This is a genomic window from Actinomycetospora cinnamomea, from assembly GCF_003096675.1.
In the GTDB taxonomy this organism is placed as follows: Bacteria; Actinomycetota; Actinomycetes; order Mycobacteriales; family Pseudonocardiaceae; genus Actinomycetospora; species Actinomycetospora cinnamomea.
Map to the genome: position 1 here is coordinate 226,200 of NZ_QEKW01000006.1, position 55,663 is coordinate 281,862.

Consider the following 55,663-nt stretch of genomic DNA (forward strand, 5'->3'; position numbering starts at 1 on the left):
AGCACGTCGTTGTCGTAGAAGTACAGCCCCGTGATCGCCCGGTTCGACCTCGGGTGGGCCGGCTTCTCCTCGACCGAGAGCAGCCGGCCGGTCTCGTCGGCCTCCCCGACCCCGTACCGGCCGGGGTCGCGCACGGGATAGCCGAACAGCACGCAGCCCTTCTCGCGCTCCAGGCGCATGACCTGCTCGGCGAGGATGGTGGCGAAGCCCTGGCCGTGGAAGATGTTGTCCCCGAGCACGAGCGCGGCGGTGTCATCGCCGACGTGCTCGGCGCCGATGAGGAACGCCTCGGCCAGCCCGTTGGGGGCCTCCTGCTCGGCGTAGGAGAAGTTCACCCCGAGGTCGGACCCGTCGCCGAGCAGCCGCCGGAACGCGGGCAGGTCGACCGGGGTGGAGATGACCAGGATGTCGCGGACACCGGCGAGCATCAGCACCGAGATCGGGTAGTAGATCATCGGCTTGTCGTAGACCGGCAGCAGCTGCTTGGACACCGCCCGCGTCACCGGGTGCAGCCGCGTGCCCGACCCACCGGCCAGCACGATCCCCTTCACGGGCCCGACCAGCCCGCGCCCTCGACCACCGGTGAGCGGCCGAGCAGCGGGCGCCACCACGCCTCGTTGTCGCGGTACCAGTCGACGGTGGCCGCGATCCCGGAGTCCCAGCCGACCTGCGGGGCCCACCCCAGCTCGGCGCGAAGCTTGGAGCTGTCGAGCAGGTAGCGCCGGTCGTGGCTGGGCCGGTCGGGCACGATCGTCTTCAGGTCCGGACCCAGCCCCAGGGTGTCGAGGATCGTGTCGGCGACGCCCTCGATGTCGACCTCGTGGCCGGACCCGACGTTGTAGGTCTCGCCCACCCGGCCATGGTGGACCACCGCGTCGATCGCCCGGGCGTGGTCGTCGACGTGCAGCCACTCCCGACGGTTCTTCGTCGAGGCGTACAGCGGCAGCGGCTCCCCCGCGAGCGCGCGGGTGGTGAACAGCGGGATCACCTTCTCCGGGAACTGGAAGGGCCCGTAGTTGTTCGCGCAGGTGGTGATCGTGACCGGGACGTCGTAGGTCAGCCCGTAGGCGCGCACCACGTGATCGCCGCCGGCCTTCGCCGCGTTGTACGGCGTCCGCGGACGGTACGGCGAGTCCTCGGTGAACGCAGCGTCGACATCGAGCGGGAGGTCGCCGTAGACCTCGCAGGTCGAGACGTGGTGGAACCGCGACACCCCGACCCGTCGCACCGCCTCCAGCAGCCCCTGGGTGCCCATCACGTTGGTGGCGAAGAAGTCGCTCGGCCGCAGGATCGCCAGCGAGTTGTGCGACTCCGCGGCGAAGTTCACCACCACGTCCACCCCGTGGCTGCGCAGCAGGTGCTCCACCAGTTCGGTGTTCGCGATCGAGCCGTGCACGAACGTCACGCCGTCGAGGCCCTCGACGTTGCCCCGCACCCCCGCGTAGGTCAGCGCGTCCAGCGCCACCACCCGGTCGGTCGGGTGCGCCGCGCGCCAGTACCGCACGACGTTCGACCCGATGAACCCCGCCGCGCCCGTCACCAGAACCGTACTCATCGTCTCCCTCGGCTGGTCCCCCTCGGCAGGGCGTGCCGACGATCCTCCCACGCACGTCCCTAGGCTCCGGCGGTGTGGAGACCGAGGAGCTCGCCGTGCCCGGCGCCTGGAGGTTCACCCCACCGGTCTTCCCCGACGCCCGTGGCCTGTTCGCCGCGCCCTTCCAGGGCGAGCACTTCCGGGCCGCCGTGGGGCACCCGCTGGAGCTGGCCCAGGCCAACACCAGCGTCTCGCGCCGCGGCGTGCTGCGGGGGATCCACTACGCCGACGTGCCGCCGGGGCAGGCGAAGTACGTCCACTGCGTGGCCGGCTCGGTCCTGGACGTCGTGGTCGACCTGCGGACCGGCTCACCGACGTTCGGCCGGTGGGAGGCCGTGCGCCTCGACCCCGCGACGATGACCGCGGTCTACCTCTCCGAAGGCCTCGGCCACGCGTTCCTCGCGCTCGAGGACGGCACCGTGACCAGCTACCTCTGCTCCACGCCCTACGACCCGGCCGCCGAGCACGGTGTCGACCCGCTCGACCCCGCCCTCGGGCTGCCGTGGGAGCGGTACGTGGCGGCGGGGGACCTCGTCCTGTCCGGGAAGGACCGCGAGGCACCGACCCTCGTCGAGGCCCGCGAGGCCGGGATGCTCCCGACCATCGAGGCGTGCCGCGCCCGGCGGGCCGAGCTCGGGGGCTGACCCGCCGTCACAGGCTCGCGGGCGGCGGGGGCGGCGCCGCGCCGCCGTCGGCGTCGGTGTCGGCGCCCGGCAGGTGCACGTCGGTGATGACGATGTTGAGCTCGACGACGGTCACACCGGCGATCTCCTCGACGGCCTTGGGCACGTGGCGGCGCAGCGCGCGGACCAGCTCCCGCGCCCCGACCCCGTACTCGATCTCCACGTCCAGGCCGATGCGGGCCTGCTGGTCGGCGAGCTCGACACGCACACCCGCGGTGTTCTCGGTGTTGCCCGTCAGCGTCTGGCGGACCGCGCCCACGGCCCGCGACGCGCTGCCCCCGAGGGCCACCACACCGGGGATCTCGCGGGCCGCGTAGGCCGTCACCTTCTGCACGACCGACGGCAGGACCTCGGTGGTGCCCTCGACGGTGGTCGGGTCGCCGGCGGCCCCGCTGACGGAGGTGGCGGTCGGCGTGGGGCTGGAGGGCGTGCTGCTCGGACGCTGAGCGCTGGTCATGGACCCCGAGTACCCCGCGGCACCGGAGGGGAGTCCGCCCGATCGGCGCTGCTCAGCGCTCGCGCGGCAGCAGCGGGCCGAGCGGCCCGAGATCCAGGTTGAGGTCGGCCGGCGTCAGCCCGAACTGCTCGGTGAGCTCGTCCATCGCCTCGGCCAGCAGCATCAGCGACGTGCCGAGGTCCTCCTCCTCCTGCTCGGTGAGGTCGCCCTGCTCGACGCGCCGGATCGCCTGGCGCTCCATGAGCTGTCGCAGCAGCTCGACGATCGTGAGCACCAGCTTCATGAGGTCGCGCCGGACCTCGTCCTTGTCGATCTCGATGCGCGGACCGGTGGACGGGCGCTCAGCCATCGCCGGCCTCCAGCTCCCGGTCGGCGCGCTCGGCCCGCGCCGCGAGCGTGCCCGGCCGCTCGACGGGTGCGATCGACGTGATGAGGGCACGCAGCGAGATCCGGACGAGGTCGACGCCGGCGAGCGAGATCGTCAGGTCCCCCACCAGCACGACCCCGCCCGCGAGGAGGCGGTCGAGCAGGTCGACGAGCGCGACCTCCTCGTCCCCGAACAGCGAGGTCGAGCGGGGCGTCAGCTCGAAGGACTCCGGCTCGCTCACGGGTCGGCCTGGGCGAACGAGTAGGGCACCCACGGCCCGGTGACCTCGACGCGGATGCGGGGGTGCTCGGCCAGGGAGCCGACCAGGGCCGCGAGCTCGCCGGCGCGCTCGACGGGCACGAGGTAGGCACGGTTGAGGACCATCGGCTCCGAGGTGCCCGAGAGCGTCGCGTCCTGCAGACGGTGGCTGCGCGAGGCCGCCGCCAACTCGGTCACGGCGGTGTCGACCTGCTCGGCGGCCTCGCGGGCCTCGTCGAGCGCGCTGTCGCCCTCACGCAGCGCCTGGCGGCGACGACGCAGGTACTCGGCGCCCGAGGCCGCCCGCTCCGTCGTCGCGGTGCTGCTCCGGCCGCCCTTGCGCGCGTAGACCTTGAGGCCGAACTCGGCGCGTCCGGCGAGCCGGTCGAGCACGGCGTCGAACGTCGCGCGGCCCTCGTCGAGGACGGCGCGCACCCGGTCGTCGTCGAAGTAGACCGTGGCCAGCGCCAGCGGCGCGACGAGGTGGTCGCGACCCAGGGTGTCGACCACGTGGTGGTGCGCCCGCGCGGTGGCCGCGAGCCATTCGAGGTCCTCGAGACGTTCCTCCAGGGCCCGCTCCTCGAACTCGGCGCGGTCGGCGTCGCTGACCACCGCGCCCAGCCGGCCGACCGCCACCACGCGCACCGGCCGGCCGCCCACCCCGCCGAGCCCGCGCACGACGGCAGGGTCGACGTCGCGCGCGATCGCGTAGACGTACGTCAGCGTGTCGCTCACCCGCTCGTCCTCCGCTTCCGCCGCGGCTTGACGGGCTCCGGCTCGGGCTCGGGCTCGTCCTCCTCGACGTCCTCCTCGACCCGGTCGTCGAGGTCGTCCCCGCCGGCCTCGTCCTCGTCCTCGAGCTCGTCCGCCGCGTCGGCATCGGCCGACCCCTCGCCGTCCCGACCGCGCTCGAGGGCCGCACGGCCGTCGCCGCCCTCCAGCGCCTCGAGCCGCTCGCGCAGGCGGCGGTTCTCCTCCTCGAGCTCGGCGTGCCCGGAGGAGAGCGTGGGGTCGCGCTCCCACCAGTCGATGCCCATCTCCTTGGCCCGGTCGACCGAGGCCACGACCAGCCGCAACTTGATGGTCAGCAGCTCGATGTCGAGCAGGTTGACCTGGATGTCCCCCGCGATCACGATCCCCTTGTCGAGGACCCGCTCGAGGATGTCGGCGAGGTTCGTGCCGTCGCCACCGCCGCCGCTCCGGGCCGGCTGGCGACCGCCGGCCTGGTTGGGGGCGGGTGGCATCTGCCCGGTCCAGCGCACCGGGTCGCTCATGGTGTGTCCCTCTCGTGTGGTCCCCCCGACCGTCACTCGTCGTCGCCGCGTCCCCGGGTGTAGCGCTTGGTGCGTTGGTAGCTGATGAGCTCGCCGTCGGTGTCCATCTCCGCCTCGTAGATGGCGAGGATGTCGCTGGTCTCGGGGATCTTGCGGCTCTCGACCACCTCGAGCGACACGACCCAGCCGTCGTCGGTGCGCCGCACCGACGTGACCGCCTCGCTCTCCTTGCCGCTCATCTCCTGCACCTGCTCGGCGGCCCACCGCGCGATCTTGCGCGCGGGGATGCGCTTGGGCGTCTCGGGCTCCGGCTCGGGTTCCGGCTCGGGTTCCGGCTCGGGTTCCGCGGTGTCCTCCGGCTCGTCCAGGTCCTCGGCCTCGTCATCGAGGTCCTCGGCCTCGTCGTCGACGTCGTCGACGTCGTCGAGGTCCTCGGGCTCGTCGTCGACGTCGTCGGGCTCGTCGTCGAGGTCCTCGTCGAGATCCTCGTCGGCCTCGGCCGCCGGCGGCTCCGGCGCCGGCTCCTCCTCACGGCGGCGCCGGCGGCGGGGCCGCTCCTGGCCCCCGGCGTCGGCCGGCGCGTCGTCGGCGTCGCCGCGACGACGGCGTCGCGGGCGTTCCTGGTCGTCGGAGCCACTCGACCGACGTCGGCGGGGCCGCTCCTGGTCGGCCCCGGAGCCCTCGTCGGACCCCGCGGGACGGCGCTTCCGGCGCGGCCGTTCCTGCTCACCCTGCTCGGTCGCCCGGCGCCGCCGGGGTCGTTCCTGCTCCGGGGCGTCGGAGCCCTCCCCGGACCCCTCGGCGCGACGGCGACGGCGCGGGCGCTCCTTCTCCCCCGCGCCGTCACCGTTCGACCGCTCGGCGGCCGCCTCGTCCTCGGTGGTGTCCTCGGTGGCGCGACGGCGGCGACGCGGACGCTCCTGGTCGCCGGCGCCCGCGTCGCCCGACGTGCGGCGGGACCGGCGCTTCGGCCTCTCCCCGCCGTCGTCGGTCTGCTCGCGGTCGGCGGAGCGGGTCACCCGCCACCCCCGCCCACGAGGCGCTGCAGCAGGACTTCCTGCTGCTCGTCGCGCTCCTCCTCGGTGATCTCGCCGCGATCGAACGCCGCGTCCAGCTCGTCGATCTGGGCGCGGATCACGCCGGGGTCGTTCATCTGGTGGTCGACCTGGTCGGAGATCTTCTCGCCCACCCAGACGACCCCGCGGACGGGGGCGAGGGGCAGCAGGAGCAGCTCGGTGAAGAAACCCACGCGTCAGACCTGCGCCTCGTCGGGAGCCTCGAACTCGGGGAGGAAGTCGAACGCCGCGGTGGGACCGATGAGGCGCAGCTCCACCCGGCCCGACCAGGCGTCGCCGAGGTCGTCGACCGCGCGTTCGAAGTCGCTGCGGTGGTCGGTGCGCACGAGGAACGCCACGTGCACGGCCCCGTTCTCGCCCCCGACCTCCTTGACCTCCGTCGCGACCGCGTACTTCGACAGGGCGTCGACGCAGGCCTGGGCGTCCTCGGCACGGATCTGGTCCATGGCCTGGGAGATGGCCTCGCCGAGGCGGATGCGGTCGTAGTAGCTGGCGTCCTCGTCGACGCCCGCGATCTTCTCCCGCATCTGCTGGATGCGCGGGTCGGCCTCCACGATGCGGGTGAGGATGACGTCCTGGTCGTAGTCGCCCCGCAGCCGGAACTCCTGGTGACCCTCGAGCTGCTCGAGCGCGCGCACGAAGTAGTCCTCGTGCGGCGCCAGCAACTCCTCGGCCACGGCGTCGTCGTCGGTGACGACGGCACCGAAGCGCATCGGGAGCACGGGGGTCTCCTGCGCGATCGCGTTGAGCACGGCCTCGTGGGCCATGAGGTCGCGCCGGGTGCCGAGCGCCCGGGCGGCCGACACGTCACTGACCACCGCGGCCAGCCGACCCTCGGTGACCAGGCCCAGCTGCCCGCCGTCGTCGTCGGCGGGGATCGGCTCGAGGCCCTCGGGGATCCGGACACCTGCGGGCACGATCCCGTAGATGTAGGAGCCGCGGGTGGTGCCCTGCTGCTGCTGTTGCGACGACTCGGTCTGGGTCACGACTCCTCCCTCACGCCTTCTCGCGACGGCCCTGGCGCTCTTCGCGCACTTCGTCCCACTTCTCCTTGCCGGCCTCGAGCACGCCCTTGGTCTTGCCCTTGGCCCCACCCTGGGTCGTGTTCTCGCTGATGTCGCCCATCACCTGCCCGAGGTCCTTGCCGCCCTTGGCGTGCAGGTCCAGCCGGTTGGTGGCCTCCGCGAACCGGAGATAGGTGTCCACGCTGGCCACCACGATGCGTGCGTCGATGGTGAGGATCTCGATCCCGACCAGGGAGACCTTGACGAAGGCGTCGATGACGAGGCCCTTGTCGAGGATCAGGTCGAGCACCTCGGCGAGCCCGCCCTGCGGGTCCTTCTGCACGCCTCCGCCCTGCCGTTGGCTGACGGTCACCGTGCCCCCTCTCTGTGCGACGAGGAATGGCACCGGACCCCGGCGGGCGCCGGGGTCCGGTGATGCGACGGTCGGCCCGGCTGCTGCTCAACCGGGGAGCGGGTCAGGCCGGGGTGCGCTGGCGCCGCGAGCGGCGCCGGGGACGCTCGTTGTCGTCCTCCTCGTCGGCGGCCTCCTCGTCGGTGGCCTCCTCGTCGACGTCCTCGTCGGCGGCGAGGTCGTCCTCGTCCGCCTCGTCCTCGAGGTCGTCCTCGTACTCGTCGTCCTCGGCCTCGTCGTACTCGTCCTCGGCCTCGTCGAGGTCCTCGTCCTCGGGAGCGAGGTCCTCGTCCTCCTCCGCGGCGGGTTCCTCGTCCTCGAGGTCCTCGTCGGCGAGCTCGGAGTCCTCGTACTCGTCCTCGAGGTCCTCGCCGCCGCCCTCCTCGGCCGCCCGCTGCTCCTCCTCGAGGGCCTCCTCGTGGGTCTTGACGACCTCGCTGTCACGGATCTCGCCGCGCCAGCCCTCGAGTTCCTCGCGGTTGATCAGCGTGTCCATCATGACGTGGCGGCAGAAGTGCTTGAACTCCAGACGCGCACGCCGGCCGACCGCCCGCCACAGGTTCCCGGTCTTCTCCATGAAGCCCTGGGGGTAGTACTCCATGATCAGGACGATGCGGGTGAGGTTCGGCGCGAGCTCGCTGAACGTCACGATCCCGTCCGCGTGGCCCTTCGCCCCCGACGAGACCCACAGGATGTGGCTGTCGGGGACCTGCTCGCGGATCGTGGTCTCCCACGAGCGCCGCGACCAGAAGACCTTGGCGGTCCAGGTGACCTTCTCGTCGGACTCCTGGTTGACCGTCTCGACCTTCTTCATGAACGACGGGAAGTCCGCCATCTGGGTCCACTGGTCGTAGGCCACGCGCAGCGGGACCCCGACGTCCTGGACCTCGTAGATGTTCATGAACTTGAACTTGCCGCGGCCGCTGCCCCCACCACCACCGCCGCCGGAGCCCTCGCCCTCGCCCTCGTCCTCGGAGTCGTCACCGCCGCCGAGACCGATCGCGTCGGTCACCTTGTCCTTCACGGCCGACAGCCCCCCCTTGAGCGCCCCGCCGACCCCGCTGCCGCCCTGCAGGGCGGAGGAGCCGCCGCCGAGCGCCGCGCGGAGGCCCACCCCGCCGTTCTCGGCGACGTCGGTGAGCCGGCCGGTGAGGCCCTCGACCTGGTCGAGCGCCGCGTTGACGGCCTTGTCGGTGGCCGCCTTGAGCAACGCCTGGGCGGCCTGCTTGAGGCGATCGACGGGGAGGACGTCGGAGACACCCCCGCCGTCGCCGTCGCCCCCGGGCACCTGGCCGTTGGAGGCGGCGCGCGAGTCGGTGGCGGATTCAGTCATCGCGCTTCACCGCACCCCGGCGCGAGCCCGAGCCCGCGGTGGCGCGGCTGCGCGAGCCACCCTCCGAGGACGAGCGCGACCGCCCGCCCGACCCGGACGAGGACTTGCTGCGCGTGCCACCGCTGCCGTTGCGGGTGGTCGTGGACGACCCGGCGGCGTCGGACGAGCCCGACGACGAGCGCCGCCGACGTTCCTGGCCGCTCGAGGACTGGCCGGTCGAGGACTGGCCGCTCGAGGACTGGCCGCTCGAGGACGAGCTGCGCGAGGAACGGCGCCGCGAGCCGGCCGCGCGCGAGGGCGCCTCCTCGGCCCCCTCGGCCTCCTCGGCCTGCTCGGACTCGTCGGTCTCACCCTCGTCGGAGGTGGCCGTATCGGTCTCCTCCTCGTCGGTCACCTCGTCGTCGGCTGCCTCGTCGGCTGCCTCGTCGTCCCCGACGTCCTCGGCGGGCTCGTCCGCGGGCTCCTCCTCGGCCGACGCGGAGCGGCGACCCCGCTTGCGCAGCCGGCCCGCCGCGGTGTCCACCGCGCTGCCGACGCCGCTGCCCACCTGGCCGGCGGCACCACCGACGGCGTCGCCGGTGGTCGAGGCGGCGTCGGTGACGGCCCCGCCGGCCTGGCCGGCCGCGTCACCGGCGGCTCCCGCCGTCTGGCCCGCGGCCTGCCCCGCGGCGCCGACCGCCTCTCCGGCGGGCTTGCCGAGGTTCTCGACCCGGTTGACCAGGTTGTCGGTGAGCGCCTCCATGCGTGAGCTCGCGATGGCCAGCGCGGCGTCCTTGCCGGCCTCGAGCAGCCGACCGCGGACGGCGGTGTCGAGCTTCTGGAGCTCGGGCGACGCCTGGATCAGCTTGGAGGCCTGGGCGAGCAACTGGGCGGGATCGGTCGGGAGCTTCTTCCCGGCGAGCGCGCCCCCCAACATGATGGCGAACTTCATCTTCTTGGTGCGACCCAAGAGATATCCGCCGATGACCGCGAGGGCCAATTTCAGGCCTGCCGGCACCGTGCACCTCCGAACGGATGGTCCTCCTGTGCGGTGGACCACAGCCCGCCGCTGACGGACCGGACATTACATCTCGCTCTCCGTGAAAGCGCTAGACCGGGAAGATCAAATGTCGAGTCGGCCGTCGGGCGCACTTCTCGATCAACTGGCCGCGGGGTCCGCGTGCGCATTCGGACGCCATTCTTCTGCCTAATCATTCTGCGCCGTTCGCGTCGTGCTCGATACGAGTTTCGCCGAGATGTCGGTGCGCCGAATGCCCGAGGACGGATCGCGCGCTGCTGGACGACCCGGGGACCCCCGCGTCCCTGATCGAGTTCTACAGGCCCGTGGCCTGCATCACAAGGGTCTGACCCTGCGTCCGAAGCGCGCGAGACCCGCTGGGCGGGACGGCCGAACGCCCCACGGCCCGATGCCCGGAGACGTTGGCCGGCGGAGGACGGGACGCTTCAGCCCTCGTCGACGGCCCGCACGACGGCGTCGACCGCCCGGCGCAGGGCCCGCCACTCGCGGACGCGGGCCCGCTCGGCCCGCCGGCCGGGCTCGGTGAGGCGGTAGCGCCGGCGTGTCGAGCCGCTGTCGTGCTCGACGAGTCCGTGCCGGGCGAGGTGGTGCACGGTCCGCACGATCGTGGTGGGCGGCGGGGTGAGCCCGCCGTCGCTGTCGCGCTGCAGCCGCTCGGCGATCTCGCGGCCGTCGGCCGGCCCGTGGCGCAGCGCGACGAGGACGAGCAGCTCGACGTGGTCGCGGGACCCGAGGCGGGCCGGGCCCCAGCGGCGGTTCCCGGTCCCGGTCGTGGCGGGCCTGTTCGGCACCGCGGGACGACGCCGGGGCTCGCGCCGCGCGGGCACGTCGGCGGCGACGTCACCGGGCTCCTCGGCGGGCACCTCGACCTCCGCCTCGGCCTGCCCATCGGCCCCCGCCTCGAGCTCTCGTGTCGCGGCCGCGTCCTCCTCGTCGCGCCGCCGGCGCGGCGGCAACAGCCCGCGCAGGCTGGCCGCGGCGGGCCGGCCGAAGGCGTCGCTGAGGTCGTGGGCGGTCGGCGGCTGGGGCTCGGCGGTCACGAGGTGGCCTCCTGCTCGGGACGGGCGGCGGCACGCTCCTCGGCCTCACGCAGCAGCGTGAGGAGCTCGACGCCCAGGTCGCGGTAGTCACCGGCGACGCTGGCGGCGGTCGGGGACAGGCGTCGCCCGCCGTTCTCCTTCTGGCCCGCGCGCAGGGCCGCCCACCACGCGGGCTGGGCCGCGACCTCCTGCTCCAGCTCGTGGGCGAGCTTCCCGAGGCGTCGCGCGTCCTGCGCGGTGCGCTCGGCGTGGCGGATCGTGGTGGTGAACAGCGGCGAGTGCCCGCCGAACGCCCGCGCGACGGCCTCGCGGACCTCGGCGTGCACGACGCGCGAGCGCGAGCCGGTCGCGAAGAGCACGGCCCCGAGCAGCCCGAGCTGCGGGTTGAGCTCCCGGGCCAGGGCGAAGCGCTCGCCGACCAGCCGCATGCCGACGAGACCGCCGCCGTCGGACTTGGTGGGCATGAGCACCCAGCGGGCGGCGGTGAGCGCGAGGTCGGTGAGGATCGTCGTCTCGGGCGGGCAGTCGACGAAGACCAGGTCGTAGTCGCCGGCCACGGGCGCGAGCACCTCGGCGAGCGCGCGGAACGCCTCCCGCCCACGCTCCTGGACCCGGGACACCATGAGCGGCACCAGGTCGACCAGCCGCGCCCCGCCCGGCACGACGTCCAGCCCCGGCCGCACGCCCTCCACGGGACGCAGCGGCGTACCCCCGACGAGGCTCAGCAGCAGCCCCGCACCGTGGTCGTCGGCCGGGCCGTCACGGAAGCCGAGGTCGTCGGCGAGGTTGGCCTGACGGTTGAGGTCGACGAGCAGGCAGCGGTAGCCGGCGGCCGCGAACTGTCCGGCGAGGTTGGCGACGATCGACGTCTTCCCGACCCCGCCCTTGTCGTTGACCATCGCGATGGTGCGCGCGAGGGCGTCGCCGTCGGACTCGGGGGCGAGCTCGGGGGCCGGTGCGGGCACGGGCTCGGGGACCGGGCGGACCGGTTCGGCCGCCCGCCCGGTGCGGTTGCGGGTGCCCCGGCGGCCGGTGGCGCTGCGGGCGGTGCGGCCCGCCGGTCCGGTCATGCGGCGAGGGTGCGGGGCGGTCGGTTCGCGGGCAAGGCCGACACCCCACGCGGGCCTCGCTTGGGGCCGCGTGGTGGTGCGGTTGCGTCCCGTCGGCCCAGTCGTCCGGCCGCGTCGTCCGGGAGGTCACTGGCCCTGCTCCCGCGCCTCCTCCTCGTAGACGTCGGGCACGTCGTCGTGGTCGCGGTCGACCCGCTCGCGCTCGTGGATGGTCCGGTACACGCGGTTGCGGTAGCGCAGCACGATCGTGGCGAGCAGGGCGGCGAGCAGCGACGCCGTCAGCACCCCGATCTTGACGTGGTCGTCGGCGGCGCTCGCGGTGCCGAACGCGAGCTCGCCGATGAGCAGCGAGACGGTGAAACCGATACCCGCGAGCAGCGACAGGCCGAGCACGTCGGTCCAGCTCAGCTCCTCGGACAGCTGCGCGCGGGTCACCCGCTGCACCAGCCAGGAGGCGCCCATGATGCCGACGGCCTTGCCGGCGACGAGGCCGGCGACGATCCCGATCGTGATCGAGTCCGTGAACGCCGCGCCCAGGCCGCCGCCCACGACCGTCACGCCGGAGGCGAAGAACGCGAAGACGGGCACCGCGAACCCGGCCGAGAGGGGGCGCCAGCGGTGCTCGAAGTGCTCGGCCAGGCCCGGCCCGGGGCCCTCCTTGCGCCGGATCACCGGCACCGCGAAGCCCAGCAGGACGCCGGCCACGGTGGCGTGGACCCCGGACTCGTGCACGAGCACCCAGGTCAGCACGGCCAGCGGCAGCAGGAGCCACCACGAGCGGACGCGCCGCTGCACGAGCACGGTGAAGGCGGCGAGCGGCAGGAGGGCGAGGAGCAGGGGCACGATCTCGAGCTGGTCGGTGTAGAAGAGCGCGATGATCGTGATGGCGAGCAGGTCGTCGACCACGGCCAGCGTGAGCAGGAAGGTGCGCAGCGCGTCGGGCAGGCTGGACCCGATGATCGCGAGGACGGCGAGGGCGAAGGCGATGTCGGTGGCCGTGGGGATCGCCCAGCCCGCGAGGCCGGGCCCACCGAAGTTGATCGCGATGTAGATCATCGCGGGCGCGATCATGCCGCCGACCGCCGCGGCGATCGGGAGCAGCGCGCGCGCCGGGTTCCGCAGATCGCCCGCCACGAACTCCCGTTTGAGCTCGAGACCGACCACGAAGAAGAAGATCGCCAACAGGCCGTCGGCGGCCCACGTGGCCAGGGTCAGGTCGAGGTGCAGGGCGGCGGGGCCGATGCGCAGCTCGGAGAGGGCGGTGTAGGCCTCGCGCCAGGGGGAGTTCGCCCAGAGCAGCGCGACCGCGGCGGCGCCCACCAGCAGCATCCCGCCCACCGTCTCGCGCCGCAGGATGTCACCGATGCGCGCCGTCTCGGACCACGAGCGACGGGAGAAGAGGCGGGGCGTCGACCGGGTCACGGGACCTCCGAAGGTCGTGCGGCAACGACTGCCGACCAGACTTCCCGGCGCACCGTGGAGACCCTACGTGACGCCCGCGCCCCTGCGACCTTTCGAGTGGGTGGCGTTACGGACACTGAACGTCAGCGGTGCCACACCGCTGACAACGCGGTGCCCGTCCCTACTGACAGAGCGTGTTCGGGGGTGGGAGGACGGCGTCGACGAGGTAGCGGTTCACCGCGTCGTCGACGCAGGGCACGCCGTTGGTGTAGACGGTGTGGCCGTCGCCGCGGTAGGTCAGCAGCGCCGAGCGGGGCAGGCGCTGGGCCAGGGCGACGCTGTTCTGGTACGGCGTCGCGGGATCGTCGGTGGTGCCCAGGATCAGCATCGGCGGACCGGCGTAGCCCTCGAGCGGGGTCAGCGGTTGCTGCGGCGCCGGCCAGTCCGCGCAGGTCAGGCCGCTGACCAGCACGTTGCCGGAGAAGTGCGGGGCACGGGCCTCGGTCGCGCGGGCGGCGGCGAACACCTGCGCGTCCTCGGTGGGCCACGCGTTGTCGAGGCAGGTCACGGCGTTGTAGGTGTCGGAGTTGCTCCCGCGGAAGTAGGCGGCCGCGAGCGCGCGCATCGGTGCGCCGTCGCCGCGGTCCGCGGCCGCGAGGGCCTGCGCCAGCTGCGGCCAGCTGGTGGGGCTGTAGAGCGGGAAGACGACGCCGATCTCGAACAGCCCCGCCGACAGGGGGCTCGTGCCGGCGACGGGCAGCGGCGCCGCGGCGAGGCGGGCGCCCACCCGGTCGACGACACCGATCGGGTCGGCGCGCACCGGGCACTGCGCGTCGGCGCTGCACGCCGCGGCGAACTGGCGCAGCGAGTTCTCGAAGCTCTCGGCCTGCGCGGAGTCCAGGCCCGGCTTGGTCACGTCGACCACGCCGTCGAGCACGATCGTCCGCAGCCGCGTGGGGAAGAGCTGGGCGTAGGTCTGCCCGATCGACGTGCCGTAGGAGAAGCCCAGGTAGTTGATCCGGTCCTGCCCGAGCGCCTCCCGGATGCGATCCATGTCCCGCGCCACGTTGCGGGTCCCGAGGTGGGGCAGCAGCTCCGGGTAGCGCTGCCCGCAGGCGAGCGCGTAGCGGTCGACCGCCTCGTCGGTGGCCGCCTCGTCGGCGACGTCGCCGGGGTCCGGGTCGCCGAGGTAGGGCGTCTCGGGCCCGAGCGGGCACTGCAGGCCCGTGCTCCCGCCGACGCCGCGCGGGTCGAAGCCGATGACGTCGAAGCGGTCGGTGACCTCCCGGGGCAGCACCCCGGCCTGGACCAGCTCGATACCCGAGCCGCCGGGCCCACCCGGGTTGACGAGCAGGACCCCGATCTTGCGGGCCTGGTCGGTCGCGGGCCGGCGCGCGATCGCGATCGACAACCCGGGACCGGCGGGGTCCGCGTAGTCGACGGGCACGGGCACCGACGCGCACTCGAGCCCGCCCGCGCACGGCCGGAACGCCGGGCCCGGCCCGGCGGGTGTCGCCGTGGGCCCGGCCGCGACGGTGGTCGACGACATCGGGATCGGCGGGACGGACGGTTCCGGCCCGCGGGCGCAGCCCGCGGCGGCCAGCACCACACCGACGATGACCCCCAGGGCGCGCGCGGACCGTCGTCCGCGGCCGGTCCCGGCCGCCCGCGAGCCCGGGTGCCGCTGCGCCATGTGTTCTCCCTGCCGTCCGCGGGCCGTGCCGGCTGCGCCGGACGGTCCATCATGCCGGTGCGCTCGTCGCAGTCGCGCAGGGCTCCACCCGTGACCGCGATCGCCGGATGGTGGCCCTCCGGCAGGGTTTGTCGCGCGCCGGACCGTCGATCCTCAGTCATGGACGCGAGCGCGGAGACGCGGCCGGACGCGGGGACCGGTCCCGACGCGCCCACCCGCGTACGGCGGGTCGCGCACGAGATCACCCACGACCTCGTCCGCGCCGAGGATCTGCGCGGGCTGCGCAGCGACCTCGTGGCCTGGGTCCGGGCCACCGCGGGGTGCCCCGAGGGCCCCGCGCTGGCCGACCGTCTCGACGACGTGGCCACGGCGCTCTACGAGGCGCTCACCAACGTCGTCGACCACGCCTACCCCCAGGGCGGCGGGCCACTGCGTGTCACGGCACGCCTGACGGTGACGGGCGGCGTCGACGAGCCCGCCGAGAACCGCGCGGTGTCCCCGTCGCCCTGGCTGGAGATCGAGGTCGCCGACCGGGGTGGATGGCGCCCGGCGCCCGCCGACCCGGGCCACCGCGGACGCGGTCTGCAGCTGCTCGCGGGGCTGAGCGACGGGCACGACGTGCAGCGCGACCCGGGGGGCACCCACGTGCTCCTGTGGTGGCACCGGCCACCGTGAGCTGACTACGGTCGGTGCCCATGAAGACACCCGAGCTGGTGCTCGTGCCGGCGCTGGTCGGATTGCCGGCGGCCCAGGCGCACGAGGTCGCCATGGCGGCCCGGGTCGTGGCGGTCGACCCGGATCCGGACACCCCGCCCACGGTCGAGGGCACGGTGACCGCCCAGCAGCCCGGCCCGGGGACGCGGGTACCCGCCGGCGAGGCCGTGACGATCTGGGTGGAGCCCGACTCGGGCGGTGGCGGCGGCGGAGGCGGGGGCAACATGCCGCGCGTCGAGCCCGACAAGCCCCTCGACGGCGCCGGAGCCAACTGACAGGACGGCCCCGCGGCATCGTCGGGTCGGGGGTCCGACGACCCCGCGGGGCCACCCGGGGTGTCGCCGGAGGCCGGGACGGCGTTACGCGGCACCGCCGGACCCGGACGCGTGTGACGACGGAGCCACCGGGAACACCCCGCGGAGCGCCAGCGACCCGGAGGTGTCCGTCCGTGAAGATCGGTTACAAGCTGATCGCCGAGGCCTACTCGCCGACCGAGATGGTGCGCCAGTGCGTGCGCGCCGAGGAGGCGGGCTTCGACTTCGTCGAGATCTCCGACCACTACCACCCGTGGGTCTCCGAGCAGCAGCACTCCGGCTTCGCCTGGTCGATGCTGGCCGCCATGGCCGCGAAGACCGAGCGGATCGAGCTGGCCACCGGGGTGACCTGCCCCTTCATCCGCTACCACCCGGCGATCATCGCCCAGGCCGCGGCGACCACCCAGCTGCTCTCCGACGGGCGCTTCACCCTGGGCGTCGGGTCGGGCGAACGGCTCAGCGAGCACGTCGTGGGACGCGGTTGGCCGAGCGTCAGCGTGCGGCACCAGATGTTCCGCGAGTCGCTGGAGATCATCCGGCTGCTGTGGCAGGGCGGCTACCAGAGCTACGAGGGCAAGCACCTCACGCTCGAGGACGCCCAGGTCTTCGACCTGCCCGAGACGCTGCCGAAGATCATCGTCGCCAGCGGGGGCCCGCAGGCCTCGACGCTCGCCGCCGAGCTCGGCGACGGCCTGTTCACCACCGAGCCGCGCGCCGACCTGATCCAGGCCTTCACCGACGCGGGCGGCGACGGCCCGCGCTACGCCGAGGTCCCGATGGCCTACGGGGCCACCGAGGACGAGGCCGCCGAGCAGGCCCGGGCGCTGTTCCGCTTCGGCCTGACCGGCTGGAAGGTGCAGTCCGAGCTGCCCAACCCCGTGAACTTCGACGCGGCGACGGCCATGATCACGGCCGATCACATGCGCGAGGGCTTCGCGTGCGGTCCCGACACCGACAAGAAGCTGCAGGTCTCCCAGCAGTTCGTCGACGCGGGCTACGACCACCTCGCGCTGATCAACGCCGGCACGGACGTCGACGGGTTCTTCGACCACTTCACCAAGGAGCTGGCCGAGCCCCTGCGGGCGCTGCGCCCCTCGTCCTGAGCACGGCCGTACCCTCGATCACGGGCCGTGGTGTGCGGCCCGTGAGGGAGGAGTGCGCATGACCGCGGTGTCGGCCCCGTCCACCGGTGAGGCCAGCCCGGAGACCACCGCCGGCGACACCGGGGCCGAGGCCCGGCGGCGTCGGACGTTCGCGGTGATCAGCCATCCGGACGCGGGCAAGTCGACGTTGACCGAGGCGTTGGCGCTGCACGCCGAGGTGATCTCGGCGGCGGGGGCGGTGCACGGCAAGGGCGGCCGGCGCGGGGTGACCTCGGACTGGATGGACATGGAGCGCGAGCGGGGTATCTCGGTGACCTCGGCGGTGCTGCAGTTCTCCTACCGCAACCAGGTCATCAACCTGCTCGACACCCCCGGCCACGGCGATTTCTCCGAGGACACCTACCGGGTGCTGGCCGCGGTGGACGCCGCGGTGATGCTGCTCGACGCGGCCAAGGGCCTCGAGCCGCAGACCCTCAAGCTCTTCGATGTCTGCCGCGACCGCGGGGTGCCGGTGCTGACCTTCGTCAACAAGTGGGACCGCCCGGGCCGCGAGCCGCTCGAGCTGCTCGACGAGGTCGAGCAGACCATCGGGCTGCGCCCGATGCCGATCACGTGGCCGGTGGGCATCGCCGGGGACCTGCACGGGCTGGTCGAGCGCGCCGACGGCCGTTTCCACCGCTTCACCCGCGCCGCCCACGGCGCGGCCAAGGCGACCTCGCAGGTGCTCGACGCCGACCGGGCCGCGGTCGAGGAGGGCCCGGACTGGCAGCGCGCGGTCGAGGAGCTCGCGCTGCTCGACGAGATCGGCGCCGGCTACGACGAGCAGGCGTTCGCGGCCGGCACCGCGACCCCGGTGATGTTCGGGTCGGCGCTGTCGAACATCGGGGTGGCCCGGCTGCTCGACGCGCTGGTCGACCTCGCCCCACCGCCGGGGCCGCGCCCCGACCAGAAGGGCGAGCCGCGCCCGGTCGAGGCGCCGTTCTCCGGGCTGGTGTTCAAGGTGCAGGCCTCGATGGACCGCTCCCACCGCGACCGGGTCGCGTTCGTGCGGGTGTGCTCGGGGCGTTTCGAGCGCGGCATGGTGCTCACCCACGACGCCACCGGCCGCCCGTTCGCCACCAAGTACGCCCAGGCCATGTTCGGCCGGGACCGCTCCACGATCTCCGAGGCGTTCCCCGGCGACATCGTCGGGCTGGTCAACGCCACCGCGCTGCGCCCCGGCGACACCCTGTGGGCCGAGCAGCCGGTCACCTTCCCCACCATCCCCAGCTTCGCCCCCGAACACTTCGCGGCCTGCCGGGTCGCGGACATGTCCAAGACCAAGCAGTTCCGCAAGGGCATCGAACAGCTCGACTCCGAGGGCGTCATCCAGGTGCTGTCCTCGGACCTGCGCGGCGACCAGGCCCCGGTGCTCGCCGCGGTCGGCCCCCTGCAGTTCGAGGTCGTCTCCGCCCGCCTGGCCGACGAGTTCAGCGCCCCGGTCAAGCTCGACCGCCTCGACTACTCCCTCGCCCGGCGCACCGACCCCGCCGGCGCCGAGGCGCTGCGCAGCGCCGTCGGGATCGAGGTCCTCACCCGCCGCCTCGACGGCGAACTGCTCGCGCTGTTCCCGCACAAGTGGCGCCTGCAGGCCGTCGCCCAGAACAACCCGGACCTGCTCCTGGCCCCCCTGGTCGCGGACGCGCTGTAGATCAGGCCGGCAGGCGCCGGGGCGGCAGGGCCTCGTTGATCGTGCGGCTGGTCTCCTCGGGGTCGGGGACCTCCACCACCACGCGGTGGTAGGGGTCCCCGCGCAGGTAGATGGCGAGCAGCCGCGTCGCCCCCCGCACTGCCCACAGCTGCCGGCGCTCGCCGACACCGAACGACCCGGCGCGCAGCACGCGGGGCACGCTCACTCCGGGCAGGTGGACGCGGGGGCTGGCCGACACCGCGTCGCGCCGCGCCATGGGTCGGGCGAGCAGCACGCGGCTCAGGGGCAGGTACACCCCGCGTGAGCACGCCCAGACCCGGTCCGACCCGGTGAAGCGCACGACGAGTCCGTCCGCGGTGATCCGCAGCTGGACCGCCATCTCTCACCTGCCTCGTGCGGACGGACCGGGGACGGGGCCGGGCGCGCGCGGGGGCCGGACCGGCGCCGTGGTCAGGGGCGGGCCGGCGCCGCGCGACGTCCGGGTCGGGGGACGCCCGCGCTCAGCCGGGCCGGTCGCTGCGGGACGCGGCCTCCTCGTAGGCGCGCTCGGTGGCGCGCTGCGCGTCCGCGAAGCCCTTCTCCACGGCCTCCGTGCCGTCGCTGTGGGCGTCGCGCACGGCCTGCTCGGCGTCGCGTGCGGCCTGGGCCAGCGCGCGCTCCGCCTCGGCGGCGGCGTCGGCGACCGAGGAGCCCCCGGCGGAGGTCCCGGCCTCCCGCGGGGTGTTCGCGGCATGCGTCCCGGACGCATCGGCGCTCGAGGCCCCCACGGGCTCCGCCGGGTCACCGAACCCGCTGTCCGACGGCGACGTTCCCGGCGTGTCGGCGCGCGTGGCGGACCCCGGACCGGGCAGGCTCGAGCCCCTGTCGGCGCGGTCGGCGAGGTCGTCACCGTCGGGACGGCGGTGCTGGGCGGACCCGTCGGACCCCACGGGACGATCGGTGTCGTCGGCTGCGCTCACGGCGACCTCCGGACTCTCGTTCGGAAGGCCGCGCCGGACCCCCCACGGAGGCGCGGCACCAACCCCCCGATCGGCTTCGGTGCGGCGACAGCATGGCAGGCCACGGCCCGACCGGCCCGGCCACCCTCCGGGCCGGGGCCGAAGGAAACCGCAGGTGACGGCCGCCTGCGCTGAGCGGACGCGCAGGACCACCCGGACGGAGGAGGGATCCGCCGGGCCGGAGTGATCGCGCCCGGACCGCGGAGCGCGACGGCGCGCACCGCGGTGACACGATGGCGGGAACACCGCGCGGGAGGACGCAGGAGACGAGATGGACGGACTCGACCCGGGGGCCGCCGGTCCCCCGGTCCCCGAGCAGGCGCGGTTCTGCGCGTCCTGCGACGGGCCGGTGGGTCGGGGACGGTCCGGCCGTCCGGGTCCCGAGCGCGGCACCTGCCCGTGGTGCGGTGCTGCCTACGACGTGCGCCCCGACCTCGCCGCGGGGACGGAGGTCGCCGGGCGGGAGGGTCGCTACCGCGTGCGGGCACCGCTCGTGCGGGGCGCGCGCGGGTGGTCCTACACCGCGACACGGCAGGGCGACGGTGCCCTCGTCGTGCTCGGGCGCCTCGAGGGTCCCGAGGGGCCGGCCGCGGGCGACCTGGCGGTCCGCGAGACCGAGGCGCTCCTCGACCTGGACGTGCCCGGCCTCGTGCGCGCGCGTGACGTGGCGCGTGCCGCTGGGCGGAACGGACCCGTGCGGCTGCTCGTGCTCGACCACGTGACCGGCGAGCCGCTCTCGGCACGCCGCCCGTGCCCGCCCGCCGAGGCCCTCGACGCCGTCCTCGGCGCGGTGCCCCCGCTCTCGGCGCTGCACCGGCACGGGCTCCTGCACGCCGACCTGAACCCGAGCAACCTGCTCGTCGGGCCCGGCGGGATCACGGTGCTCGACCTGGGCAGCGTCCGGCGCGTCGGGGACCGCCACAGCGACGTCTGGGCGACCACCGGTTTCGTCGCCCCCGAGATCCACGCCGGCGGCCCCGGCCCGTCGGTGGCCTCCGAGGTGTTCGCGCTGGGACGCACGCTCGCGGTGCTGCTCGCCGACTTCGACCACCAGCGCAACCTCGCCCTGCGCCTGCCCGACCCCGCGGGCGTCCCGGTCCTGCGCGACGACCCCGACCTCGTGGCCCTGCTGCGCCGCGCCACCGACCCCGACCCGGCCCGCCGGCACCGCAGCGTCGAGGCCTTCGCCGCCGACGCCCGCCGGGTGCGCGCCCGCTACCCCGCCCGACCGGGCGACACGGCCGTGGGGGGCGACGCCCGCCCGTGGTCCGACCCGGAGGATGACCCCACCCGGCGCGGCGGTGACCGCGAGACCCGCCGTGCCCGCGTGGCCCGCGACGTTCGAGGAGCACCGATCCCGTGATGGAGATGGCCGGGACACCCCCGATCCCCGGGGAGCGTGAGCGGCGCGCCTCGGGTGACGCCGGCGGGGGCCCGCTGGTCGAGCGCACCGACCTGCGCGCGGAGCTCGCGAGCGCCGCGTCGGCGCCCTGCCCCCACTGCGGGGACCTCGCGCCCGCCGAGGCCGACGGCACGTGCCCGGCCTGCGGGGGGCAGCGGCCCGCGGCGCGCGACCACGTGGAGCTGGTGGTGGGCGCCGCGGCCGCCGTGACCGACCGCGGTCTGCGCCGTCGCCGCAACGAGGACGCCGTCGAGCTGGGACGCCGCGTCGAGGGCGGCGTCGAGACGTGGGTGGCCGTCGTGTGCGACGGGGTCGCCTCCGCCCGGCGGGGCGACGAGGCCGCGCTGGCCGCCGCCGGCGCGGCCGTGGGCGCGGCGCTGGAGACCGCGGCGGCGCCCGCCACGCCGCCCCACGGCTTCCCGGCCGTCTCGGCCACCCATGACACGGGCCCGGTCCCCGTCGTCGGCGACGCCGCCACGGGTGAGGACGGCGCCGAGGGAGAGCGGACCGGCCGGTCGGGTACCGGCCTCGGCGGGGAGCTGGACGCCCTGGCCACCGCCGCGTCCGCCGCCGCGGCGACCGCCGCCGCCGACCTGGGACGCGGGGGCGGCGACTCCCCCGCCTGCACCTACGTCGCCGCGGTCGTGCGCGGCGGCGACGCCGTCGTGTCCTGGATCGGCGACAGCCGCGCCTACTGGCTCGCCGGCGACGGTTCGTCGCGCCTGCTCTCCACCGACGACTCGTGGGCCGAGGAGATCGCCGCGGCGGGGTTGATGACGCGCGAGGAGGCCGCCCGCGACCGCCGCGCCCACGTGCTCACGCGCTGGCTGGGCCGCGACGCGCCGGGCGGGCCGGCGCACGCCCGCCGGGTCCGGCTCGGCGTGCCGGGGCTGCTACTGCTGTGCAGCGACGGCCTGTGGAACCACCTTCCCGACCCCGAGGTGCTCGCCCGGCTCGCGGGGCCGGCGCTCGCATCTGCGGACGCGCCCGAGGGGGACGCCGACGAGGCGCACCCGGTGCTGGCCGCGGCGTCCGCGTTGCTGTCCGCGGCCCTCGACGACGGCGGGCACGACAACACGACGCTGGCCCTGGTCCCGATCGTCCCCCCGGCCGAGGCCCGGGACCGGCCCTCGGTCGTGGTCGACGCGCGGGGCCCCGACGAGCGCACCGGCCCCATCCCGCTCGACGGGGAGGGGGTGGTCGACCGGTGAGTGAGGGTCCCCCCGTCGAGACCACCCAGGATGCCGGGACCGGCACCTGGGTGGTGACGATCTGGGCCGACCGCGACTACCACGAGCTCGTCCTCGCCCGGCAGCCCGCGGACGCGCCCGCGACACCGGGCGAGTTCCCGGCCGCCCTGGCGCCGCGTGAGGTGGTGCTGCGCGCCGACGAGGTGCGCATCGGCCGGGCCCGCGACCCGGCGGGCGGCGACGTCCCCGAGATCGACCTCGCCGGCCCGCCGCGCGACCCCGGGGTCTCCGCGCTGCACGCGGTGCTCCTGGCCCTCCCGCGTGACCGCTGGGTGGTCATGGACGCCGGCTCCACGAACGGGACGACGCTGAACTACGCCGAGGACCCGCTGGCCCCGGACACGCCGGTACCCCTGCGCTCCGGGGATACCATCCACGTCGGCGCCTGGACGACCCTGACCGTCGAGCGGCGCTGATCGCCCCGGCCGCGGCTCAGCGTTCGGCCACCGGGATCGGACGGGTCACGGCGTCGGCCAACGCCCGCGCGCCCCGGGACGGCTCGGGGAACAGCACGGCGCGGGTGATGACGAAGCGCGCGGCCAGGAAGCTCACCGGCAGCGCCAGGCCGGCCGCGAGCAGCGGGGCGAGACGCTCGTCCACCCCGAGGTGCACGAGCCCCACCACGCCGACCGTGGTCGCCAGGATGTTGACCACCTGGGAGGCGGGATAGAGCAGGAACCGTGTCCAGGTCGGGCGCACGCGGAAGGTGAAGCGGCAGTTGAGCAGGAACGACACCACCATCGCCGCCCCCAGCCCGACGGCGTGGGCGACGAGGTAGCCCGCGTGCGGGTGGGCCAGCAGGTAGGTGCCGTAGTAGGTGGCCGCGTTGGCCAGACCCACCGTCCCGTAGCGCACGAGCCCGGCGACGAGCTCGCGGGCCCTCACGCCAGGCCGACCGCCGAGTACACCGCGAGGCCGATGAGCACGACCCACACCAGGCCGAGCACCTGCAGCACGCGGTCGCCCAGGACGATCTCCTCCGGCTCGCCGCCGTTGCCGCCGTCGACGTCCACGGCGTAGCGCAGGATCGCGACGACGAACGGCACGATCGACACGATCGCCCAGGTCGACGGGGCGCTGGGCAGGCGGCCCGGCATCGTGGTGACGCCGATGCCGAACGCCCACAGCCCGTAGGCCATGATCACGACGGTGGCCGAGAGCGACCACACGAACCGCAGGTAGGACGCGGAGTAGCGCTCCAGCGACTTGCGGATCTTGGCCCCGGTGCGCTCGGCCAGGCGCATCTCGGCGTAGCGCTTCCCCGACGCCATGAACAACGAGCCGAAGGCCATCGTCAGCAGGAACCACGGCGAGAGGTACAGCCCGGCCGCGGCACCACCGGCGATGGCGCGCATGAGGAACCCGGACGAGACGATGCAGATGTCGATGACGGGCTCGTGCTTGAGCCACAGGCAGTACGCCAGCTGCACGGCGATGTAGATCGCGGTGACGAGGAGCAGGTCGGGATCGGCGAGGAGGCTGATCCCGAGCGCCGCGGCGAACAGCACGACGCCGGTGACCACCGCCAGCGACGGCGGGACGACGCCCGCGGCGATGGGGCGGTGCCGCTTCTTCGGGTGCGCGCGGTCGGCCTCGACGTCCTTGGTGTCGTTGACCAGGTAGACACCCGAGGCGGCCAGCGAGAACGCGACGAACGCCAGCGCGACGTCCGGCAGCACCGTGAGGTCGAGCAGCCGGCCCGCCGCGAACGGCGCGGCGAGGACGAGGACGTTCTTCACCCACTGCCGCGGGCGCATCGCCTTCAGCAGCCCCAGGGGCACGGCCACGGGCCGGGGACGCCGGGACGCCGGGGCCGCGGGTGCCGGCGACGACTCGGCGGTGGACTCGTCGGTGGTCACGGTGCCCACCTCGGCTTGGTCGGCCTGCTCGCGCGTGGAGCTCGGCGGCGTCACAGGGGTCATGCGGTCCTCCAGCGGCCGATCGAGCCCCGGCGCACGGCCCGGCGCGCGCCGACCGCGCACGCCACCCCGAGCACCGAGCCCGCCAGCACGTCGGTCGGGTAGTGGACGCCCAGGACGACGCGTGACAGCGCCATGCCGGGGACGACGACGCCCGCGGCGCCCGCCCCCACCCCGCCGACGAGCCCGGCGTAGAGCAGGGCGGCGGCGGTGGTGGACGAGGCGTGCGACGACGGGAAGCTCAGGCGGCTGGGCGTGCCGACGTGCACGGCCACCCGCGGGTCCCGGGGCCGGCGGCGGCGCACGACGCGCTTGACGGCGATCGAGGCGCCGTGCGCGGCGACGACCCCGGCCAGCGCGGTGCCCCACCGGCGACGGCGCGGCGGGTCGAGCGCGGCCCCCAGCGCACCGAGCGCGATCCACCCGGCGGCGTGCTCACCGAACAGGGACATCGCGCGGGCGACGCCGACGACGGGCGGGGTGGCGAGACGGCGCTGCACGGCCGACAGGACCGCGACCTCGCCCCGTGCCGGGCCGACGGTGACGCCGGCGCCCTCGGCGCGATCGAGCACGTGGTGGTCCCTCCTGCTCGCCTGGTCTCGTCGCGGATGTTACGCGGCTCTTGACACGGCCCCCCGACGTGGTCCAGGGGTGTCGCTCAGAACCACCGCTCCAGTACCGACGCGACACCGTCCTCGAGGTTGCTCGCCGCGACCTCGTCCGCGACGCGGAGCACATCGGGGTGCGCGTTGCCCACCGCGACCCCGTGGCCGGCCCAGCGCAGCATCGCGAGGTCGTTGGGCATGTCCCCGAAGGCGACCACGGCGTGCGCCTCGACGGCGTGGTGCGCGGCGGCACGGGCCAGCCCGTGCGCCTTCGTGACGCCCCGGGGGGCGCACTCCAGCAGGCCCCCGCCCGCGGAGTACGTGACGTCGACGAGGTCGCCGACCGCGTCCCGCGCGGCGCGGGCCATCGCCTCGCTGGAGAGCGTCCGGTGGCGCGCGAGCACCTTGACCACCGGCTCGCCCAGCAGCTCGCCCGGCGAGACGTGGCGGTGGTCGGGGAGCGGCCACGCGTGCACGTAGGCGGCCTCGGAGACGAACTGCTCCTCCCGGCGGTCGAGCGCGCCCCCGCCCACCCGCACGCGCTCGACCGCCAGCCCGCAGCCCGGGACGGCCGCCCGCAGCCGCGCCACGACCTCGGCGAGGACGTCGACGTCGAGCAGCTCGGCCGCGACCACCCGGTCCGCCGCCGCGTCGTAGAGCACCGCGCCGTTGGCGGCGACGGTGAGGGTGTGCACGCCGAGGGCCTCGCACACCCGCGGCACCCAGCGTGGCGGGCGACCGGTCGCGAGGACGAGCGGCACGCCGGCGTCGACCATCCGCCCGACCGCCGCCCGCGTGCGCGCCGAGGGCTCGTCACCCGCACCCAGGAGCGTCCCGTCGACGTCCGACGCGACCAGCCGCGGTCTCTGCACGTCACCGAGACTATGGGGTTGCGGGAGGGGTATCCGCCCCGATGAGCACCATCGACGCGCTGCTGGACGAGGCCGGCCGGACGTTCGCCGACGAGGGAGGCATCCACCTCGCCGACCAGCCCGCCCCGCTCTACCGCCTGCTCGTGCTCAGCGTCCTGCTCTCGCGCCGCGTGCAGGCGCAGCTCGGCACCCGCGCCGCCCGCGAGCTCGTCGGCGCCGGGTTCGGCACGCCCGAGCGCATGCGCGACGCGTCCTGGGAGGACGTCGTCGCCACGCTGGGCCGCGCGAAGTACACCGGCACCGAGCAGACGACGACCGCGCTGCAGGAGGGCGCCCGGCTCGTGCTCGACGAGTGGGGCGGGGACCTGCGACGGATGCGAAAGGCCGCCGACGGCGACCCGGACAAGCTCCGGGAGTTCCTCACCGCCGTCCCCCGGCTCGGGCCCGTGGGCGCCGACATCTTCCTGCGCGAGGTCCAGGCGGTGTGGCCCGAGTTCCGCCCCCACCTCGACGCCCGGGCCCTCGCCGGCGCCGGGGAGCTCGGGCTGCCGACGGACCCCGCGACACTGGCCGAGCAGGTCTCCGGCGACGACCTCGCCCGCCTCGCCGCCGCCCTGGTCCGTGCCGACCGCGACGGCGACGTCCGCGAGCAGGTGAGCGGGTAACCGGCCGGCCATGAGCACCATCGAGACGCTGCTCGACGAGGCGGGCCGGACGTTCGCCGACGAGGCCGGGATCGCCCTGGAGGACAAGCCGGCCCCGCTCTACCGCCTGCTCGTCCTGACCGTCCTGCTCTCGAGCCGCATCCAGGCGGAGCTGGGCACCGCGGCCTGCCGGGAGCTCGTCGACGCCGGCATGGGCACGCCGGAGGGCATGCGCGACGCCTCGTGGCAGGACCGCGTGGACGCCCTGGGCCGGGCCCACTTCCGGCGACAGGACGAGCAGACCGCCACGGCCCTGGGCGAGGGCGCGCAGCTCGTCCTCGACGAGTGGGGCGGCGACCTGCGCCGCATGCGCAAGGCCGCCGACGGGGACGTGGGCGAGCTCAGGGGGTTCCTCACCGCGGTGCCGCGGGTCGGCCCCGTCGGCACCGACATCTTCCTGCGCGAGGTGCAGGCGGTGTGGCCCGAGTTCCGCCCCCACCTCGACGCCCGGGCCCTCGCCGGCGCCGGGAAGCTGGGCCTGCCGACCGACCCGGCGACGCTGGCCGAGCAGGTCTCCGGCGACGACCTCGCCCGACTCGCCGCCGCCCTCGTGCGCGCCGACCGCTCCGCGGATCTGCGGCACGACGTCGAGGAGCGCTCCTAGCGATCAGCCCACCGCGCCCTGCGGCTCCACGTCGACGTACTCCTGGCGGGCCAGGGTCGGGCCGCGCTCCCAGCCCGACTTCGAGCGCTCGGTGGTGCTCAGCCCGTAGCGGCCGGTGGGGAGGTCGCGCACGACGAGGTCGACGCGGCCCCACGGCTTGGCGGCCTCCCGGCCCGGGGGCACGGCCGTCGCGAGCCGGACGTAGGTCACGCCCACGGTGTCGAGGCGCCACACCCCGCCGCGTTCACGCCGGTCCTGCAGCCCGTAGTACGCCGAGGTCAGGTCCTCGTCGGCGTGGATCCGCACGTCCGAGGCGGGCGCGATGCCGTCGTGGGAGGCGACCTGGTCGACGCAGGGCCAGAGCACCGTCGACATCTGGTCGACCAGCACCGGGCGGCCCTCGACCACCGGCGTGATCGGCTCGGGCCGGGCCAGGAACGGCTGGGCGACGGCGAGCCGGTCCTGCCCGCGTTCGGCCGTGGTGTCCACGACCACGCGGACGAACGTCGGGTCGCCGGGCGCGTCGACCAGCGACACGGGCCGCTGCTGCCAGGTCCGCTCGTCGGCCTGCGGGAGATAGTCGATCTCCGTCCGCCCGAGGACGCGCGGGGCCTCCGCCGCGCCGTCGGCGAACTCCACCGACACCCGCTCGTCGGGCGGGCCCGACTCCAGCAGCGGCACCACCACGTCGGTGGCGCCGGTCCCCGCCGGCACCGGGTACCAGCCGGTGACCAGGGTGCCGCGCCCGCCGGAGCCGTCGGTGACGTCGTGCCACACCCGGCCGAGGCCGGGCACCGGTTCCGGGATCGGGGCGACGGTGTCGTCGACGAAGTCGCCGGTGGTCACCGGCGGGTTCACCGGCGCCCCGAACGCCACGGGGTCGGGCCGCAGGACGGTGACGTCGTCCTGGAGCCCGCAGCCCTGCCGGACCACGTCCTTGACGTTGCCGAGCGCCACCGTCCAGCCCGGGTACTGGCGCAGGGGCGCGAGCACCATGACCCCGATCATCCCGACGACGACGGTGGTGGCGGCGACGGCGAGCAGCGCGCGGTCGGGCTCCGGGCGGGGCAGCCGCCGCTGCGGCCAGCGGCGCAGCGACCAGTGCGCCCACACCGCGGCGAGCACGGCGACCGCCACCCACAGCAGCGGGTTGCGCAGGAAGATCGGGCCGAAGTGCGGCGCGAGCAGGTTCTGGCTCAGCGGCGTCGGATAGGGGTCGGCGTGGTCGCCGAAGAACTGGCCGCGGTCGGTGTAGGGCCGCCACAGGTTCCAGCCCGCGTAGCTCACCGACGTCGCGATGACCAGCACGGCGACACCGCCGACGGTCGCCAGCGCCCGGTCGTGGCGCGGCATCGGGCCGCGCAGCAGGGCCAGCGCGATGAGGACGGTGCCGGAGGCGGCGATGGCCGGGAAGTGCAGCACCCACTTCGTGGGGCTCGCCGCGACGAGGACGAAGGCCAGTGCCGTGGTGGCCGCGGCGTGCAGCAGCACGCGGCGCAGGGCGTCGTCCTCGGGGCCGCGCCGCCCGCTGCCGACGGCCACGAGCAGCACCAGGGCCAGCGTGAGCAGGATCGGCGCCCGGGCAGCCCACGGCGTGCGGCCGGGGCCGAGCAGCGTCTGGTAGTGGACGAGCTCGTCGTACCAGGGGACGGTGTCGTAGTAGTAGGCGTGGACCGCGGAGGCCTCGACGACGTCGCCGAGCGAGGCGTCGGCGAACGCGACCGGGATGGCGACGCTCGCCGCGGCGCCCAGCACCAGCAGCAACGCGATCTGGTCGCGGCGCGGGGTGGCGACGATGGCCGGCCACGCGCGCGGGATCTCCACCAGCAGCGGCGCCGCGGCCACGAGACCGGTCGGCGAGCACGCGATGGCCAGCGCCGCGGCCATCACCGCCCCCACGTAGAGGATCGGGGTGCCGCGGTCGCGGGCCAGCTCGACGAGCAGGAGCACCACGACCGAGAGCAGGACGATCAGCGGCTCGGGGCGGAGGGTGAGGCCGAACGGCAACCACCAGACGAGGTGGCCGATCAGCAGGGCCCAGGGCACCCAGGCGCGGCGCACCTCGGTGCGCCGCGAGACCAGGACGAAGAACGCGCGCAGCAACGCCCAGGTCAGCAGGCCGTAGAGCAGGGGCAGGCAGCGCTGCCAGACCAGCCCCCAGCCGCCGATCGCCCCCCAGGCCTGCATCGCGTACTGCGAGGCCACGAAGGGGTTCTCGGTCACGTTGAACATGTAGACGGCGTTGCCGATGTAGCCCGCCTCGCCCGCGTCGCGGGCCATCAGGGGGTACCAGCTGTCGTCGAAGTTCATGGGCGCGACGAACACCCAGCCGGCCGAGATCGCGACGAGCAGACCGTCGGCCCACGACAGGTGGCGGCGCAGGCGGGCCGGCCACGCCCGCGGCGCGAGCCACGCCCGGGCGCCCCGCCACCGTCCCTGCCGGTAGACCAGCACGAGCAGCACCGCGAGCGCGGCCAGGTGCGCGACGAGCAGCACCGTCTTGAGCACGCCGGGAGTCGAGTCGTAGCGGTCGTCGGTGCGCAGCGACACCGCGAGCCCGCCGGACGCCGGGGTGCCGTCGGTGCTGGTGGTGAGCTGGGCGACCTGCGGTGGCAGCACGTCGGTGCAGGGTCCGCACGCCAGCGGCAGCGGCACGCCGTCCTGGGTCACGCGCAGCCCGCCCTCGTCGGCGACGATCGCCAGACGGCAGTCGCCGGCGGGCACCGGGCCGGCCGCGACCGTGGCGCCCGAGACCGTGAGGCTCGCCCCGCTCCCCGCCGAGGCGAGCACGAGCCCACCACCCGCCGGGTCGCCGGGCAGGGTGCGCAGGACGTCGCCGGGCACGCGCAGGGCCGCGCAGGGCACCGTCGCGCTGAACCCGAGCGGGCGGGGCGGGTTGAGGGCGAGCTGGGTGGACACCGGCGCGCCCGGGGCGGCGGCCGGGTCCGGCCAGGTCACCGTCGTGTCCTGCACCGTCACCGGCGCCAGCGGCACGGCGATGCCGAGCAGCACGGTGAGCAGCGCCCACAGCAGGACGCGGCGGCCCCCGGTCCGGGCGACGTCGCCGGGATCCGGCGAGGACGGCGCCTGGTCGGGGCGCACGAGCATCGTCACCGCACGCCCCGTGGGCGCGCGGACGGGACGGACCGGTCAGTAGCCACCGTCACCGAGGGTAGGTCGTGAGGGCCCCGTCAACCGGGTGGGGTGCGGGCGTGTCCCCCGACGTCCCCCGCTAGATGATGGCGACCGCGACCACGAGACCGAGGGCGATGTGCATGGCCGCGATCATCGCCGAGTCGGCGGTGAACCGGTCGTCGTGCAGGCAGCCGTCCACGTCGAGCCGCGCGACGGCCTCGAGGCCGCGTACCGCGAGGACCTGCGCGATGATCCCGACCAGGCCGTAGATCGTCGTGTTGAGGATGCCGCCGACGAAGCTGCCGAACGAGATGTAGATGGCCACGATGACGATGAACGCCATCGACACGAGCCCGGCTCCGGCGACGACCACGGCGTTCGGTCGCCCCTCGCGGACCAGGCCGCGCAGGTCGCCGGGGGTCGTGAGGTCGATGGCGAAGTAGCCGATGTACATGAGCACGGCACCGATCACCGCGTAGACCGCGATGAGGCCGATGTTCACGCCCATGGTGGACCAGAAATCGGGAGCGAGCACGCGCGAGGCCCTCCAACCGGACGAACGGGGCGCCAGACTAGGGCAAGGGTCAGTCGGGGATGCGGTGCGGCACGAACGCCGCGCCGTTGTCGGTGATCAGCCCGGTGGTCTCGCGGATCCCGAGCCCCGCGGACGTGTCGCCGACGATCCACGCACCGAGGGCGGGGCGGTAGCCGTCGAACTCCGGCAGCGGGTCGAAGAGCTGGTAGACGTAGCCCTCCTCGCCGTACACCCCGCCGGTCTCGGTCTCGTAGCCGGGCGCGACGACCGCGATGTTGGCGCCCTCGCGTCCGAGCAGGGGCTTGCGAACGTACTCGGTGAGCATCCCGGGGTCACCCAGCGAGGCGGGCAGCAGGTTCGGGTGGCCCGGGTACATCTCCCACAGCACGGCGAGCAGCGCCTTGTTCGACAGCAGCGCCTTCCACAGCGGCTCGATCCACGCGGTCTCGGGGAGGCTGCGAGTCACGTGCTTGCCGAAGTCGTCGCCGAGCACCCACTCCCACGGGTAGAGCTTGTCGACGACCGCGACCGGCGCCTCCTCGAGGTCGACGAAGCGGTCGAGCGCCGAGTCCCAGCCGAGCTGCTCGATGGCCAGCCCGACCGTGTCCATCCCCGCCTCGGCCGCGCACTCCTGCAGGTAGGCGACGGTGACGTGGTCCTCGCCGGTCGGGTCGGCCTGGGACCAGCAGAAGTGCACCTCGTTGCGGGGCAGCTTGTCGGCGATCTCGCCCCAGCGCTCGACCAGCTTCTCGTGCAGCGAGTTCCACTGGTCGTCGTCGGGGTGGACGTCCTTGAGCCAGTACCACTGGCAGATCGACGCCTCGAGCAACGAGGTCGGGGTGTCGGCGTTGTACTCCAGCAGCTTCGCCGGCCCGGCGCCGTCGTAACGCAGGTCGAAGCGCCCGTAGAGGTGCGGGTCGCCGCGCCGCCACGACGCCGCGACGGCCTCCCAGCTCCACTCGGGCAGCGCGAAGTCGCGGAACCGCTCGGTGGTGACGACGTGGTCGACGGCCTCCAGGCACATCGAGTGCAGCAGCTCGACGTCGGCCTCGAGCGAGAGCACCTCGGCCATGTCGAACACGTAGTGCACGGACTCGTCCCAGTACGGGCGGGCGCCGTTGCGCCCGGCCGCGGGGGTGCCGAACACCAGCCCCTGCTCCTCGATCTTCGACTGCCAGTCGGGGCGGGGCCTGCCGGTCGCTCGCTGCACGACGCCGATCCTGCCCGATGCCCCGTGCTCAGCTGCCGCTGGAGCTGCTCCCGCCGCTGCTGCTCGAGCTGCCGCCCCGGCCCGCCGTGCCGCTGGAGCTGCCGCCGACGCCGAGACCGCCGCGGCTGACGGTGCCGCTGCCGCTGCTGGTGCCCAGCGTGCTGCCCGAGGTGCCGCTGCGCACCGTCGTGCCGCCGGCCGGCGGCGTGGTGGTGCCCCCCTGCGCGACGGTGCCGACGGGGGCGCTGGAGCCGTAGTTGTAGTGGTACTGGTTGCCGAAGCCGCCGATGAAGATCGGTACGAACGCTCCGCCGCTGTTGTAGTAGCCGCCCTGCTGGGACCCGGCGCAGTTCTCGTCGGGCACGACGACGCCCTGCGCGTCGACGCACTGCGCGGTGACCTCGTCGGGCTGGCTCGCCGCGTAGACGACGGCGACGAGGGCCACCACGCCGACCGCGACCCCGCCGCCGACCAGCACCCGCTTGCGAATCTTGCGCTTGCGGGCCTCGGCCGCCTCGGCCGCGTCGCGCTGGGCCCGCTCGCGGCGCTGGGCCTCGCGGCGGGCGCGCTGCTCGGCGACGGTGGGCTCGCGCGGCCTGGTCGTCTCGGGGTCCTGGTAGCGGACCCGGCCACGCCGGTCCGGCGAGCTCTCCGCGACCTCGCCCGACGCGGCGTCGGCGTCCGTCCCGCTGCCCGAGCCCTCGGCCGCGGGCACGCCCGAGGGCGGGGTGGCGTCGTCGGCGTCCGACGACCGCTGGGCGTCCGCGTCGAGGGCGTTCAGGTCGACGTTCTCGGTCCGGCGCTCGGACGGGTCCGCCCGCTCGTCGTCTCGCCCTGTCATGACCCCTCCACCCGCAGAACACCGGCACCGCCCGGCGCGTACCGGTCACCGTCGATCCTGCCCGACCGGGCCCTCACCCGTCCCGGCGGACCACGAGCGGCATGATGTCAGGGCGATGCTGCTCCGGGAACGCCAGTCCGGGCCCTCCGGCGAGGACCGCCCCGACGGCGACGATGACGCCTCGTACCGCGCCCCGCGCGGCGGCCGCTGGGTCGACCGCGTCCTCGGGCGCGACGACGCCGCCGACCCCCGCCGCCGCGCCGCACGCCGCGGTGTCATCGGGGTCCTGGCCGGCGCGCTGGTCATGCTGGTCGCGGCGACCGCGCTCGCGGTCACCGGTCAGGGCCTCGACGTCCTCGGCGTCGCCGACCAGCAGCCGTCGGCCGCGGGCGGCGCGGATCCCGAGGAGGACGAGGACGTCCGCCCGGCGCTGACCACCGAGCCCGGCCGCTGCCTGACCTGGAGCCGTGACGACGCCGGTGACGTGCGCGAGGTCGACTGCGCGCAGCCGCACCTGTTCGAGAGCGTGGGCGCGGTGAACGCTGCGCAGCCGCCCGGGGCGCCGTTTTCGGACGACGCGGCGTGGCAGCAGCTCGTCACCGATCAGTGCCTGCCGGCCGCGCGGAACTACCTGCAGGGCCGTCTCGACCCGGCCGGGCGCTACCGGGCGGGCGCGCTCAAGCCCACCCAGGCGGCGTGGGACGGCGGTGACCGCACCGTGCGCTGCGGCCTGCAGGCCCCCGGCCGCACCGGGGCGCTCTTCCCGTCCCAGGGCCGGGTCGCCGACGCCGACCAGGCCGTCGTGTTCGACGCGGGCACGTGCCTCGGGCTCGTCGGCAAGGAGGTCTCCGACCCCGTCGCGTGCGGCGAGACCCACGCCGCGGAGGTCGCGGGCATCGTCGACCTCGGGACCCAGTTCCGGGAGAGCTTCCCGTCGGTCGACGACCAGGACAACTACCTGCAGCCGACGTGCCAGCGGATCGCCGAGCAGTACGTCGGCTCGGCGCAGAAGCTGACCGACTCCAAGCTCATCGTCTACTGGACGAACCTCGCCGAGGAGTCCTGGACCGCCGGCACCCGGCGGGTGACCTGCAATCTCGGGTCGCTGCTGTCGGACAACTCCGGCTTCGCCCCGCTGCGGGGCAAGGCCGCCGACGGGGTGACGATCGGCGGCGAGGCGCCCACGACGGCGCCGAGCCTGCGCCCGGGCGCGCCGGCGACGATCCCGGGGTCGACGACCCCCGCCCCGGACGACGGTGCCGCGACCGGGGGCACGGCCGGCGAGCCCGGCACGGGCCGGACCGACGGTGGTGGCCGGCCCGGCCTGCCCCTGCCCTCCGTGCCGGTGCCGGGACTGAACGGCGGCTAACGTCGGGCGGGTGGACGTGGGCGTCGAGCGCTTCGAGGAGCTCGTCGCCGACGCCCTCGACGAGCTCCCCGAGCCGCTGATGCGGGCGATGGACAACGTCGTCGTGCTCGTCGACGACCGCCATCCCGACGACCCCGAGCTGCTCGGGCTCTACGAGGGCGTCGCGCTGACCGAGCGCTACAGCGACTACGGCGGCGTCCTGCCCGACCGGATCACGCTCTACCGCCTGGCCCTCGCCGATGTCTGCGCCGACGAGGACGAGCTGCGCGAGGAGGTCGCGGTCACGGTCGTGCACGAGATCGCGCACCACTTCGGCATCGACGAGCAGACCCTGCACCGGCTGGGCTGGGGCTGACGCCTACGTGCGTGATCTTCTGAGCTATAGCTCAGAAGATCACGCACGTAGGGTCAGCCGGTCGGGTCGTCGGTGGCGGGCAGGCCGCCGGGGACGGCGCTGCGCCAGGCGACGAGGTCCCAGCCGCTCCCGCGGGGCCGGACGACGACGCGCCCGCAGTTGGCGACGTGCTCCTCCTCGCCGCGCGGGGTCCCGACGTGCTCGACGAGCTGCTGGGCGACCAGCCGCAGCGCGGCACCGTGGCTGACGAGCACGATCGTGCCCCCGTCGACGTGGCGGTCACGGAGGTCGGCGACGACGGGCAGGTAGCGCGCCAGCAGCTCGTGGCCGCTCTCGCCGCCGGGCTGGGCGACGTGCAGGTCACCGTCCTGCCAGCGGTCGTAGACGCGCCGGAACTCGCGGATGGCGGGCTCGTCGTTGCGGCCCTCGAGCTCGCCGACCTGCACCTCGTGCACCCCGCCGACCTCGACGGGATCGAGGCCGAGGTGCTCGGCGACCAGGTGGGCCGTCTCCCTGGCCCGGCGTGCCGGCGAGTGGTAGAGCCCGGCCACGGTGCCGTCGACCCCGTGGGCGAGCTCGCGTCCCAGCGCCCGCGCCTGCTCGCGCCCCAGCTCGGTGAGCGGCGACCCGGGCAGGACGGTGTCGAGGATACGGTCGATGTTGGCCTGGGTCTGGCCGTGACGGGCGAGGACGAGCCGCAGGTCGCTCATGCGCCCGTCCCGTCGCGCAGCGCGGCCAGCCACGCGCCGGCCTCGGTGTAGTCCTTGACGGTCTGACCCGGGCCGGGGTCGGCCGCGCGCGTCGCGTCGTCGCCGGACCCGGCGAGGTGGGCGCGGGGGTACGAGCCGAGGAACCGCACGTCGGTGCAGCGGCGGCGCAGCGCGGCGAGCGCCTCGCCCATCGCCGGCTCGGCGACGTGCCCGGTGCCGTCGAGGAAGAACCAGTACTCGCCGCGGCGGTCCCGGAGCGGGCGGGACTCGATGCGGGTGAGGTCGACCCCGCGCACCGCGATCTCGGTGAGCACGGCGAGCAACGCCCCCGGGCGGTTGACGGTGGTGGCGGCGAGCGAGGTGCGGTCGGCGCCGGTGGGGGCGGGCAGCGGGCGGCCGTCGGGCCGGCGGACCAGCACGAAGCGCGTCACCGCGTCGCCGGTGTCGTGCACGTCGGACGCCAGCGCCTCCAGCCCGTGGTGGGTGGCGGCGACGGGCGCGCAGACGGCCGCGTCGACCTCGCCGGCCGCGACCTGGGCCGCGGCGGCCGCCGTCGACGAGGTCAGGCGCACCTCGGCGCCGGGCAGGTGCTCGGCGATCCAGCGCCGGGTCTGGGCCTCGCCATGGGGGTGCGACGCCACACTGGTCACGGTCTCGCCGGTCGTTCCCGGCCGCACGAGCACGGCGAAACGCACCGGCAGCAGGATCTCGCGCACGATCACCAGGGGCGGCGTCTCCACCAGCCCGTCCATGGTCGCGGGCACCCCGCCCTCGACCGAGTTCTCCACCGGCACGCAGGCCGCGTCGGCGTCGCCGGCGCGCACCGCGTCGAGCGCCGCGGTGGTGCTCGGCAGGGGCCGCAGCTCCGGCTCGGGGTCGCCGAGGGCGTCATCGAGAACGCCGGGCCCGAGCGTGTGCAGGGCCTGCTCGCAGAAGGTGCCGTGCGGGCCGAGGAACGCCACACGCTGTCCGGTCACGTCCACCGAGCGTACGGGGCCCGGCCCCGGGATTCAGAGCAGGCCGAGGCGCGCGAGCTCGGGGCCCTGGGCGGCGGCCGCCGTGGACCCGAACGAGGAGAAGAGGGCCCGCACCCGCGTGGCCGAGGCCTGGTCGACCCCGGCGAGCTCGGCGGCGAGCCCGGGGCCGTCGGTGACGAGCAGCGCCTCGCCGATCCGCTCCTCGGGGTCCTCGTCGGGGCCCGTCGCGAGCGCGCGCACCGTCGCCACCAGCAGGTTCAGCCAGCCGTGGTGAGTGAAGCCGGTGCCGGGATCGGTGTGGCGCACCGCGGCCTGCAGCCCGATGCTCGCCGTGAACGACCGCCCGGCCCTCACGGCGAGGGCCAGGAACCCCGCGACGTCACGCACGCCCGGGAACGCCCCGGCCCGCCCGCCGCCGCACCGCAGCTTCGGCCGGCAGCCGTGCTCGACGACCCGCCGGACCCCGTCGAGCCAGTCCTCCGAGCCGTCGGCGTCGGGGCGCCGCGGCTCCACGACCGCGACGACCTCCTCGGGCACGAACTCGGTGACCCGCTCGAGCCAGACCGTGTCGACGTCGTGCGGGGCCGGCATCTCCACCGTGCGCGGGTCGAGCAGCGCGGCCCGCGACGAGGTGAGCGACAGCGCCTTCGGCACGCCGCCGAGGCCGGTGTCCACGGACAGGGCCACGGGGACGGGGCCGGCGGGGCGGCGCTTGACCAGCTCGGCGACCAGCTCGGAGAGCCGCGAGACCGGGACCACGAGCGAGCCGAGCAGGCTGCCGGCGTCGGAGCCCCGGGCGGCGAGGTAGGAGTCCACGGCGTCGGCCATCTCCGGCCGCGGCCCCTCGGCCACGAGCGTCGCGTCGTCGACGATCGCGCGGAGCAGCGGGGGCACACCGTCGACCGGTGCCCCGCCGGCCTGGGGGACGGTGGACACGATCGCACGGTAGCGGGCGGGCCACGGCGGTCCGGGCACCGGCCCGGAGGATCCAGGGCGCTCGTCCGGACGGTCTCGCATCTCGCCGAGAAATGAGGTTAGGCTCCCCTCAGTTCGCGACCGAGGGAGTCCGATGGCCAGGAGCCGACCGCCCACACCGCCCGTCCCCCCGCCCGCCGAGCGGGCCCGGACGCTGGCCGGCCGGGCCCAGCACGCCTCCGTCATCGACGGGGTGCACGGCGGGGTCGCCCGCGGGCCGGGTGGGACGACCAGCGGGGACGGGGACCTGCGCGCCACGCCGACGCTGCACCACGTGCCCGCGACCGGGGCCGCCACGCTGCAGTTCCCCGACGACCACCCGCTCGTGCTGCGGGCCCGCGAGCGCAGCGACGCCCTGCTGCCCGTCATGCTCGAGCTCGTCGACGTCGCGCCGGTGACCCTGCGCCGGCCGGTACGCGGGCTGCTGTGGCTCTCCGGGCGGCTCCGCGTGCTGCCGCTGCGGGTGGCGCGGCGCGCGGCCCTGCGCATCGCCGCCGAGCAGCCCGACGAGCGCCTGCTCGACGTCGGCCACGGCGAGTCGCTGTTGCGCCTCGAGCCGGCGATGGTCGTGCTCTCCGACGCGGAGGGCACCGAGGCGCTCGCCCCCACCGCGATGGCCTCCGCACCCGTCGACCCCGTGGCCGGCACGGGAGACCGCTGGCTGGCGCACCTCGCCGCCGCCCACGCGGGCACCCTGTCCGCGCTCGCCCCGCACCTGCCGGAGCACCTGCGCCGTCCCGGACACCGGCTGGCCCCGCTGGGCGTCGACCGCTACGGCCTGCGCCTGCGCGTGGAGACCGAGCGCGACGACCACGACGTGCGCCTCGCGTTCTCGACCCCGCTGTCGTGCCCGGGCCAGCTGGGCGAGGCCGTGCGGGCGCTCATCGGTTGCCCGCGCAGCTCCGGCGACCGCGACGTCCCCGGCCTGCGGGCTACGCCGCGTCCCGCAACGGGCGCGTGATCCTCCGCTCCGCCACGAACGACACGAACGGGATCGTGCCGGCCAGCGCGACGAGCACGGCGCGACCGACCGGCCAGCGGTCCCGGTAGGCGAGGTCGGCGGTGAGCAGGAGGTAGCCCATGTAGAGGAAGCCGTGCACCGGGCCGACGATCGCCACCACGGTGCCGTCGCCGGCGAGGTACTTCAGCGGCATCCCGATCAGCACGAGCACGAGCAGGCCGACACCGACCACCCAGGCGCCGACGCGGTAGCGCTTCAGCGCGGCGACGACCTCGGGGGTCGGCGGGGCCTCGGGCGGGCTGGTGGTCACGACGGTTCGGTCTCCTTCTCCTCGCGAGCGGCCAGCTCGGCGAGCATCGCGTTGTACCGGGCCCGACCCGGCGCGGGGGCGTCGTCGGCGTCCATCCCGCCCTCCCGCACCCCGGAGGGTCGCGGGCCGAACGGGGAGTCGGCAGGCGCGGCCCGCACCGGCGTGGCCGCCGGACGGTCCTCCTCGGGCTCCTGCCGGGCGCGCACCTCGGCCAGCGCGCGGGCCTCGGCGCGCAGCATCCGCCACCACAGCGCGGCGAAGAACAGGCCGAACAGCGGCCACTGGAACGCGTAGCCGGCGTTGAGCAGCGACCCTCCGGGCGACTCCGCGCGGATGACCTGCCAGTAGGCCATCGCCCCGCACACGACGACGGCCACGAGCGCGAACAGCGTCCACCCGATCCAGCGCGGGGTGACCAGCAGTCGCAGCACGCCTCCGAGGTTACCGACGTCCGGGCGGCGGTTCCCCCTACCGTGGGCCCGTGACGGCGCGGGACGTGTGGCAGGGCTGGCTGCACCCGGTCCCGCCCGAGGCCGCGCCGCTGGAGGGTCGCGAGCGGCGCCTGCTGCGCACCGAGCTGGTCGTCGTCTTCGCCGTGACGCTCGGCCTCTCCGCGGTGCGCAGCCTGGTCTCGCTGCTCGACGCGCTGGCGTCGCCGCTGCCGCTCGACCAGCGGCGGGTGGCGATCGACGAGACCCTCGCCCGCGACCCGTGGGCCGACCTGGCCGCCCAGCTCGCGTCGTCCCTCTCGCTGGTGGCGTGGGGCGCCCTGGGCCTGTACCTGCTGGTCCGCGCCGGCGCCGGGCCGCGCGCCGTCGGGCTCGACGGGCGCCGCCCCGGCCGCGACGCGCTGGGTGCGGTGGGGCTCGCCGCGCTCATCGGGATCCCGGGCCTCGCGCTCTACCTCGCCGCCCGGGCCCTGGGCCTCAACACCACGGTGATCCCGTCGCTGCTCTCCGACCAGTGGTGGACCGTGCCCGCGCTGATCGTCTCGGCGTGCGCGAACGCCTGGGCCGAGGAGGTGCTGGTCGTGGGCTACCTGCTCCACGGCCTGCGCCGCCTCGGCGTCGGCGAGAACCGCGCGCTGGCGATCTCGGCGGTCCTGCGCGGCTCGTACCACCTCTACCAGGGCTTCGGCGGCGGGCTCGGCAACCTGCTCATGGGCCTGGTGTTCGGACGGGTGTGGCAGCGCACCGGCAGGCTCTGGCCCCTCGTGGGGGCCCACGCCCTGCTCGACGTCGTCGCCTTCGTCGGCTCGGCGCTCCTGCGCGGTGTGCTGCCGTTCCTGCCCGCCTAGGAGATGATCTTGTGCCGCGAACGCGCCATCATGTTCTCCGGCGCCGGGTCCATGCCCGCCTGCTCGAACAGCTCGGCCATCCGGTCGGGGATGGCCTCGGCGTCCCAGCGGTGCCCGTCGCCGCGGATCTCGGCGACCGAGGTGAAGGGCTGGTAGAGCTCGACCGAGTCGCCCTGGACGCCGAACACCTTGCCGCTGATGTGCGACGACTGGTCCGACGCCAGGTACGCGACGAACGGCGCCACGTTCTCGGGGTCGAAGAAGTCGAACTCGCCGCGCTCGAGGCTCTCCCGCCGGTCCTCGCGCACGTCCGGGGGCAGCAGGGCCTCGGTCATGCGGGTCAGCGCCGAGGGGGCGATCGCGTTCGAGGTGACCTGGTACCGCGCCATCTCCATCGCCACGATCGTCGAGAACGCCGCGATGCCCGCCTTGGCGGCGCCGTAGTTCGACTGGCCGAAGTTGCCGAGGATCCCGGAGGTCGACGCGGTGTGCACGAGGTGCCCGGGCCGCTGGCTCTCGCGCCAGTAGCGGCAGGCCGCCCGGGTCGGGGCGAAGTGCCCGCGCAGGTGCACGCGGATGACGTCGTCCCACTCGGCGTCGGACATCTTCACCAGCGTCCGGTCCCGCAGGATGCCGGCGTTGTTGACGACGGCGTCGAGCGCGCCGAACTGCTCGACGGCGGTGGTCACCAGCGCGTCGGCCACGTCGGAGTCGGCGACGTCGCCCGGCACCGCGGCCGCCTGGCCACCCGCCTCCTTGATCTCGGCGGCGACCTCCTCGCCGGCCTCCGCGTCGAACTCGGCGACCACGACGGCCGCCCCCTGCCGTGCGCACTCCAGCGCCTCACCGCGCCCGATGCCGCGCCCGGCACCGGTGACGACGACGACCTTGTCCTCGAGGAGTCCCATGGCGCGCACAGTAGAGCGGGCGGCCTAGGGTCGCCGACCGTGGACCTCCCACGAGACGCGGACGCGCCGCGCGTGGACTCCGAGGTCGGGGTGCTGCGCACCGTGGTGCTGCACCGCCCGGGCCCGGAGCTCGAGCGCCTGACCCCGCGCAACGCCGATCGCCTGCTCTTCGACGGCATCCCCTGGGTGCAGCGCGCCCAGTACGAGCACGACGCCTTCGCCGACCTGCTGCGCGCGGAGGGCGTGCGCGTCCTGCTGCTGGGCGACGTGCTGGCCGAGTCGCTCGCCGCCGCCCCGGACGCCCGGGAGGCGGGCATCGCCGACGCCGTCGACGAGCGGACCCTCGGGCGCGAGCTCGGCGCGGCCGTGTTCACCGAGCTCGCGGGTCTCGACGACGCGACGCTGGCGCACGCCCTCATCGCCGGGCGGACCTTCGACGAGCTCGCGGTCACCGGACGTTCGCTCGTGCGGGCGATGGCCGGGCCGCACGACTTCGCCGTCGACCCGCTGCCCAACCTCATGTTCACCCGGGACTCGTCGGTGCGGGTGGGCCCGCGGGTCGTGGCGTCGTCGATGGGGATGCCGGCCCGGCGGCGGGAGGCCTCGCTCGTCGCGCTGGCCCAGCGCCACCACCCCGAGCTCGGCGTCGTCGCCCCGACCGCGCCCCGGGATCCGTCCGCGGTCGAGGGCGGGGACGTTCTGCTGCTCGCACCCGGCGTGCTCGCGATCGGCGTGGGGGAGCGCACCAGCCCCGCGGGCGCCGAGTCGTTCGCGCGGGCGATGTTCGCCGACGAGCTCGCGCACACCGTGCTCGCCGTCCCGATCACCCAGCGCCGGGCGACGATGCACCTCGACACCGTGGCGACGATGGTCGACGTCGACACCATGGTCATCTACCCGGGCGTGCTCGAGAACCTCGAGGCCTGGACGGTGCACCCCGACGGCCCGGATCGCCTCCGCATCACCGGGCCCGAGCCGTTCCGGCCCGCCGCGGCGCGGGCGATGGGCATCGACCAGCTGCGGGCGGTGGACACGGGGCTCGAGTCGGTGGCCGCCGAGCGCGAGCAGTGGGACGACGGCAACAACACCCTCGCCGTCGCGCCCGGACGGGTCGTCGCCTACGAGCGCAACACGACGACCAACGCGCGCCTGGCCGCCGCCGGGATCGAGGTCCTGGAGATCGCCGGGTTCGAGCTCGGCTCCGGGCGTGGTGGCCCGCGGTGCCTGTCGTGCCCGTGGGAGCGTGCCCCACTCGGGTGAGAAGAGGCACGTTCGGCGCACCCGGACGTGCGTCCGGCCACAGCCCGCTCCCCGTGACTGCGACACCACGGCACCCGGCCTAGCGTCGTCGACGTGCTGAAGAAGGCGGAGCGGCGCGCGCCGGCGAACCCGCTGCGACGGCTGTCCGGCCAGGAGTGGGCGGCCATGGAGCCCACCTGGCGCGACGCCAAGGTCGGCATCATCGACGCGGCGCTCGCGCGCGCCACGGCACGGCCGTCGGGCAACTGGTACGTGGTCGGCGCGAGCCGCGACATCCGCGCCGGCACGCCGTTCGGCACCACGGTCGCGGGCGTCGAGGTGGTGCTCTGGCGCTCGCCCGACCACGAGAACGAGGGGCGGGGCACGCTCCACGCCGGCCCCGGCGCGTGCCCGCACCTCGGCGCGGACATGGCCACCGCCGTGCAGTCGGGCTGCGAGCTGGTCTGCCGCTGGCACGGCCTCGCGCTCGGCCCGTCGGGACGCGCCGGCTGGCGCACCCTGCCCGCCCACGACGACGGCGCCCTGGCCTGGGTACGCCTCGACGCGGTCGGTGGCGAGGAGCCCACCGACGCCCCGATCCTGCCCGTCCGCCCGCCGGTGGACGAGAGCCTGGTGGCCGTCGCGTCGACGGTCGGCACGTGCGAGCCCGCCGACGTCATCGCCAACCGCCTCGACCCCTGGCACGGGGCGTGGTTCCACCCGCACTCGTTCGCCGACCTGCGCGTGGAGCGGGCGCCGGGCCGCGACACGTCGGAGTCCGACGACCACTTCGACCTGCGCGTGGCCTTCCGGGTGTCGAAGAACTGGGGCATCCCGGTGCGGGCGCGCTTCACCTGCCCGGAGCCCCGCACGATCGTCATGCACATCACCGAGGGCGAGGGCGCCGGCAGCGTCGTCGAGACCCACGCGACGCCGCTGGCCCCGCACCCCGACGGCCGCCCGCGCACCGCGGTGGTCGAGGCGACGATCGCCCACTCCCCCCGCCCGGGCTTCGCCCACGCCCGCCGCGCGCAGGGGCTCGTGCGCCCGGTGATGGAGTGGGCCGCCACGCGCCTGTGGACCGACGACATCGAGTACGCGGAGCGCACCTACGCCGTCCGCGCCGCCCGCCGCCGCGGCTGACCGACCCCCCGCGATCGCACACGGGGTGTGCGAGCAATGCGGCTTTCCTGGCACTGGACGCCAGAAACGCCACATCCTCGATCGCGCGACACGCCGGGGTAGGGGTGCGAGCCCTACCGCCGCCCGAGCACCGTGTGCACGATCCCGCGCTGCCAGCCGTCGACCGGGCGGGTGTGGACCTCGCGCAGCCCGGCGTCGCGCAGCCGCTGCTCGAGCCGCGCCAGGCCGTCGAAGGCGAGCACACTGCGCCAGAGGTAGCGGTAGAGCGAGGCGTCGCCGGTGACGCGCCGCCCGAGCGGAATGATGATCGCCCAGCAGACGGCGGTCCAGACCGTGCGGGCCACCGCCGAGTCGGCCACCGAGTACTCGTGCACCGCGATCGGCGCGCCCGGCGCCAGGTGCTCGACGAGCACCGCGAGGCCGGCGTCGCGGTCGGGCAGGTTGCGCACGAGGTAGGCCGCGAGCACCCCGTCGAACGGGCCCGGGATCCCTGCCTCGGTGAGCGCCGGCCCCAGGTCCTCGGCCCGCGCGTGCACGAACCGCACGGTCTCGGGCCACGACTTCTCGCGGGCCTTCGCGAGCATCTCCGCCGACGCGTCGACCGCGACGATCCGCGCCTCGGGGTAGGTCTCGAGCAGGGCGGCGGTCGAGAGCCCCGTCCCGCACCCCACGTCGAGCACCACCGCGCCGGCGCCCCCCGCGGGCAGCCCGAGGCGGCGGGCCGAGAGGCGCAGGTGCTCGTGGTAGCCGGGGTTGGCGCCGACGAGCCGGTCGTACGAGGCGGCGTCCTGGTCGAACTGTGCGGAGACGCCGGCCGCGGCGGCGGAGCGGTCGAAGCCCTGGCGCGCCCGCAGCGACCGCAGGGCCGGCGGCACGAGCGCCACCACCCCCACCGCGCCGGCGACGAGCGCGAGACGGGAGGAGGTCGAGCGGGTCCTGCGCGCGCGGATCACACGTGCATCCTGCCCGGTCGGGCGTCCCACGGGGTGACGGGCCGGGACCGGGACCCGCCGGGGCCCTACGCCGCACCTGCGCCACGCCGCCGACGCCGACACCCCGCCCCGCCGCGCGGCGTGTCGTGCGACCGAGGATGTGGCGATCCTGGCGTTGGGCGCCAGCAAAGCCGCATTGCTCGAACGACCGCCCGCCAACCTGAGAGCCGACCTGAGCAGACGGACCACTCCCTCCCCCGATCGGGCCAATTGTCGGCGCCTGAGCGCGCGGTGGCCGCCCGTCGTCGCGCCACGGACGGCGGCGCTCTCAGACGCGCGGGGATGATCGTCGCGCGCTGCCTACCGTCCCGGCCCGTGCAGCAACGGTGGACACGCGCCCTGTGGACGGGCGCCCTCACGGCCCTCGTCGTGGTCCCGGTGGCCCTGCTCGCCTCGCGGGGCGGGGGATCGGTGCTCGGCATGCTCTCGGTGGGCCTGGGCCTGCTCGCCCTGTGCCTGCTCGTCGTCGTGGTCGTCGTGCCGTCGCGGGTGCGCTCGCTGACCCGCGCGTTCGGCGTGGAGACGGTGATGGGCCTGCACCGGTGGCTCGGCACGCTCGCCGTCGTGCTCGTCGGGCTGCACGTGGCCGTGGCGGTGATCGGTCACCCGACGCTGCTGAACCCGCTGGCGGCGCCGCGTGCCGCACAGGCCGGGTGGACCTCGGTGATCGGCCTGCTGCTCGTGGGCGTCGTCGCGGTGCGCGGCCGGCGCCCGGGCGCCCGCTACGAGATCTGGGCGCGCCTGCACGTCCTGCTCGCCGCCGGCGCGCTCGTCCTCGCCGGCCTGCACGTCTTCTGGCTGGGCAACCTCGTCACCGATCCGCTCATGCGCTGGGTGCTCTCCGCGCTGGTCCTCGTGCTGCTCGGGGTGCTCGCCCACCGCTGGGTGTGGCGTCCGCTGTTCTCCCGCCAGGGCGCCTACGTCGTGTACGGCGTGCGGCGGGAGAGCCCGACCGTGAGCACGCTGGTCCTCGCGCCCGTGCACCTGCGCCGCGGCGGCCTGCGGTTCGACCCCGGCCAGTTCGTCTGGCTGCGCCTGCGCCGCGCCGTCGTGGGCACCGAGGAGCACCCGTTCACGATCGCCTCGAGCGCGCGGGTGACCGGCCGGCTGGAGCTGACCGTCCGCGACCAGGGCGACTTCTCCGGACTGCTCTCCACCCTGCGCACCGGCAGCAAGGTGTGGCTCGACGGGCCGCACGGCTCGTTCACCGCCGAGGCCGCCCAGGACGCCTCGGGGCTCGTGCTGCTCGCGGGCGGGGTCGGCATCACCCCGATGATGAGCATGCTGCGCACGCTCGCCGACCGCGGCGACGACCGCACGCACCGCCTCGTCCTCGCCGAGCGGGGCACCGAGCCGCTGTTCGCCGACGAGCTCACGGCCCTGGGCCGCCGCCTGGACCTGCGCGTCACCCGCACCGAGGGCCGCCGGATCGACGCCGCGCTGCTCGCCGAGGTGCTGCCGCACGACCCCGCCTCGCGGGGCGCGCTCGACTACTTCATCTGCGGCTCGCCCTCGGTGCTCGCCGGGTCGCTCGCGGCGCTCGAGCAGCTGGGCGTCCCTGCGGCACGCATCCACACCGAGCAGTTCGGCTGGTCGGGCGCGATCCCCGTCCCGGCGCCCGGCGCCGACGCGCCGGCACCGCGCAGCCGCCACGGACGGCGTTCCGCGCGCACCTGAGGTCCGCGGATCCGACCTAGACTCGCGACCATGACCGCCGCGACGTCGACGTTCCACGACCTGCTGCGGGCCCAGATCCGCAACGAGTTCACCGCCTCGCAGCAGTACACCGCGGTGGCCGTGTACTGCGACGACCAGGATCTGCCCCGGCTGGCCGGGCACTTCTACGCGCAGGCGCTCGAGGAGCGCAACCACGCCATGGGCATCGTGCGGTTCCTGCTCGACAACGACCTCCCGGTGACGATCCCGGGCGTCGACGACGTGCGCACGGAGTTCACCTCGCTGGAGGACGTGGTCGCGCTGGTGCTCGCGCAGGAGCGCACGGTGACCGACCAGATCGAGACGCTCGCGCGCACCGCCCGCGACGAGGGCGACTACATCGGCGAGCAGTTCATGCAGTGGTACCTCAAGGAGCAGGTCGAGGAGGTCGCCTCGATGAGCACGCTCCTGCGCATCGTGCGGCGGGCCGGCGACAACCTCTTCCACGTCGAGGACTTCGTCGCCCGCGAGATGTCACCCGACCTCGGCACCGACCCCACCGCTCCGCCCGCCGCCGGCGGCAACGCCGTCCTCGGCGGGGGCTGAGCGCGGCGCGGGAGCCGCGGGCGACACCCCCATCACCGCCTCCCGCCCCGCCGGGCGCAGCTCGGGGGCGAGCAGCTCGGTGAGGTGGGCGACGACGCGCACGGTCGCGAGCGCAGCCACCGCCGCGGCGACGTCCGCCAGCGCGTGCAGGAGTACGGCGTCGGCGAGGGCCTGGGTGCTGTCGCCGAGCCCGCGCAGGACCGCCACGACACCGAGCACGACGCTGGCGTCCCACGCCAGCCACCACCGCCACACCGGCGTCGACGGGCGCGGCCGCGCGCTCGCGGGCTCGCCGGACGCGGCGTGCTCGACCTCGGCCAGCGCCGCACCCGGCACCGTGAGGTTGGGGCCGGGCAGCACGCTGCCGACGATCACCGCCCAGGTGCGCCGCGCCGGACGGGTGCCGGAGATCGACGCGGCGATCCCGCGGGCGAGGTGCAGCCAGCGCAGGAACAGCCCGCCCGTCGCGAGCGCGGCGACGGGTGTGAGCAGCCCGACCAGGGTGACGAGCGCGTCGGAGAACGCCAGCGGGCCGGGCGAGAGCGCGCTGCTGCGGCTGGCGACGAGCAGTCCGTAGCGCCAGGCCTCGGCCACCGCCGCGATCCCGGCGAGCGCGGCCGTCGTCGTCGCGAGCCGCACGAGCAGGCCGGCGGTGCGACGCAGGACCTCCTCGGCCTCGCGGGGCCGCGGCGTCGCGAGGGGGCCCTCGTCGCCGGGCTCCGGCGCGGGCATCCAGGAGCGCAGGCTCCAGCGCGGCGTCGTCCGGTAACGCGGCGGCCCGGCGTACGGACGTCGCGGGACGCGCGGTTCGCCGGGGTGCAGGGCGTCGGGCGGCAGGGCCACCCAGCGCACGCCGGCGAGGACACGGCCGCAGTGCACGCAGTAGCGGGTCGCGCCCGCGCGGGGCGCGCCCGGCGAGTCCTGCGGCGGCTGCGGCCGTCCGCACCGCGGGCAGATCACCCGCCCACCCCCGTCCCCACGTCAGACCACCCGGGCCGGCCCGGGCACCTCGGCGGTCATCGGCCGGCCCTCAGCCTCCCACGCCAGCATGCCGCCGCTGACGTTGACCGCCTCGTGGCCGCGCTGGACGAGGAAGGCGGTGACCTGCGCCGACCGGCCGCCGACCTTGCACACCACGGCCACCGGGCCCGGCGGGACCTCGTCGAGCCGGGCGGCCAGCTGCGACATCGGCAGGTGGACGGCGTCGGGCGCGTGCCCCGCGACCCACTCGTCGTCCTCGCGCACGTCGAGCAGCGTCGCCCCGGGCGGGATCTCGCCGGGGCCGACCGAGGGCAGGCGGGGGTCGCTCACCGGTCCATCCCATCACCCTCGGGGCCCGTGCGCAGCGGAGCCCGCCCCCCACCGGGGGAGGCGGGCTCCGGAGCCTGCCGGACCTCGTGCTAGTCCTCGGCCGCGCCCGCCGCGCCGGCGCCGGTCATCGACCGCACCTCCATCTCGGCGAACCGCTGCTCGCTGACGACCTCGCGCGACCCCACGTAGGTGCCGACGATGCCGAGGATGAACGACAGCGGGATCGAGATGATGCCGGGGTTCTGCAACGGGAAGATGGCGTCCTCCCGCCCCATCGTGACCGGGGAGATCAGGATGAGCCCGACACAGCTGATGAGGCCGCCGTAGATGCTGAACAGCGAACCCATCGTGTTGAACCGCTTCCAGAACAGCGTGTAGAGCAGCGTGGGCAGGTTGGCCGACGCGGCCACCGCGAACGCCAGCGCGACCAGGAACGCCACGTTCTGCCCGAGGGCGAGGATCCCGCCGATGATCGCCAGCGTCCCGATGACGATCACGGTGATGCGGGCGACGCGGACCTCGCCGCGGGAGTCGACCTCGCCCTTCTTGATGATGTTCGCGTAGACGTCGTGGGCGAACGACGCCGACGCCGTGATCGTCAGACCGGCGACCACCGCGAGGATCGTCGCGAACGCGACCGCGGCGATGATGCCGAGCAGCAGCGTCCCGCCGAGCTCGTAGGCGAGCAGCGGCGCGGCGGAGTTCTCCTCACCCGGCGCGTTCTCGATGGCCGTCGTCCCGCCCGGGACCAGCGCGGGCGCGCCGTAACCGACGACGAGGGTGAACAGGTAGAAGATGCCGATGATCCAGATCGCCCACTGCACCGACCGGCGGGCCTCCTTGGCGTTCGGCACGGTGTAGAAGCGCATGAGGATGTGCGGCAGGCCGGCGGTGCCCAGGACGAGCGCGATGGCCAGCGAGATGAAGTTGATCTTGGTGGTGGTGCTCGTCCCGTACTGGTTGCCCGCGTTCACCAGGTCGTCCGTGGCGCCCGCGTTCGCGGCCTCGAAGAGCGCCGAGAGGTTGAACCCGTAGACGCCGAGCACCCACACGGTGATCACGGCGGTACCGATGACGAGGAGGGTCGCCTTGATGATCTGGACCCAGGTGGTGCCCTTCATGCCCCCGAAGAACACGTATCCGATCATGATGGCGCCGACGATGACGAGGACGAGCGACTGCCCATCGAAGTACGAGTCGGGGTTGTCGTTCACGCCCAGGAGCAGGGCGATGAGCCCGCCGGCGCCGGCCATCTGCGCGAGCAGGTAGAACAGCGAGACCACGAGCGTGGAGATCGCCGCCGCCGCCCGGACCGGGCGCTGGCGCATCCGGAACGCCAGGACGTCACCCATGGTGAAGCGGCCCGTGTTGCGCAGGAGCTCGGCGACGAGCAGCAGCGCGGTCAGCCAGGCGACGAGGAAGCCGATGGAGTAGAGGAACCCGTCGTAACCGTTGACCGCGATGGCCCCGGCGATCCCGAGGAACGAGGCCGCGGACAGGTAGTCGCCGGAGATGGCGATGCCGTTCTGGGGGCCGGAGAACGACCGGCCGGCGGCGTAGTAGTCGTTCGCCGTGCGCGGGCCGCGGCTGACGCGGTAGACGATGATCAGGGTGATGACGACGAACAGCGCGAAGATCGAGATGTTCAGGACGGGCGAGCCGACCTGGGGCGTCGCGGGCGGCGCAGCGGTCGGGGTCGTCACAGCTTCTCCTCCACGCGCAGCCGGAGGCGCTCGGCCTCGGGGTCGAGGTTCTTGTCGGCGAACCACACGTAGATCGTGGCGATCACGAAGGTCGACACGAACTGCAGCAGGCCGAACACGAGGCCGATCGTCAGGTTGGTGCCGCCGATCCGGGTGTTCATGAACCCGGTCGCGAAGTCGGCCAGCACCACGTAGAGCATGAACCAGGTCAGGAAGATCGCGCTCATCGTGAAGATGAAGCGCCGCCAGCGCTTGCGCAGCGCGACGAACTCCGGTGAGCGCTGGACCTCTTGGTAGGGGGTCGGATCGTCGAGCGCGGGCGAGCCACTCTGCCCGTCGTCAGTGGCACTCACGAGTTCTCCGCGGGGTCGTCGGACGTCACGATCGGGCCGAACCTTAAACCGATGTGCATCACACCGATTACTCCTTTCGTGTGACTACTCACCGCAGCCTCACTCGACGAGCCGACGAGCGTGGTCCGACCGCTCGGCAGGGGATACGTCCTGTTCATCCACATCTCACCGTGCGCGACAAACGGCACACGGAGCGTGCCGGAGCGTACGGGAAAGATCAGTCCGAGGGACGCGAGCCGCGCCGCGCGTCGCCGAGACCGAGGCGCTCCGGCGCGTGCAGGCGCAGCAGCGTGCGCCCGGTGTTGGCGGGCACGCGGTGCGGCGAGGAGCGGCTGACGAGCACCATCACGAGGAACGCCAGGGGCACGGTGACGAGCGCGGGGCGGGCCAGCAGCACCCCGACCCACCCACCCGGGTCGAGGCCCGCGAGCGTCGAGCCGATCGCGAGCACCGCGAGGCCGCCGCCCACGAGCATCCCCACCGTCGCCCCGCGGTCGGTGAGCCCCTTCCACCAGATGCCCAGCACCAGCAGCGGGCAGAACGTCGAGGCGGCCAGGGCGAAGGCCAGGGAGACGGTCAGCGAGAAGTCCAGCCGGATCGCGCCGAGGGCCGCGACGATCGGTACGGCGCCGCCGACGTGGGCGGCGATGCGGAAATCACCCAGCCGACGGGGCAGCAGGTCGGTGGACAGCACACCGGCCACGGACAGCAGCAGGCCCGACGAGGTCGACAGGAACGCGGCGAACGCGCCGGCGGCCACGAGCGCGCCGAGCGCGATGCCCGCCCAGCCCGGCAGCGCCGCGGTCGGCAGCAGCAGGATCGCGGCGTCGGTCTGCCCGGTGACGAGCAGCTCCGGCACGTAGAACCGCGACATCGCCCCGAGCAGCACCGGCAGCAGGTAGAACCCGCCGAGCATCGCCAGCACGACCACGGTCGTGCGGCGCGCCGCCCGCCCGTCGGGGTTGGTGTAGAAGCGCACGAGGACGTGCGGCAGGCCCATCGTGCCCAGCAGCAGCGCGAGGCCGAGGGAGTAGGTCGCGAGCAGGGGGTGCCCGTCCTCGTTGCCCCCGGTCAGCGGGGCGGACCAGGACGACGCGTCGGCGTCGCCGTCGCTGACCACCGGCACCGCGGCCCCCGGCGGGAACCGCAGCACCGTCCCGGCCTCGACCGTGTGCGGCCCGGGGGCCCACGACACCGGGCCGTTGACGGTCGTTTCGTCGACCTCGCCGCGGACGCCGATCTCCACCGGCGCGGTGACCTGCAGGGTGACCGGGGTGCTCACCTCGACGGTCGTGGCGTCGGTGAACACCGGCGGGGGCGGCTCGGACGAACGCGTCGGGCCGAGGACGAACACCGAGACCAGCACCAGGGCCGGCACGGCGAGCGCGGTGAGCTTGAGCCAGTACTGGAAGGCCTGGACGAAGGTCATCGAGCGCATGCCGCCGAACGTGACGCTGGCGGTGACGACCAGTCCGACGGCGACGACGCCCACCCACGTCGGCGCGGTGGTCAGCACCGTGAGCGCGAGCCCGGCGGCCTGGAGCTGCGGCAGCAGGTAGAGCCAGCCGATGAGCACCACGAACCAGGTCGTCACCGTGCGCAGCAGCGTCGAGTCGAGCCGGACCTCGGCGAAGTCGGGCACCGTGTAGGCCCCGGACCGGCGCAGGGGCGCGGCCACGAAGAACAGCAGCGCCAGGTACCCGGCCGTGAAGCCCACGGGGTACCAGAGGCCGTCCACCCCGTCCTTGAGCACGATGCCCGCGACGCCGAGGAACGACGCCGCCGACAGGTACTGCCCCGAGATCGCGGCCGCGTTGGCGCGGGTGCCGACGGTGCGCGAGGCGGCCAGGAAGTCGTCGGTGGTGCGCGCGACCCGCACGCCCAGCGATCCGATGACGATCGTGACGACGGCGACCACGACGACCGCGGCCAGCGCCACCCACCCCGCGGTGCCCACGTCGACCTCAGTCCTCGACGTTGTCGGCGAAGTCGAGCTCGTTGCGCTCCGCGGTGCGCACGTAGAGCCACGCCAGCGCCAGCATGAACGGGTAGGGCGCGAGACCCAGGACCAGCCAGGGCAGGCTCATGCCCGCGATCTCGACCGTGCCGGTGCGCGGGAGGACGAGGAAGAGCAGCGGCAGCGCGCCGAGCACGAACACGGCGACCAGGCCCAGCCGCAGCCCGAGCGCGAGCTGGGCGCGCAGCAGGTTGCGCAGCAGCAGCTCGCCGGTCTCGGTCTGCTGCTCGATCTCGGCGACCGTGCGCACCGCGCGCGTCGGCACCCGGCGCTCGGCCAGGACGACCCGCACCCGCTCGCCCTGCCCGGTGTCCGCGGGGTCGGCGGCGCCGGTGAGGGGTGGCGGGACGACGATGCCCGGGCCGGTCCACAGCGCCGGGTTGTCCGCGGCGGAGGTGGGGGTGCTGCCGGTGGTCGCGTCGGGCGAGTCGGTGAGAGCCGCGGGGCCGACGCCCCCGGGCCCGGTGACGGGGGTGGCCGCGAACTGCTCGGTTTCGGCGTCGGGGGCGGCGTGGCGGGGCCGGTAGCCCGACGGCGGCGTGTGGACGCTGGCGCCTCCCCGCTCGGGCTTGGCGTGACGCCCGCGCCGGCGGGCGACCCCGGGCGGGGGCTGGCCGGGCGACGGGAACGTCGGCGGCACGGGGCGGCGCGGCGGGTCGGGCACGGGGACCGGGCCGGAGGACGAGGTGGGCCCGGTGGTCGCGTTCATGGGGCTCGGCGGCGTGGGCACGCCACCGGCGCCGCCGCCGGCACGGGGCGAGCGCGAGGGACGTGACCGACGCACGGTCCCGGTGTCCGGCCCGGCGCCGTCCCAGGAGCCGCCGGGGTCGCCCGTCCCGGCCTCGTCGCCCGGCCCGGCCTCGTCCGTCGGTGGGTCGGGCGCGCGCCGCAGGCTCTCGCCCTCGGCGGCGCCGCCGGCTCCCGGGGTGTCGTCCGGCCGGTGCTCCCCGGCGGTGTCCGGCACCGGACCCGGGGCCCGGACGGGACCGCCGGGGGAGCTCACCGTCGTCCCCAGGCCTGTTTCGTCGAGCGGACGAGACGGTCCTTGAGCTCCCGGGTGTGCCGGCGGCTGACGGGCAGCTCGGCGACGTCGGGCCCGCTGCCCAGCCGCACGACGTAGCCGGAGCCGGCCAGCCGCAGCTCGGTGATCAGCGGCAGCGCGACGAGGTACGACCGGTGGATGCGGACGAATCCGGCGTCCGACCAGCGCTCCTCGAGCACCGAGAGCGGGATGCGCACCAGGTGGCTGCCCTCGGTGGTGTGCAGACGCGCGTAGTCGCCCTGCGCCTCCACCCAGCGCACCGTCGAGCGCTGCACCAGCTTGGTGGTGCCGGCGAGCTCGACGGGGATCACCTCGTCGTCGCCCTCCTCGTCGGTGGCGGGCTCCACGGGCACCGTGGTGCCGCGCGAGGACAGGATCCGCGACAGCGACGCGTAGAGCCGCTCCGGGCGCAGGGGCTTGAGGAGGTAGTCCACCGCGCCCACGTCGAACGCCTCGACCGCCCGGTCGTCGTGCGCGGTCACGAAGACCACCGACGGCGGGATGACGTAGCGCGACAGGACGTTGGCGAGCTCCAGCCCGTCGAGACCCGGCATGCGGATGTCGAGGAAGAGCACGTCCACGTCGGACTGCTTCGCGGGCGCCGGAAGGCCCGCCGGAGGTGTGCCGCCCGCGAAGCCGCCGAGATCGACACGGTCGCCGCCGGTGAGGATCCGCAGCGCCGAGATCGAATCGGAGGCCCGCAGCACGGTGCCTACCCGCTGGTCCTGCTCCAGCAGGTAGGCGAGCTCCATGAGCGCCGGTTCTTCGTCGTCGACGGCGAGTACTACGAGGCCGTCGTTCTCACTCGTGTTCACTGCCACGCCATCCTGCCCAGCCGAGGTTCCGGCGTCCACGATAGGACCCGATCGGCTCGCCACCCTGCCGTGCCCCGCCGTGGCCGCACCTCGAGGTCGGCGCCCCCGGCACGGACCACCCGATCGGGCGCACCCCGCTGCTCCGCCCGCATGACCTCGACCCGCCCGCAGCGGGCTCAGGACGGCCCGGTGTCCGGTCGCAGCGACCGCGCCCCGGCGTCGTCGGCCTGCTCCCACATCGCAACGCTCTGGCGCACCGCGCCCTGGAGCGCCTCGAGCTCGCCCGCGAGCGTGCGCGCGGCCGGCAGCGTGTCCGTGGCCACGAGCTCGCGGTACCAGGCCGCGATGGCCGCGTTGTCCTCGCCCGAGCCCACGGCCAGCGACTCGGCGGCGAGCCGGTCCAGCGCCGCCTGCGCCTCGGCCACCCCCTGCTCGAGCGCGTCCACCCGCGCGGCGAAGGCCCGCGTCTCGTCGGGCTGCATGGCCGCCTCGCCACTCCCGCCCGGCCCGCCGCCCGACCCGCCCGGGGGCGGCTCCGGTGCGCTCATGCCGTGCTCCTTCCGGGCGGACGCGGGACGGCCGCGTCGGACAGCACGGTACGGACCTCGGCCAGCAGTTGTCCGCCCGTTGCGGGAACCAGCAGCGGCGGACGCGGCGCCTGGCCACCCGGAGGCAGGCGCAGCGCGTGGCGCCCGCGCGGGCCGTCCAGCCAGCACAGCAGCGGGCCGACGCGGCGAGGGTCGGCACCGGCCCGGCGCTCGGCCACCCCGACCTGGGTGATCGTGGCGACGGTCGCGAGCAGGTCCTCGGCCACGTCCCGCGCGCGGGTCGCGCGCCGGGTGGCGGGCAGGTCGGCGGGCAGGGCGCCGGCCGGGACGGGGACGGCCGGCCCCGACCCGGGTGGCACCGGGGGGACCAGCGCGAACACCGCCTCGGCCAGGCCGTCCGGTGGACACGGCGTGACCCGCACCGGCGCGCCCGCGCGCTCCGGGGAGGACAGCAGGGCGCCGGTGCGGCCGTCGGTGCACGCCACCGCGGCGAGAGGGGCCGCGGCGTCCCGGCGGACGAGGTCGACGGCGAGCGCCCACCCCGCCACCGCGGACCCGGCGTCGAGCAGCAGCCGCGCGGGCGCCGGCTCGAGCAGCCCGCGACCCCGCAGTGCCTGCTCGGTGTCCGTGCGGTGGCGGCGGACCTCGGCGTCGGTCTCGGCGGACCAGTGCACCGGGCGCAGGGGGTACGGCCACGGGGCGTCGCACTGCTCGAGGACCCAGAGCAGCTCGTGACGGTCGAGCACGACGCTCACCGGTCGTCGTGCTCCCCGAGCACCGGGGGCGTGACCAGGCGGCGCTCGTCGGGGTCGTCGGCCGGGTCGCGCCACGGGTCGGCATCGACGAGGTACTCGGGGTGGCGCACACCGGACGTGCCGGCGCGCAGCGTGTCGGCGATCATCCCGGCCGCGCCACCGGTCGGGGGCAGGAACGGGACGTCGGCTCCGAACGCGCTCGGGCCGGGGCTGCTCGAGCCGGAGGCGGGTGCGCCCGAGGCGGGGGTGCCCGGACCTGCGGGGGCGGGCGGGACCCCGACGCCGAGCGCCGGATCCGTGCCGGTGGACGCACCGGTACCGGTGGAGGGGCCGGTGCCGGCGAGCGGGCTCGCACCGGTGGACGGGCCGGTGCCGGTGGGTGTGGCACCGGGTGGCCCGGTGTCGTCACGGCCCGGGAACACCGGGGTGGGGCCGTGCGGGCCCGGGGTGGCGGGCTGCGGCCCCTCGGTACGGGCTGCGGGCGGCTGCCGGCGCTCGTCACGGCGACCCTCGGCCGGACCGGCGCGCCCGGGGACGGGTCCGCCGGCGAGCCGGTCGGCGGCGGTGGGGGCCACGGGAGCCGACGGGCCGCGCGGGTCCCGGAGTCCCCGTGCGCCGCCCGTGCCGGCTCCGGCACGGCCACCGCCCCGGCCTGGAAGTCCGCCCGGGGCGCCCGCTCGGGGCGGGCCGCCGGGACCCGCACGCCCGCGGTTCGGCGGAGGAGCCTCGACGCCGCCCCGCAGGCGTGAGACGAACCGGCCGATGGGACCCGGCCGCGCACCCGGATCCGCGGGCGCGCCCGGACCGGTCGGAGCACGTCCACCGGGACCCGGGCGGGTCCCCGGCGCCGCCCGGCCCGGCACCCCGCCCGCGGGACCTCCTGGCACCCCGGGCACACGCGCGCGGGGGGCCGGCGTGGACCCGGCGGGCGCAGCGGCACGGGCGAGGACACCACCGCCCGCGGGAGCCCCCGAGCCGACCCCACCGGGCGTGGACGTCGCAGGGACGCCGCCGCCCCGGGCGGTGGCGGGCAGCGGGCCGGGGC

At 75.1% G+C, this 55,663-nt stretch carries 62 protein-coding genes (2 of these 62 only partly in view); 18 read left to right on the top strand and 44 right to left on the bottom strand.

Annotated features, from left to right (window positions below; all coding sequences use genetic code 11):
• Positions 1–551, bottom strand: partial view of a glucose-1-phosphate thymidylyltransferase RfbA gene (gene rfbA / locus C8D89_RS14045; RefSeq protein ID WP_116708840.1) — the 5' portion only. It extends 352 nt beyond the left edge of the window; 551 of the gene's 903 nt are visible here — the first part of the coding sequence; the start codon lies at positions 549–551; its stop codon lies off the left edge, out of view.
• Positions 548–1,555, bottom strand: a complete 1,008-nt coding sequence (rfbB, locus tag C8D89_RS14050; RefSeq protein ID WP_116708739.1) for a dTDP-glucose 4,6-dehydratase — start codon at positions 1,553–1,555, stop codon at positions 548–550. The genes rfbA and rfbB overlap by 4 nt, the downstream gene beginning before the upstream one ends.
• A 74-nt stretch (positions 1,556–1,629) precedes the next feature.
• Between rfbB and C8D89_RS14055 the strand changes: the two genes are divergently transcribed.
• Entirely contained in the window at positions 1,630–2,238 is a 609-nt protein-coding gene (locus C8D89_RS14055; RefSeq protein WP_116708740.1) for a dTDP-4-dehydrorhamnose 3,5-epimerase family protein, read from the top strand.
• Between the two features lie 7 nt (positions 2,239–2,245).
• Here C8D89_RS14055 and C8D89_RS14060 read toward each other — a convergent pair whose 3' ends face one another.
• The 15 genes from C8D89_RS14060 to C8D89_RS14130 form a co-directional block, all read right to left on the bottom strand.
• Positions 2,246–2,734 carry an Asp23/Gls24 family envelope stress response protein gene (locus tag C8D89_RS14060; protein WP_116708741.1) on the bottom strand — a complete coding sequence of 163 codons (489 nt, stop codon included), beginning with the start codon at positions 2,732–2,734 and terminating at the stop codon, positions 2,246–2,248.
• Between the two features lie 52 nt (positions 2,735–2,786).
• Positions 2,787–3,083, bottom strand: a complete 297-nt coding sequence (locus tag C8D89_RS14065; protein ID WP_207787214.1) for a gas vesicle protein K — start codon at positions 3,081–3,083, stop codon at positions 2,787–2,789.
• Entirely contained in the window at positions 3,076–3,342 is a 267-nt protein-coding gene (locus C8D89_RS14070; protein WP_423717017.1) for a gas vesicle protein, read from the bottom strand. Before C8D89_RS14070 ends, C8D89_RS14065 begins: the two co-directional genes overlap by 8 nt.
• Positions 3,339–4,094 carry a GvpL/GvpF family gas vesicle protein gene (locus C8D89_RS14075; RefSeq protein ID WP_207787215.1) on the bottom strand — a complete coding sequence of 252 codons (756 nt, stop codon included), beginning with the start codon at positions 4,092–4,094 and terminating at the stop codon, positions 3,339–3,341. The genes C8D89_RS14070 and C8D89_RS14075 overlap by 4 nt, the downstream gene beginning before the upstream one ends.
• Positions 4,091–4,633, bottom strand: a complete 543-nt coding sequence (locus C8D89_RS31115) for a gas vesicle protein (RefSeq protein WP_116708742.1) — start codon at positions 4,631–4,633, stop codon at positions 4,091–4,093. Before C8D89_RS31115 ends, C8D89_RS14075 begins: the two co-directional genes overlap by 4 nt.
• 32 nt (positions 4,634–4,665) lie before the next feature.
• Complete coding sequence (gvpO, locus tag C8D89_RS30250; protein ID WP_243418088.1) at positions 4,666–5,652, bottom strand: gas vesicle protein GvpO; 987 nt, start codon at positions 5,650–5,652, stop codon at positions 4,666–4,668.
• On the bottom strand, positions 5,649–5,882 hold the full coding sequence (locus C8D89_RS14090; RefSeq protein ID WP_116708743.1) for a gas vesicle protein GvpG: 234 nt from the start codon (positions 5,880–5,882) through the stop codon (positions 5,649–5,651). Before C8D89_RS14090 ends, gvpO begins: the two co-directional genes overlap by 4 nt.
• A gap of 3 nt (positions 5,883–5,885) precedes the next feature.
• Positions 5,886–6,695, bottom strand: coding sequence for a GvpL/GvpF family gas vesicle protein (locus C8D89_RS14095; RefSeq protein ID WP_116708744.1), 810 nt, complete (start codon positions 6,693–6,695; stop codon positions 5,886–5,888).
• A gap of 10 nt (positions 6,696–6,705) precedes the next feature.
• Entirely contained in the window at positions 6,706–7,086 is a 381-nt protein-coding gene (gene gvpJ, locus C8D89_RS14100) for a gas vesicle protein GvpJ (RefSeq protein ID WP_116708745.1), read from the bottom strand.
• Positions 7,087–7,189: 103 nt separating this feature from the next.
• Positions 7,190–8,458, bottom strand: coding sequence for an SRPBCC family protein (locus C8D89_RS14105; protein ID WP_116708746.1), 1,269 nt, complete (start codon positions 8,456–8,458; stop codon positions 7,190–7,192).
• Positions 8,451–9,455: a hypothetical protein gene (locus tag C8D89_RS14110; protein ID WP_133251912.1), complete on the bottom strand. Its 1,005-nt coding sequence runs from the start codon at positions 9,453–9,455 to the stop codon at positions 8,451–8,453. The genes C8D89_RS14105 and C8D89_RS14110 overlap by 8 nt, the downstream gene beginning before the upstream one ends.
• A 446-nt stretch (positions 9,456–9,901) precedes the next feature.
• A complete protein-coding gene (locus tag C8D89_RS14115) occupies positions 9,902–10,516 on the bottom strand; it encodes a PadR family transcriptional regulator (RefSeq protein WP_116708748.1) in 615 nt (204 codons plus the stop codon).
• On the bottom strand, positions 10,513–11,586 hold the full coding sequence (locus C8D89_RS14120; protein WP_243418089.1) for a ParA family protein: 1,074 nt from the start codon (positions 11,584–11,586) through the stop codon (positions 10,513–10,515). The genes C8D89_RS14115 and C8D89_RS14120 overlap by 4 nt, the downstream gene beginning before the upstream one ends.
• Positions 11,587–11,712: 126 nt before the next feature.
• Positions 11,713–13,008, bottom strand: a complete 1,296-nt coding sequence (nhaA, locus tag C8D89_RS14125) for a Na+/H+ antiporter NhaA (protein ID WP_116708749.1) — start codon at positions 13,006–13,008, stop codon at positions 11,713–11,715.
• A gap of 160 nt (positions 13,009–13,168) precedes the next feature.
• Positions 13,169–14,680 carry an alpha/beta hydrolase gene (locus tag C8D89_RS14130; RefSeq protein WP_116708750.1) on the bottom strand — a complete coding sequence of 504 codons (1,512 nt, stop codon included), beginning with the start codon at positions 14,678–14,680 and terminating at the stop codon, positions 13,169–13,171.
• Between the two features lie 159 nt (positions 14,681–14,839).
• Between C8D89_RS14130 and C8D89_RS14135 the strand changes: the two genes are divergently transcribed.
• The 4 genes from C8D89_RS14135 (at position 14,840) to C8D89_RS14150 (ending at position 18,501) form a co-directional block, all read left to right on the top strand.
• On the top strand, positions 14,840–15,355 hold the full coding sequence (locus tag C8D89_RS14135) for an ATP-binding protein (RefSeq protein WP_165825699.1): 516 nt from the start codon (positions 14,840–14,842) through the stop codon (positions 15,353–15,355).
• A 20-nt stretch (positions 15,356–15,375) separates the two neighbouring features.
• On the top strand, positions 15,376–15,669 hold the full coding sequence (locus tag C8D89_RS14140) for a PASTA domain-containing protein (protein WP_116708752.1): 294 nt from the start codon (positions 15,376–15,378) through the stop codon (positions 15,667–15,669).
• 173 nt (positions 15,670–15,842) lie between these two features.
• Positions 15,843–16,811 carry a TIGR03557 family F420-dependent LLM class oxidoreductase gene (locus C8D89_RS14145; protein WP_116708753.1) on the top strand — a complete coding sequence of 323 codons (969 nt, stop codon included), beginning with the start codon at positions 15,843–15,845 and terminating at the stop codon, positions 16,809–16,811.
• A 58-nt stretch (positions 16,812–16,869) separates the two neighbouring features.
• A complete protein-coding gene (locus tag C8D89_RS14150; RefSeq protein ID WP_116708754.1) occupies positions 16,870–18,501 on the top strand; it encodes a peptide chain release factor 3 in 1,632 nt (543 codons plus the stop codon).
• A gap of 1 nt (position 18,502) precedes the next feature.
• Here the strand turns inward: C8D89_RS14150 and C8D89_RS14155 are convergent, their stop codons facing one another.
• Together C8D89_RS14155 and C8D89_RS14160 are read right to left on the bottom strand one after the other, a co-directional pair.
• The gene (locus C8D89_RS14155; protein ID WP_116708755.1) at positions 18,503–18,880 is read right to left on the bottom strand and encodes a hypothetical protein; all 378 of its coding nucleotides are present in this window, start codon (positions 18,878–18,880) and stop codon (positions 18,503–18,505) included.
• A gap of 121 nt (positions 18,881–19,001) precedes the next feature.
• Complete coding sequence (locus C8D89_RS14160) at positions 19,002–19,460, bottom strand: hypothetical protein (protein ID WP_116708756.1); 459 nt, start codon at positions 19,458–19,460, stop codon at positions 19,002–19,004.
• 310 nt (positions 19,461–19,770) lie between these two features.
• Here C8D89_RS14160 and C8D89_RS14165 point away from each other — a divergent pair, with 310 nt between their 5' ends.
• Genes C8D89_RS14165 through C8D89_RS29230 form a run of 3 tightly spaced genes read left to right on the top strand, consistent with a single transcriptional unit; the run spans position 19,771 to position 22,567 of the window.
• Complete coding sequence (locus C8D89_RS14165; protein ID WP_116708757.1) at positions 19,771–20,862, top strand: protein kinase domain-containing protein; 1,092 nt, start codon at positions 19,771–19,773, stop codon at positions 20,860–20,862.
• Between the two features lie 5 nt (positions 20,863–20,867).
• The gene (locus C8D89_RS14170; protein WP_133251913.1) at positions 20,868–22,112 is read left to right on the top strand and encodes a PP2C family protein-serine/threonine phosphatase; all 1,245 of its coding nucleotides are present in this window, start codon (positions 20,868–20,870) and stop codon (positions 22,110–22,112) included.
• Entirely contained in the window at positions 22,109–22,567 is a 459-nt protein-coding gene (locus C8D89_RS29230; protein ID WP_165825700.1) for an FHA domain-containing protein, read from the top strand. Before C8D89_RS14170 ends, C8D89_RS29230 begins: the two co-directional genes overlap by 4 nt.
• 16 nt (positions 22,568–22,583) lie before the next feature.
• On the opposite strand, the gene C8D89_RS14180 is transcribed toward C8D89_RS29230, so the two are convergent.
• From C8D89_RS14180 to C8D89_RS14195, 4 genes are all read right to left on the bottom strand, one after another.
• Positions 22,584–23,036, bottom strand: a complete 453-nt coding sequence (locus tag C8D89_RS14180) for a GtrA family protein (protein ID WP_116708760.1) — start codon at positions 23,034–23,036, stop codon at positions 22,584–22,586.
• Positions 23,033–24,073 (bottom strand): decaprenyl-phosphate phosphoribosyltransferase, encoded by a 1,041-nt coding sequence (locus tag C8D89_RS14185; protein WP_116708845.1) that lies wholly within the window; start codon positions 24,071–24,073, stop codon positions 23,033–23,035. The genes C8D89_RS14180 and C8D89_RS14185 overlap by 4 nt, the downstream gene beginning before the upstream one ends.
• The gene (locus tag C8D89_RS14190; RefSeq protein ID WP_243418090.1) at positions 24,070–24,642 is read right to left on the bottom strand and encodes a phosphatase PAP2 family protein; all 573 of its coding nucleotides are present in this window, start codon (positions 24,640–24,642) and stop codon (positions 24,070–24,072) included. The genes C8D89_RS14185 and C8D89_RS14190 overlap by 4 nt, the downstream gene beginning before the upstream one ends.
• 86 nt (positions 24,643–24,728) lie before the next feature.
• Positions 24,729–25,547: an HAD family hydrolase gene (locus C8D89_RS14195; RefSeq protein ID WP_116708761.1), complete on the bottom strand. Its 819-nt coding sequence runs from the start codon at positions 25,545–25,547 to the stop codon at positions 24,729–24,731.
• A gap of 41 nt (positions 25,548–25,588) precedes the next feature.
• Here C8D89_RS14195 and C8D89_RS14200 point away from each other — a divergent pair, with 41 nt between their 5' ends.
• Positions 25,589–26,212, top strand: coding sequence for an endonuclease (locus tag C8D89_RS14200; RefSeq protein WP_116708762.1), 624 nt, complete (start codon positions 25,589–25,591; stop codon positions 26,210–26,212).
• A 10-nt stretch (positions 26,213–26,222) separates the two neighbouring features.
• Positions 26,223–26,855, top strand: coding sequence for an endonuclease (locus C8D89_RS14205; RefSeq protein WP_116708763.1), 633 nt, complete (start codon positions 26,223–26,225; stop codon positions 26,853–26,855).
• 3 nt (positions 26,856–26,858) lie between these two features.
• On the opposite strand, the gene C8D89_RS14210 is transcribed toward C8D89_RS14205, so the two are convergent.
• The 4 genes from C8D89_RS14210 to C8D89_RS14225 all read right to left on the bottom strand — a co-directional run bounded on the left by C8D89_RS14210 (position 26,859) and on the right by C8D89_RS14225 (position 32,576).
• Positions 26,859–29,963 carry an arabinosyltransferase domain-containing protein gene (locus C8D89_RS14210; protein WP_243418105.1) on the bottom strand — a complete coding sequence of 1,035 codons (3,105 nt, stop codon included), beginning with the start codon at positions 29,961–29,963 and terminating at the stop codon, positions 26,859–26,861.
• Between the two features lie 124 nt (positions 29,964–30,087).
• Positions 30,088–30,498 carry a DUF350 domain-containing protein gene (locus C8D89_RS14215; protein WP_116708847.1) on the bottom strand — a complete coding sequence of 137 codons (411 nt, stop codon included), beginning with the start codon at positions 30,496–30,498 and terminating at the stop codon, positions 30,088–30,090.
• A 76-nt stretch (positions 30,499–30,574) separates the two neighbouring features.
• Positions 30,575–31,735, bottom strand: a complete 1,161-nt coding sequence (locus C8D89_RS14220; RefSeq protein WP_116708765.1) for a glutathionylspermidine synthase family protein — start codon at positions 31,733–31,735, stop codon at positions 30,575–30,577.
• 28 nt (positions 31,736–31,763) lie between these two features.
• Entirely contained in the window at positions 31,764–32,576 is an 813-nt protein-coding gene (locus C8D89_RS14225) for a hypothetical protein (RefSeq protein WP_243418091.1), read from the bottom strand.
• Positions 32,577–32,691: 115 nt separating this feature from the next.
• On the opposite strand from C8D89_RS14225, the gene C8D89_RS14230 reads away from it, so the two are divergent.
• The gene (locus tag C8D89_RS14230) at positions 32,692–33,945 is read left to right on the top strand and encodes a septum formation family protein (RefSeq protein ID WP_116708766.1); all 1,254 of its coding nucleotides are present in this window, start codon (positions 32,692–32,694) and stop codon (positions 33,943–33,945) included.
• A gap of 10 nt (positions 33,946–33,955) precedes the next feature.
• Complete coding sequence (locus tag C8D89_RS14235) at positions 33,956–34,300, top strand: metallopeptidase family protein (protein WP_207787216.1); 345 nt, start codon at positions 33,956–33,958, stop codon at positions 34,298–34,300.
• Between the two features lie 53 nt (positions 34,301–34,353).
• On the opposite strand, the gene C8D89_RS14240 is transcribed toward C8D89_RS14235, so the two are convergent.
• The 3 genes from C8D89_RS14240 to C8D89_RS14250 are packed head-to-tail and all read right to left on the bottom strand — an operon-like array spanning position 34,354 to position 36,923.
• Complete coding sequence (locus C8D89_RS14240; RefSeq protein ID WP_116708767.1) at positions 34,354–35,010, bottom strand: histidine phosphatase family protein; 657 nt, start codon at positions 35,008–35,010, stop codon at positions 34,354–34,356.
• Entirely contained in the window at positions 35,007–35,987 is a 981-nt protein-coding gene (gene pheA, locus C8D89_RS14245) for a prephenate dehydratase (protein ID WP_116708768.1), read from the bottom strand. The genes C8D89_RS14240 and pheA overlap by 4 nt, the downstream gene beginning before the upstream one ends.
• A 33-nt stretch (positions 35,988–36,020) precedes the next feature.
• A complete protein-coding gene (locus C8D89_RS14250) occupies positions 36,021–36,923 on the bottom strand; it encodes a hypothetical protein (RefSeq protein ID WP_279323382.1) in 903 nt (300 codons plus the stop codon).
• Between the two features lie 133 nt (positions 36,924–37,056).
• Here C8D89_RS14250 and C8D89_RS14255 point away from each other — a divergent pair, with 133 nt between their 5' ends.
• Positions 37,057–37,923: a DUF2470 domain-containing protein gene (locus C8D89_RS14255; protein WP_116708769.1), complete on the top strand. Its 867-nt coding sequence runs from the start codon at positions 37,057–37,059 to the stop codon at positions 37,921–37,923.
• On the opposite strand, the gene C8D89_RS14260 is transcribed toward C8D89_RS14255, so the two are convergent.
• Together C8D89_RS14260 and C8D89_RS14265 are read right to left on the bottom strand one after the other, a co-directional pair.
• Entirely contained in the window at positions 37,895–38,233 is a 339-nt protein-coding gene (locus tag C8D89_RS14260) for a DUF3817 domain-containing protein (RefSeq protein WP_116708770.1), read from the bottom strand. The two genes, C8D89_RS14255 and C8D89_RS14260, sit on opposite strands and share 29 nt — an antisense overlap.
• Positions 38,230–38,664: a hypothetical protein gene (locus C8D89_RS14265; protein WP_116708771.1), complete on the bottom strand. Its 435-nt coding sequence runs from the start codon at positions 38,662–38,664 to the stop codon at positions 38,230–38,232. Before C8D89_RS14265 ends, C8D89_RS14260 begins: the two co-directional genes overlap by 4 nt.
• 50 nt (positions 38,665–38,714) lie before the next feature.
• On the opposite strand from C8D89_RS14265, the gene C8D89_RS14270 reads away from it, so the two are divergent.
• Positions 38,715–39,530: a CPBP family intramembrane glutamic endopeptidase gene (locus C8D89_RS14270; RefSeq protein WP_423717024.1), complete on the top strand. Its 816-nt coding sequence runs from the start codon at positions 38,715–38,717 to the stop codon at positions 39,528–39,530.
• On the opposite strand, the gene C8D89_RS14275 is transcribed toward C8D89_RS14270, so the two are convergent.
• Positions 39,527–40,438, bottom strand: coding sequence for an SDR family NAD(P)-dependent oxidoreductase (locus tag C8D89_RS14275; protein WP_116708851.1), 912 nt, complete (start codon positions 40,436–40,438; stop codon positions 39,527–39,529). The genes C8D89_RS14270 and C8D89_RS14275 overlap by 4 nt on opposite strands.
• 39 nt (positions 40,439–40,477) lie before the next feature.
• Between C8D89_RS14275 and C8D89_RS14280 the strand changes: the two genes are divergently transcribed.
• Both C8D89_RS14280 and C8D89_RS14285 read left to right on the top strand, forming a co-directional pair.
• Positions 40,478–41,698 carry an arginine deiminase gene (locus C8D89_RS14280; protein ID WP_243418092.1) on the top strand — a complete coding sequence of 407 codons (1,221 nt, stop codon included), beginning with the start codon at positions 40,478–40,480 and terminating at the stop codon, positions 41,696–41,698.
• Between the two features lie 165 nt (positions 41,699–41,863).
• Positions 41,864–42,820, top strand: a complete 957-nt coding sequence (locus C8D89_RS14285) for a Rieske (2Fe-2S) protein (RefSeq protein WP_116708852.1) — start codon at positions 41,864–41,866, stop codon at positions 42,818–42,820.
• Between the two features lie 113 nt (positions 42,821–42,933).
• Here C8D89_RS14285 and C8D89_RS14290 read toward each other — a convergent pair whose 3' ends face one another.
• Complete coding sequence (locus C8D89_RS14290) at positions 42,934–43,674, bottom strand: class I SAM-dependent methyltransferase (RefSeq protein WP_116708853.1); 741 nt, start codon at positions 43,672–43,674, stop codon at positions 42,934–42,936.
• A 453-nt stretch (positions 43,675–44,127) separates the two neighbouring features.
• On the opposite strand from C8D89_RS14290, the gene C8D89_RS14295 reads away from it, so the two are divergent.
• Both C8D89_RS14295 and C8D89_RS14300 read left to right on the top strand, forming a co-directional pair.
• A complete protein-coding gene (locus C8D89_RS14295) occupies positions 44,128–45,489 on the top strand; it encodes a ferric reductase-like transmembrane domain-containing protein (protein ID WP_243418093.1) in 1,362 nt (453 codons plus the stop codon).
• A 30-nt stretch (positions 45,490–45,519) separates the two neighbouring features.
• A complete protein-coding gene (locus C8D89_RS14300) occupies positions 45,520–46,074 on the top strand; it encodes a ferritin (protein ID WP_116708774.1) in 555 nt (184 codons plus the stop codon).
• On the opposite strand, the gene C8D89_RS14305 is transcribed toward C8D89_RS14300, so the two are convergent.
• The 10 genes from C8D89_RS14305 to C8D89_RS14350 all read right to left on the bottom strand — a co-directional run.
• Complete coding sequence (locus tag C8D89_RS14305) at positions 46,003–47,034, bottom strand: DUF4328 domain-containing protein (RefSeq protein ID WP_116708775.1); 1,032 nt, start codon at positions 47,032–47,034, stop codon at positions 46,003–46,005. The genes C8D89_RS14300 and C8D89_RS14305 overlap by 72 nt on opposite strands.
• Positions 47,035–47,055: 21 nt before the next feature.
• The gene (locus C8D89_RS14310; RefSeq protein WP_116708776.1) at positions 47,056–47,385 is read right to left on the bottom strand and encodes a rhodanese-like domain-containing protein; all 330 of its coding nucleotides are present in this window, start codon (positions 47,383–47,385) and stop codon (positions 47,056–47,058) included.
• An 89-nt stretch (positions 47,386–47,474) separates the two neighbouring features.
• On the bottom strand, positions 47,475–49,088 hold the full coding sequence (locus C8D89_RS14315; RefSeq protein ID WP_116708777.1) for a solute symporter family protein: 1,614 nt from the start codon (positions 49,086–49,088) through the stop codon (positions 47,475–47,477).
• Complete coding sequence (locus tag C8D89_RS14320) at positions 49,085–49,441, bottom strand: DUF485 domain-containing protein (RefSeq protein ID WP_116708778.1); 357 nt, start codon at positions 49,439–49,441, stop codon at positions 49,085–49,087. The genes C8D89_RS14315 and C8D89_RS14320 overlap by 4 nt, the downstream gene beginning before the upstream one ends.
• 217 nt (positions 49,442–49,658) lie before the next feature.
• Entirely contained in the window at positions 49,659–51,398 is a 1,740-nt protein-coding gene (locus tag C8D89_RS14325; RefSeq protein WP_116708779.1) for a sodium/solute symporter, read from the bottom strand.
• A 7-nt stretch (positions 51,399–51,405) separates the two neighbouring features.
• Complete coding sequence (locus tag C8D89_RS30765) at positions 51,406–52,461, bottom strand: hypothetical protein (protein ID WP_207787217.1); 1,056 nt, start codon at positions 52,459–52,461, stop codon at positions 51,406–51,408.
• Positions 52,458–53,315, bottom strand: a complete 858-nt coding sequence (locus tag C8D89_RS14335) for a LytR/AlgR family response regulator transcription factor (protein ID WP_207787218.1) — start codon at positions 53,313–53,315, stop codon at positions 52,458–52,460. Before C8D89_RS14335 ends, C8D89_RS30765 begins: the two co-directional genes overlap by 4 nt.
• Before the next feature lie 176 nt (positions 53,316–53,491).
• The gene (locus tag C8D89_RS14340; protein ID WP_133251914.1) at positions 53,492–53,863 is read right to left on the bottom strand and encodes a hypothetical protein; all 372 of its coding nucleotides are present in this window, start codon (positions 53,861–53,863) and stop codon (positions 53,492–53,494) included.
• Entirely contained in the window at positions 53,860–54,618 is a 759-nt protein-coding gene (locus tag C8D89_RS14345) for an ESX secretion-associated protein EspG (protein ID WP_165825701.1), read from the bottom strand. The genes C8D89_RS14340 and C8D89_RS14345 overlap by 4 nt, the downstream gene beginning before the upstream one ends.
• Positions 54,615–55,663 carry the 3' portion of a hypothetical protein gene (locus C8D89_RS14350; protein WP_116708783.1) on the bottom strand. It continues 574 nt past the right edge of the window, so only the last 1,049 of its 1,623 coding nucleotides appear in the window; the start codon falls outside the window, past its right edge; its stop codon occupies positions 54,615–54,617. Before C8D89_RS14350 ends, C8D89_RS14345 begins: the two co-directional genes overlap by 4 nt.

Bases quoted from the DNA above. Each gene is read 5' to 3' on its own strand.
- rfbB (WP_116708739.1), bottom strand. From the start codon at position 1,555: ATGAGTACGGTTCTGGTGACGGGCGCGGCGGGGTTCATCGGGTCGAAC.
- C8D89_RS14060 (WP_116708741.1), bottom strand. From the start codon at position 2,734: ATGACCAGCGCTCAGCGTCCGAGCAGCACGCCCTCCAGCCCCACGCCG.
- C8D89_RS14065 (WP_207787214.1), bottom strand. From the start codon at position 3,083: ATGGCTGAGCGCCCGTCCACCGGTCCGCGCATCGAGATCGACAAGGAC.
- C8D89_RS31115 (WP_116708742.1), bottom strand. From the start codon at position 4,633: ATGAGCGACCCGGTGCGCTGGACCGGGCAGATGCCACCCGCCCCCAAC.
- C8D89_RS14105 (WP_116708746.1), bottom strand. From the start codon at position 8,458: ATGACTGAATCCGCCACCGACTCGCGCGCCGCCTCCAACGGCCAGGTG.
- C8D89_RS14120 (WP_243418089.1), bottom strand. From the start codon at position 11,586: ATGACCGGACCGGCGGGCCGCACCGCCCGCAGCGCCACCGGCCGCCGG.
- C8D89_RS14130 (WP_116708750.1), bottom strand. From the start codon at position 14,680: ATGGCGCAGCGGCACCCGGGCTCGCGGGCGGCCGGGACCGGCCGCGGA.
- C8D89_RS14135 (WP_165825699.1), top strand. From the start codon at position 14,840: ATGGACGCGAGCGCGGAGACGCGGCCGGACGCGGGGACCGGTCCCGAC.
- C8D89_RS14140 (WP_116708752.1), top strand. From the start codon at position 15,376: ATGAAGACACCCGAGCTGGTGCTCGTGCCGGCGCTGGTCGGATTGCCG.
- C8D89_RS14150 (WP_116708754.1), top strand. From the start codon at position 16,870: ATGACCGCGGTGTCGGCCCCGTCCACCGGTGAGGCCAGCCCGGAGACC.
- C8D89_RS14155 (WP_116708755.1), bottom strand. From the start codon at position 18,880: ATGGCGGTCCAGCTGCGGATCACCGCGGACGGACTCGTCGTGCGCTTC.
- C8D89_RS14165 (WP_116708757.1), top strand. From the start codon at position 19,771: ATGGACGGACTCGACCCGGGGGCCGCCGGTCCCCCGGTCCCCGAGCAG.
- C8D89_RS14170 (WP_133251913.1), top strand. From the start codon at position 20,868: ATGGCCGGGACACCCCCGATCCCCGGGGAGCGTGAGCGGCGCGCCTCG.
- C8D89_RS14185 (WP_116708845.1), bottom strand. From the start codon at position 24,073: ATGACCCCTGTGACGCCGCCGAGCTCCACGCGCGAGCAGGCCGACCAA.
- C8D89_RS14200 (WP_116708762.1), top strand. From the start codon at position 25,589: ATGAGCACCATCGACGCGCTGCTGGACGAGGCCGGCCGGACGTTCGCC.
- C8D89_RS14205 (WP_116708763.1), top strand. From the start codon at position 26,223: ATGAGCACCATCGAGACGCTGCTCGACGAGGCGGGCCGGACGTTCGCC.
- C8D89_RS14210 (WP_243418105.1), bottom strand. From the start codon at position 29,963: ATGCTCGTGCGCCCCGACCAGGCGCCGTCCTCGCCGGATCCCGGCGAC.
- C8D89_RS14215 (WP_116708847.1), bottom strand. From the start codon at position 30,498: ATGGGCGTGAACATCGGCCTCATCGCGGTCTACGCGGTGATCGGTGCC.
- C8D89_RS14225 (WP_243418091.1), bottom strand. From the start codon at position 32,576: ATGACAGGGCGAGACGACGAGCGGGCGGACCCGTCCGAGCGCCGGACC.
- C8D89_RS14230 (WP_116708766.1), top strand. From the start codon at position 32,692: ATGCTGCTCCGGGAACGCCAGTCCGGGCCCTCCGGCGAGGACCGCCCC.
- C8D89_RS14240 (WP_116708767.1), bottom strand. From the start codon at position 35,010: ATGAGCGACCTGCGGCTCGTCCTCGCCCGTCACGGCCAGACCCAGGCC.
- C8D89_RS14255 (WP_116708769.1), top strand. From the start codon at position 37,057: ATGGCCAGGAGCCGACCGCCCACACCGCCCGTCCCCCCGCCCGCCGAG.
- C8D89_RS14275 (WP_116708851.1), bottom strand. From the start codon at position 40,438: ATGGGACTCCTCGAGGACAAGGTCGTCGTCGTCACCGGTGCCGGGCGC.
- C8D89_RS14285 (WP_116708852.1), top strand. From the start codon at position 41,864: ATGGAGCCCACCTGGCGCGACGCCAAGGTCGGCATCATCGACGCGGCG.
- C8D89_RS14300 (WP_116708774.1), top strand. From the start codon at position 45,520: ATGACCGCCGCGACGTCGACGTTCCACGACCTGCTGCGGGCCCAGATC.
- C8D89_RS14340 (WP_133251914.1), bottom strand. From the start codon at position 53,863: ATGAGCGCACCGGAGCCGCCCCCGGGCGGGTCGGGCGGCGGGCCGGGC.